Annotated in this window: 55 protein-coding genes and 1 pseudogene (1 of these 56 only partly in view); 21 read left to right on the top strand and 35 right to left on the bottom strand. The window is 70.9% G+C overall.

All coding sequences use genetic code 11. From position 1 onward, the window contains the following. A protein-coding gene (locus tag AB0C26_RS30530) for a GntR family transcriptional regulator (protein ID WP_360254497.1) crosses the window boundary here: on the top strand, positions 1-269 show its 3' end. Its footprint begins 523 nt before the window's first position; 269 of the gene's 792 nt are visible here — the last part of the coding sequence; the start codon falls outside the window, past its left edge; its stop codon occupies positions 267-269. Here AB0C26_RS30530 and AB0C26_RS30525 read toward each other — a convergent pair. The 11 genes and pseudogenes from AB0C26_RS30525 to AB0C26_RS30475 form a co-directional block, all read right to left on the bottom strand. Then, entirely contained in the window at positions 266-499 is a 234-nt protein-coding gene (locus AB0C26_RS30525; protein ID WP_360254495.1) for a helix-turn-helix transcriptional regulator, read from the bottom strand. The two genes, AB0C26_RS30530 and AB0C26_RS30525, sit on opposite strands and share 4 nt — an antisense overlap. Beyond that, positions 499-900, bottom strand: coding sequence for a hypothetical protein (locus AB0C26_RS30520; RefSeq protein ID WP_360254493.1), 402 nt, complete (start codon positions 898-900; stop codon positions 499-501). Before AB0C26_RS30520 ends, AB0C26_RS30525 begins: the two co-directional genes overlap by 1 nt. Continuing rightward, a complete protein-coding gene (locus AB0C26_RS30515; protein ID WP_360254491.1) occupies positions 876-1,097 on the bottom strand; it encodes a hypothetical protein in 222 nt (73 codons plus the stop codon). Before AB0C26_RS30515 ends, AB0C26_RS30520 begins: the two co-directional genes overlap by 25 nt. Continuing rightward, positions 1,074-1,157, bottom strand: a pseudogene (locus tag AB0C26_RS30510) (transposase); the annotation flags it as partial. The gene AB0C26_RS30515 and the pseudogene AB0C26_RS30510, both read right to left, overlap by 24 nt. A 566-nt stretch (positions 1,158-1,723) precedes the next feature. Continuing rightward, positions 1,724-2,041, bottom strand: a complete 318-nt coding sequence (locus AB0C26_RS30505; RefSeq protein WP_360254489.1) for a hypothetical protein — start codon at positions 2,039-2,041, stop codon at positions 1,724-1,726. Positions 2,042-2,281: 240 nt separating this feature from the next. Further along, entirely contained in the window at positions 2,282-2,641 is a 360-nt protein-coding gene (locus AB0C26_RS30500; RefSeq protein ID WP_360254487.1) for a VOC family protein, read from the bottom strand. Positions 2,642-2,699: 58 nt separating this feature from the next. Continuing rightward, a complete protein-coding gene (gene mshC, locus AB0C26_RS30495) occupies positions 2,700-3,941 on the bottom strand; it encodes a cysteine--1-D-myo-inosityl 2-amino-2-deoxy-alpha-D-glucopyranoside ligase (protein WP_360254485.1) in 1,242 nt (413 codons plus the stop codon). 51 nt (positions 3,942-3,992) lie between these two features. Then, positions 3,993-4,808: an SCO1664 family protein gene (locus tag AB0C26_RS30490; protein ID WP_360254483.1), complete on the bottom strand. Its 816-nt coding sequence runs from the start codon at positions 4,806-4,808 to the stop codon at positions 3,993-3,995. Continuing rightward, positions 4,805-5,416 carry a DUF3090 domain-containing protein gene (locus AB0C26_RS30485; protein ID WP_360254481.1) on the bottom strand — a complete coding sequence of 204 codons (612 nt, stop codon included), beginning with the start codon at positions 5,414-5,416 and terminating at the stop codon, positions 4,805-4,807. The genes AB0C26_RS30490 and AB0C26_RS30485 overlap by 4 nt, the downstream gene beginning before the upstream one ends. Before the next feature lie 112 nt (positions 5,417-5,528). Next, positions 5,529-6,203 carry a histidine phosphatase family protein gene (locus tag AB0C26_RS30480; protein WP_360254479.1) on the bottom strand — a complete coding sequence of 225 codons (675 nt, stop codon included), beginning with the start codon at positions 6,201-6,203 and terminating at the stop codon, positions 5,529-5,531. Further along, positions 6,203-7,255 carry an LLM class F420-dependent oxidoreductase gene (locus AB0C26_RS30475; RefSeq protein ID WP_360254477.1) on the bottom strand — a complete coding sequence of 351 codons (1,053 nt, stop codon included), beginning with the start codon at positions 7,253-7,255 and terminating at the stop codon, positions 6,203-6,205. Before AB0C26_RS30475 ends, AB0C26_RS30480 begins: the two co-directional genes overlap by 1 nt. 129 nt (positions 7,256-7,384) lie before the next feature. Here AB0C26_RS30475 and AB0C26_RS30470 point away from each other — a divergent pair, with 129 nt between their 5' ends. Continuing rightward, positions 7,385-8,362: an aldo/keto reductase gene (locus AB0C26_RS30470; RefSeq protein WP_360254475.1), complete on the top strand. Its 978-nt coding sequence runs from the start codon at positions 7,385-7,387 to the stop codon at positions 8,360-8,362. 150 nt (positions 8,363-8,512) lie between these two features. Beyond that, on the top strand, positions 8,513-8,704 hold the full coding sequence (locus AB0C26_RS30465) for a DUF5703 family protein (RefSeq protein ID WP_360254473.1): 192 nt from the start codon (positions 8,513-8,515) through the stop codon (positions 8,702-8,704). Positions 8,705-8,756: 52 nt separating this feature from the next. On the opposite strand, the gene AB0C26_RS30460 is transcribed toward AB0C26_RS30465, so the two are convergent. Next, complete coding sequence (locus AB0C26_RS30460) at positions 8,757-9,428, bottom strand: hypothetical protein (protein ID WP_360254471.1); 672 nt, start codon at positions 9,426-9,428, stop codon at positions 8,757-8,759. 24 nt (positions 9,429-9,452) lie between these two features. Next, positions 9,453-10,760: a M20/M25/M40 family metallo-hydrolase gene (locus AB0C26_RS30455; protein WP_360254469.1), complete on the bottom strand. Its 1,308-nt coding sequence runs from the start codon at positions 10,758-10,760 to the stop codon at positions 9,453-9,455. 112 nt (positions 10,761-10,872) lie between these two features. Here AB0C26_RS30455 and AB0C26_RS30450 point away from each other — a divergent pair, with 112 nt between their 5' ends. Together AB0C26_RS30450 and AB0C26_RS30445 are read left to right on the top strand one after the other, a co-directional pair. After that, complete coding sequence (locus tag AB0C26_RS30450; protein WP_360254467.1) at positions 10,873-11,454, top strand: hemerythrin domain-containing protein; 582 nt, start codon at positions 10,873-10,875, stop codon at positions 11,452-11,454. A 100-nt stretch (positions 11,455-11,554) separates the two neighbouring features. After that, positions 11,555-12,550 (top strand): LysR family transcriptional regulator, encoded by a 996-nt coding sequence (locus tag AB0C26_RS30445; RefSeq protein WP_360254465.1) that lies wholly within the window; start codon positions 11,555-11,557, stop codon positions 12,548-12,550. Positions 12,551-12,579: 29 nt separating this feature from the next. Here AB0C26_RS30445 and AB0C26_RS30440 read toward each other — a convergent pair whose 3' ends face one another. Then, positions 12,580-15,102, bottom strand: a complete 2,523-nt coding sequence (locus AB0C26_RS30440; RefSeq protein WP_360254463.1) for an ATP-dependent Clp protease ATP-binding subunit — start codon at positions 15,100-15,102, stop codon at positions 12,580-12,582. Between the two features lie 130 nt (positions 15,103-15,232). On the opposite strand from AB0C26_RS30440, the gene AB0C26_RS30435 reads away from it, so the two are divergent. The 7 genes from AB0C26_RS30435 (at position 15,233) to AB0C26_RS30405 (ending at position 22,718) form a co-directional block, all read left to right on the top strand. Next, complete coding sequence (locus tag AB0C26_RS30435) at positions 15,233-15,613, top strand: hypothetical protein (protein ID WP_360254461.1); 381 nt, start codon at positions 15,233-15,235, stop codon at positions 15,611-15,613. Between the two features lie 57 nt (positions 15,614-15,670). Beyond that, positions 15,671-16,900 (top strand): class I SAM-dependent methyltransferase, encoded by a 1,230-nt coding sequence (locus tag AB0C26_RS30430; protein ID WP_360254459.1) that lies wholly within the window; start codon positions 15,671-15,673, stop codon positions 16,898-16,900. Next, positions 16,897-17,991 (top strand): glutamate--cysteine ligase, encoded by a 1,095-nt coding sequence (locus AB0C26_RS30425; RefSeq protein WP_360254457.1) that lies wholly within the window; start codon positions 16,897-16,899, stop codon positions 17,989-17,991. Before AB0C26_RS30430 ends, AB0C26_RS30425 begins: the two co-directional genes overlap by 4 nt. A gap of 226 nt (positions 17,992-18,217) precedes the next feature. Further along, positions 18,218-18,478, top strand: coding sequence for a hypothetical protein (locus AB0C26_RS30420; RefSeq protein ID WP_097321034.1), 261 nt, complete (start codon positions 18,218-18,220; stop codon positions 18,476-18,478). A 4-nt stretch (positions 18,479-18,482) separates the two neighbouring features. Beyond that, complete coding sequence (locus AB0C26_RS30415; RefSeq protein WP_360254454.1) at positions 18,483-19,385, top strand: hypothetical protein; 903 nt, start codon at positions 18,483-18,485, stop codon at positions 19,383-19,385. Beyond that, positions 19,378-22,011 carry an FtsK/SpoIIIE domain-containing protein gene (locus tag AB0C26_RS30410; RefSeq protein ID WP_360254452.1) on the top strand — a complete coding sequence of 878 codons (2,634 nt, stop codon included), beginning with the start codon at positions 19,378-19,380 and terminating at the stop codon, positions 22,009-22,011. The genes AB0C26_RS30415 and AB0C26_RS30410 overlap by 8 nt, the downstream gene beginning before the upstream one ends. Beyond that, the gene (locus AB0C26_RS30405; RefSeq protein WP_360254450.1) at positions 22,008-22,718 is read left to right on the top strand and encodes a hypothetical protein; all 711 of its coding nucleotides are present in this window, start codon (positions 22,008-22,010) and stop codon (positions 22,716-22,718) included. The genes AB0C26_RS30410 and AB0C26_RS30405 overlap by 4 nt, the downstream gene beginning before the upstream one ends. Before the next feature lie 156 nt (positions 22,719-22,874). Here the strand turns inward: AB0C26_RS30405 and AB0C26_RS30400 are convergent, their stop codons facing one another. Further along, positions 22,875-24,494: an ATP-binding protein gene (locus tag AB0C26_RS30400; protein WP_360254448.1), complete on the bottom strand. Its 1,620-nt coding sequence runs from the start codon at positions 24,492-24,494 to the stop codon at positions 22,875-22,877. A 79-nt stretch (positions 24,495-24,573) separates the two neighbouring features. Here AB0C26_RS30400 and AB0C26_RS30395 point away from each other — a divergent pair, with 79 nt between their 5' ends. Beyond that, positions 24,574-27,711: an NACHT domain-containing protein gene (locus AB0C26_RS30395; protein ID WP_360254446.1), complete on the top strand. Its 3,138-nt coding sequence runs from the start codon at positions 24,574-24,576 to the stop codon at positions 27,709-27,711. A 2-nt stretch (positions 27,712-27,713) separates the two neighbouring features. Here AB0C26_RS30395 and AB0C26_RS30390 read toward each other — a convergent pair whose 3' ends face one another. The 11 genes from AB0C26_RS30390 to AB0C26_RS30340 all read right to left on the bottom strand — a co-directional run bounded on the left by AB0C26_RS30390 (position 27,714) and on the right by AB0C26_RS30340 (position 36,863). Continuing rightward, positions 27,714-28,631, bottom strand: a complete 918-nt coding sequence (locus AB0C26_RS30390) for a type II secretion system F family protein (protein ID WP_360254444.1) — start codon at positions 28,629-28,631, stop codon at positions 27,714-27,716. Positions 28,632-28,634: 3 nt separating this feature from the next. Further along, positions 28,635-29,600 (bottom strand): type II secretion system F family protein, encoded by a 966-nt coding sequence (locus AB0C26_RS30385; protein WP_360254442.1) that lies wholly within the window; start codon positions 29,598-29,600, stop codon positions 28,635-28,637. Next, entirely contained in the window at positions 29,597-30,967 is a 1,371-nt protein-coding gene (locus AB0C26_RS30380; protein WP_360254440.1) for a CpaF family protein, read from the bottom strand. Before AB0C26_RS30380 ends, AB0C26_RS30385 begins: the two co-directional genes overlap by 4 nt. Then, positions 30,964-32,136, bottom strand: a complete 1,173-nt coding sequence (locus tag AB0C26_RS30375) for a P-loop NTPase (protein ID WP_360254438.1) — start codon at positions 32,134-32,136, stop codon at positions 30,964-30,966. The genes AB0C26_RS30380 and AB0C26_RS30375 overlap by 4 nt, the downstream gene beginning before the upstream one ends. Continuing rightward, positions 32,133-32,912: an RcpC/CpaB family pilus assembly protein gene (locus tag AB0C26_RS30370; RefSeq protein ID WP_360254436.1), complete on the bottom strand. Its 780-nt coding sequence runs from the start codon at positions 32,910-32,912 to the stop codon at positions 32,133-32,135. Before AB0C26_RS30370 ends, AB0C26_RS30375 begins: the two co-directional genes overlap by 4 nt. 23 nt (positions 32,913-32,935) lie before the next feature. Next, on the bottom strand, positions 32,936-34,156 hold the full coding sequence (locus AB0C26_RS30365; RefSeq protein ID WP_360254434.1) for a pilus assembly protein TadG-related protein: 1,221 nt from the start codon (positions 34,154-34,156) through the stop codon (positions 32,936-32,938). Then, positions 34,144-34,515 (bottom strand): TadE/TadG family type IV pilus assembly protein, encoded by a 372-nt coding sequence (locus AB0C26_RS30360; protein WP_360254786.1) that lies wholly within the window; start codon positions 34,513-34,515, stop codon positions 34,144-34,146. The genes AB0C26_RS30365 and AB0C26_RS30360 overlap by 13 nt, the downstream gene beginning before the upstream one ends. Positions 34,516-34,583: 68 nt before the next feature. Further along, entirely contained in the window at positions 34,584-34,763 is a 180-nt protein-coding gene (locus tag AB0C26_RS30355) for a Flp family type IVb pilin (protein ID WP_360254432.1), read from the bottom strand. A gap of 123 nt (positions 34,764-34,886) precedes the next feature. Then, positions 34,887-35,297: a response regulator gene (locus AB0C26_RS30350; RefSeq protein ID WP_360254430.1), complete on the bottom strand. Its 411-nt coding sequence runs from the start codon at positions 35,295-35,297 to the stop codon at positions 34,887-34,889. Between the two features lie 70 nt (positions 35,298-35,367). Then, entirely contained in the window at positions 35,368-36,603 is a 1,236-nt protein-coding gene (locus tag AB0C26_RS30345) for a JmjC domain-containing protein (protein WP_360254428.1), read from the bottom strand. Positions 36,604-36,617: 14 nt separating this feature from the next. After that, on the bottom strand, positions 36,618-36,863 hold the full coding sequence (locus AB0C26_RS30340; protein ID WP_360254426.1) for a hypothetical protein: 246 nt from the start codon (positions 36,861-36,863) through the stop codon (positions 36,618-36,620). 96 nt (positions 36,864-36,959) lie between these two features. On the opposite strand from AB0C26_RS30340, the gene AB0C26_RS30335 reads away from it, so the two are divergent. Further along, positions 36,960-37,712: a DUF72 domain-containing protein gene (locus AB0C26_RS30335; protein ID WP_360254784.1), complete on the top strand. Its 753-nt coding sequence runs from the start codon at positions 36,960-36,962 to the stop codon at positions 37,710-37,712. 10 nt (positions 37,713-37,722) lie between these two features. Further along, the gene (locus AB0C26_RS30330; RefSeq protein WP_360254424.1) at positions 37,723-38,511 is read left to right on the top strand and encodes an aminotransferase class IV; all 789 of its coding nucleotides are present in this window, start codon (positions 37,723-37,725) and stop codon (positions 38,509-38,511) included. On the opposite strand, the gene AB0C26_RS30325 is transcribed toward AB0C26_RS30330, so the two are convergent. The 6 genes from AB0C26_RS30325 to secA2 form a co-directional block, all read right to left on the bottom strand. After that, positions 38,508-39,098, bottom strand: coding sequence for a sugar O-acetyltransferase (locus AB0C26_RS30325; protein ID WP_360254422.1), 591 nt, complete (start codon positions 39,096-39,098; stop codon positions 38,508-38,510). The two genes, AB0C26_RS30330 and AB0C26_RS30325, sit on opposite strands and share 4 nt — an antisense overlap. Next, positions 39,088-39,960 carry a DUF72 domain-containing protein gene (locus AB0C26_RS30320; protein ID WP_360254420.1) on the bottom strand — a complete coding sequence of 291 codons (873 nt, stop codon included), beginning with the start codon at positions 39,958-39,960 and terminating at the stop codon, positions 39,088-39,090. Before AB0C26_RS30320 ends, AB0C26_RS30325 begins: the two co-directional genes overlap by 11 nt. Positions 39,961-40,031: 71 nt before the next feature. Then, positions 40,032-40,451 carry a TraR/DksA C4-type zinc finger protein gene (locus AB0C26_RS30315; RefSeq protein ID WP_360254418.1) on the bottom strand — a complete coding sequence of 140 codons (420 nt, stop codon included), beginning with the start codon at positions 40,449-40,451 and terminating at the stop codon, positions 40,032-40,034. A gap of 166 nt (positions 40,452-40,617) precedes the next feature. After that, positions 40,618-41,250 (bottom strand): uridine kinase, encoded by a 633-nt coding sequence (locus AB0C26_RS30310; RefSeq protein ID WP_360254416.1) that lies wholly within the window; start codon positions 41,248-41,250, stop codon positions 40,618-40,620. Positions 41,251-41,261: 11 nt separating this feature from the next. Continuing rightward, positions 41,262-41,897, bottom strand: coding sequence for a winged helix-turn-helix domain-containing protein (locus AB0C26_RS30305; protein ID WP_360254414.1), 636 nt, complete (start codon positions 41,895-41,897; stop codon positions 41,262-41,264). Positions 41,898-42,011: 114 nt separating this feature from the next. Next, positions 42,012-44,306, bottom strand: a complete 2,295-nt coding sequence (gene secA2, locus AB0C26_RS30300; protein WP_360254412.1) for an accessory Sec system translocase SecA2 — start codon at positions 44,304-44,306, stop codon at positions 42,012-42,014. 125 nt (positions 44,307-44,431) lie between these two features. On the opposite strand from secA2, the gene AB0C26_RS30295 reads away from it, so the two are divergent. From AB0C26_RS30295 to AB0C26_RS30280, 4 genes are read left to right on the top strand one after another with little or no spacing between them, the layout of a single operon-like run. Beyond that, positions 44,432-45,166, top strand: coding sequence for an ATP-binding protein (locus AB0C26_RS30295; protein ID WP_360254410.1), 735 nt, complete (start codon positions 44,432-44,434; stop codon positions 45,164-45,166). Continuing rightward, entirely contained in the window at positions 45,163-46,155 is a 993-nt protein-coding gene (locus AB0C26_RS30290; RefSeq protein ID WP_360254408.1) for a chemotaxis protein CheB, read from the top strand. The genes AB0C26_RS30295 and AB0C26_RS30290 overlap by 4 nt, the downstream gene beginning before the upstream one ends. Before the next feature lie 20 nt (positions 46,156-46,175). After that, positions 46,176-48,029 (top strand): CheR family methyltransferase, encoded by a 1,854-nt coding sequence (locus tag AB0C26_RS30285; protein WP_360254406.1) that lies wholly within the window; start codon positions 46,176-46,178, stop codon positions 48,027-48,029. Between the two features lie 58 nt (positions 48,030-48,087). After that, the gene (locus AB0C26_RS30280) at positions 48,088-48,813 is read left to right on the top strand and encodes an ATPase (RefSeq protein ID WP_360254404.1); all 726 of its coding nucleotides are present in this window, start codon (positions 48,088-48,090) and stop codon (positions 48,811-48,813) included. Positions 48,814-48,828: 15 nt separating this feature from the next. Here the strand turns inward: AB0C26_RS30280 and AB0C26_RS30275 are convergent, their stop codons facing one another. Next, positions 48,829-49,968: a SigB/SigF/SigG family RNA polymerase sigma factor gene (locus AB0C26_RS30275; RefSeq protein ID WP_360254402.1), complete on the bottom strand. Its 1,140-nt coding sequence runs from the start codon at positions 49,966-49,968 to the stop codon at positions 48,829-48,831. A gap of 177 nt (positions 49,969-50,145) precedes the next feature. Next, positions 50,146-50,505 (bottom strand): hypothetical protein, encoded by a 360-nt coding sequence (locus AB0C26_RS30270; RefSeq protein ID WP_360254400.1) that lies wholly within the window; start codon positions 50,503-50,505, stop codon positions 50,146-50,148. A gap of 2,507 nt (positions 50,506-53,012) precedes the next feature. Here AB0C26_RS30270 and AB0C26_RS30265 point away from each other — a divergent pair. Further along, on the top strand, positions 53,013-53,534 hold the full coding sequence (locus AB0C26_RS30265; RefSeq protein WP_360254398.1) for a hypothetical protein: 522 nt from the start codon (positions 53,013-53,015) through the stop codon (positions 53,532-53,534). Between the two features lie 7 nt (positions 53,535-53,541). Here the strand turns inward: AB0C26_RS30265 and AB0C26_RS30260 are convergent, their stop codons facing one another. Beyond that, positions 53,542-54,843 carry a GDSL-type esterase/lipase family protein gene (locus AB0C26_RS30260; protein ID WP_360254782.1) on the bottom strand — a complete coding sequence of 434 codons (1,302 nt, stop codon included), beginning with the start codon at positions 54,841-54,843 and terminating at the stop codon, positions 53,542-53,544. A 206-nt stretch (positions 54,844-55,049) separates the two neighbouring features. Between AB0C26_RS30260 and AB0C26_RS30255 the strand changes: the two genes are divergently transcribed. After that, positions 55,050-56,528: a glutamate--cysteine ligase gene (locus AB0C26_RS30255; RefSeq protein WP_360254396.1), complete on the top strand. Its 1,479-nt coding sequence runs from the start codon at positions 55,050-55,052 to the stop codon at positions 56,526-56,528. Positions 56,529-56,675 lie beyond the last annotated feature (147 nt).

The raw sequence follows: 56,675 nt of genomic DNA, 5'->3' as shown, positions 1-56,675 counted from the left end.
AGGCCGAGGACGTTCTGAGCAAGCGGTACGCCTCGGCGACCGACACGATCAGCGCCCGCCAGCCGAGCCGCGACGAGGCCGAGATCCTGCAGATCCGCCCCGACACGCCAGTGCTGCACCTGCTGCATGTCGCCTTCGACGAATCGCGCAAGCCGATCGAGGTGGCGCAGGCGACATGGCCGGGCCCGATGACCACGCTCACCGAGGAGTACAAGATTCCCGCCCCGATGCCGGAGCCGGAGCCCGGGCCGGGCCTGGCCCTGACTTAGGCGTCGCCGCCACCGTGGCCGGGGGTCAGGACTTCGGACGGCGCCGGGGTGAAGATGTCCTCGATGCGGCAGCCGAAGACCTGGGCCAGTCCGAAGGCGACGGACAGGCTCGGATCGTACTTGCCGGTCTCGATCGAGTTGACAGTTTGGCGGGACACGCCAAGCTTCTCGGCCAGGGCTTCCTGCGTCCACCGCCGCTCGGCCCGCAGCACCCGAAGGCGGTTGCGCATCAGCGGTACCGCTCCTGGCGGGTAGCCTGCGCCACGGTCCAGGCGAGCAGCCCGAAGAGCAGCACCCAGGGACCTTTGAGCGCGGGCACGTCGGCGAACGAGTCCACAATGCTGTAGGTCAGAGCCGCGCCCACGGTAGCCCAGAAGGCCAGAGCGGACGATTCAACAGCGACGGTACGCTCGACGCCCTCCCGCCGCAGAGCCGCCCGCCCCACGACAAGCGCAACCACCAAAAGCCCAACGGCCGCCACCCCGGCGACAGCCGCCGCAACCCAGCCCTCGGCTTCCTCGGCGATCAGCGTGCGCGCTACAGCGCCGGCGATGCCGGCCACCCAGGTGGCGCTGCCCGCCCAGACGGCGACGGCTTCTGTCCGCGTCAGTTCCGACCTTCGATCAGCCATGCCTCCGACTGTCGCGCTTCCTTGTCATGATGTCGAGCGTCCTTGTCTTTTCGTCGGGCGTTCTTGACATCGCCACAGGCGCGGTCGATGTGGAGGCGAGCGTCCCGGTCCGCGCCGGTGCAGGGGCTGGCCGGGATCAGGTCGAGGCCTATGTAGCGGCATACTTCGACCCCTTCGTCGGCCTGTTCGGCGAGCACGGCGCCGACGATGCGGATGATCGCGGTCCGGTTCGGGAAGATGCCGATGACGTCGGCGCGGGCGGCGGAACTCTGTGTGCAGGCGTTCCTGTCGGTCGTTCGACCAGATTCGGACGGCAGAGTTCACGCGGGAAGGCGGTAAAGGCGAGCGGGCCGGCGCGGGCGTCGTCGAGGGGTTCGACGGCGTCGCTGAACACCTCGCCGATCATCTCGGGGACCCGGGCGTATCGGGCTTCGACCGCTTCGGTGCCGGGTTGGTCGAAGACCGTGCGGACCGGGTTGGACCCATGGCTGCGCGGACGTGGGAACTTGACCCCGACCGCGACCAGGCCAGGAATGTTGGTTCGCAGACGAACACATAGGGCCCGGTGTCGAGGGACCGGTTGCGGAACGCTTCGGCCTGGGCGTCCAAACGCGGGGCCGGCGCGCGCCCTGAAAGCGGAGGGCGGCTGGGGCCGAAAGCTGGAGCACCACGCGGCAACGCGGGAGGCGGCGGAGTCCACATAGTTCGGCAGCTGGGCGACGCCGCCGGAAGAGGCGGGTGGGAAACGAGAAACCCGAGGTGTCCGGTGTGGACACCTCGGGTTCTAGTCAGCGGCGGCTGGCGCCGGTGAGGTTGTGGCTGGTCAGCCGAAGATGCCGCCGTTGCCGAGGACGCCGAGGCCCAGGCCCTGGTTCTTCTCGCCGTTCGGGCTGAGCAGGTTCACGAGGCTGACCTGGGTGTACTCGTCGTTGTCCTCGTTGTTCAGGCGGTAGTCGAGGTCGTAGTTCAGCGAACGGTAGTCGTAGTCGAAGTCGACGTCGTTGTCGTCGCCGTACGGGTTGTGGGCGACAACGGCAGCGTGGCTGTCGTGGGAGGCAGCGGCGGAGGCGGGACCCGCGAAGGCGAGGCTCGCACCGGCGGCCAGCAGAAGACCACCAACGTACATGACCGGACGACGCATGGTATTTCCTTTCGGACGATTGTTTGACCACCGAAATTCTGGCCCTTTTGTGACCAAAATGTGGCTGATTTCGGATAGGTCCGACCGACCGCGTACAAAATCGCTGAACCGCCCAGTAACCCAAGATCACGGTCTAAGGTCCTCGCGGGGGCGCTCCACATTCGAGCGCGGGCGAACGGTGTGCTGAGCGCTCCCCGTGGTACGGGCCGGGCCGGAGACCGCGACACGCCGAGAAAAATCTCAGAGCCGCTTGGTCAGGTTGAGCATGTTGCCGTCGGGGTCGAGGACGTGGGCCACCCGCTGACCCCACGGCATGTCGTTGGCATCGGACGGAGCGGAGCCGCCGGCCAGCTCGACCGCCGGGAGCAGCGCGTCGACGTCGGCCACCTCGGCGCTCAGGATGATCCGCACCGGCGCCCCGGTTTCGGTGCTGTCGCGTTGGGCGAGGCCGAGTGTGGTCTCGCCGATCCGCAACTCGACGTAGAACTCGGGGCCCTCGTCGGGGAAGCGAAGGGTCTCCGTCGCGCCGAGCACCTTCTCGTAGAAGGCGCGCAGCCGGGGCAGATCGGGCGTGCTGGCGATGGGCTGGATCGAGGTCATGCCCGGTAGACCGCCCGGCCCGCCGAAACTCATCGGAGGGCCGGGGCCGGGAACCGCCTCAGAGTTTGACGCCGAGCAGAGCGTCGACGGTGCGGGACATCAGGGCGGGCGCCTGCTCGTCGTCACCGGCCGAGGACAGGGCGGCCTCGGCCCACGCGTCGACCAGCGCCAGCGCGGCCGGGGCGTCCAAGTCGTTGGACAGGCTCTCGCGGACGGCCGCCAGCAGGCCCTCCCCCGACGGGCCGGACGGCGCGGCCGCCGCCGCGCGCCAGCGGGCCAGGCGTTCCTCGGCGGTCTTCAGCACCTCGTCGGTCCACTCGCGGTCGGTGCGGTAATGACCCGAGAGCAGGCCCAGGCGTACGGCCATCGGGTCGACGCCGTCGCCGCGCAGGCGGGAGACGAAGACCAGGTTGCCCTTGGACTTCGACATCTTCTCGCCCGCGAGGCCGATCATGCCGGCGTGCACGTAGTGGGCGGCGAACGGCTCGGCGCCGGTCAGGGTCTCGGCGTGGGCGGCCGAGCACTCGTGGTGGGGGTAGATCAGGTCGTTGCCGCCGCCCTGCACGTCGATGGTGTCGCCGAGCAGGTTGAGGGCGATGGTGGCGCACTCGATGTGCCAGCCGGGGCGGCCGGGGCCGAGGTCGCCGCCGTCCCAGGCGGGCTCGCCGTCGCGGGCGCCGCGCCACAGCAGCGGGTCGAGCGGGTCGCGCTTGCCGGCCCGGTCGGGGTCGCCGCCGCGCTCGGCCGACAGCACGGTCATCTCGTCGCGGCTCAGCGACGACTCGTAGCCGAAACGCGGGGCCGCGGCCACCGAGAAGTAGACGTCGCCGGTGCCGTCGTCGAGCGTGTAGGCCGCGCCCGCGGTGATCAGCGAGTTGACGTGCTCGACGATCGACGGGATGGACTCGACGGCGCCCACGTAGTGCGCCGGCGGGATGATCCGCAGCGCCTCCATGTCCTCGCGGAACAGGGCCGTCTCGCGCATGCCGAGGACGACCCAGTCCTCGCCGTCACGCGCGGCCCGCTCGAGCAGCGGGTCGTCGATGTCAGTCACGTTCTGCACGTACGTCACGTCGTGGCCGTTGTCGCGCCACAGGCGGTTGACCAGGTCGAACGTGATCATCGTGGCGGCGTGGCCCAGGTGGGTGGCGTCGTACGGGGTGATGCCGCAGACGTACATCGTCGCCGCGTCGCCGGTGGGCAGCGACGGCTCCACCGAGCGGCGGGCCGAGTCGTACAGGCGAGGCGGCTGCCCCGATCCGGGCAGGGTCGGCACATCGTGCCCGGTCCAAGCGTCCATGGTTCTGAAGCCTATCCAGCTGGTAGGAACAAAGGCGGCGACCGTGACTTACTACACGGGCGGCCAGGGGATCGCCGGCCAGTCCTGCGGCGGCTGCGGGAACCGGCCGGCGCGCAGCAGGCGCTTGGCGCGCAGGCGTACGTGCTGCACCTCGGAGATCGTGAGGTGTTCCTCCAGGCTCGCGCCCAGTTCGCCGTCGAGCTTGGCGATCAGCTCGGGCAACACCGTGGCGGCCTCGTCGATCAGCGGCTTGCCGGTCCAGCCCCACAGGACCGTCCGCAGCTTGTTCTCCACGTGGAACGAGACGCCGTGGTCGACGCCGTGCACCGAGCCGGTGGCCGGGTAGAGCACGTGGCCGCCCTTGCGGTCGGCGTTGTTGATCACCGCGTCGAACACGGCCAGCCGGGCCAGCCGCGGGTCGTCGGCGTGGGCCAGCGCGTACGCGTCGCCGTCCTCGTCGCGGGCGTTGGCCACCGCCAGCCAGCCCTCGGGAACGTCGTACGCCGGCACGAAGCCGATCAGCGATTCCGCCGTCTCGGGCTCGTCGATCCACAGCTGGAGGGCGCCCGGCCCGAGCGGGCCGTCACGCAGGATCGTCGGCGGCACCACGTCCCAGCCGGTGGCCTGGGACACCAGGTACGCCGACACCTCGCGCCCGGCCAGCGTGCCGTCCGGGAAGTCCCACAGCGGTTTCTCGCCGCGCACCGGCTTGTACACACAGCGGCGGGTCAGCCCGGACAGCGTGATCTCGGCCCGCAGCGTCGTGTTCGACGCGTCGACGAGCCGTCCCTCGATCTCCATCTCGCCGCGGGCGAGCAGTTCGAGGGCGTCACTCTCGGCAAGCGCCGCCGCGGGCTCAGCCGTCACCGGTGGTAGCCGTTGTGCCGGGGGCAGAGGTGGCCGGCCGGGTCGAGCGGCTGGCCGCAGAGCGGGCACGGCGGGCGGCCGGCGTTCACCACGCGGCGGGCCCGGTCGATGAACGCGCGGGTCGCCTCGGGGGTCAGCCGGACCCGGAGCCGGTCGAGGTCGTCGTCGGGCTCGTCGTCCTCGTCGTCCTCGACATCGGCGTCGTCCTCGTCGGGGTCGTCGTCGTCGGGGTCGCCGCCGAGCTCGATCTCGACCTCGGACTCACCCGCCTCGATGGCCTCGATCACCACAGTGCTCGTGTCGACGTCGAAGGCGAGCCCGAGCGTGCCGACGCGGAACTCCTCGTCGACCGGGGTGTCGAGGGGTTCGTTGTCGTGCCCGGCCAGCATGGCCGTCTCGGGCAGCGAGACACCGAAGCGTTTGTTCGCCTCGACGAGCAGTTCCTCGAGCTTCTCGGCGAGCAACGACACCTGGACCTTCTCCAGCGCAACGCTGATCACCCGGCCGCCACCGCGGGCCTGGAGGAAGAACGTCCGGTCACCCGGCTCGCCCACCGTCCCGGCCACGAACCGCTCCGGCGGCTCGAAGGAGTGCACCTGGTGGGTCATGACGACAACCCTATCCACCGTCGGCGGCCCTCGCGCATCCCCACGGGGCCGGGTTCGCCCACGGCGCAACGCACACCAGCCAGCGGTAACCCGCCGGTCACACTGTGCTCTCCTAGACCCCTGCTCCGGCCCCGCCGCCGACGGCGGCGTCCGAGGCGACAGCCGCTTGCGGCACGAGCGACGACAGATCCGACGTGTCGTTGACGCGCACGACGAAGGGCCGTGTCGGGGTGTACCTGATCACGCTCACCGAGGCCGGGTCGGCCACGATGCGCTGGAACTGGTCGAGGTGCAGGCCGAGCGCGTCCGCCACGATGGCCTTGATCACATCACCGTGACTGCACACCACCCACAGCGCCTCGGGCCCGTGCTCGGCCGTCACCCGGGCGTCCCACTTGCGGACGCCCGCGACCGCGCGCGCCGACATGGCGGCCATCGCCTCCCCGTTCGGGAAGACCGCGGCGCTGGGATGCTGCTGCACCACCGGCCACAGCTCCTGTTTGGCCAGCTCCTTCAGCGGCCGCCCCTCCCAGTCGCCGTAGCCGCACTCGGTGAAGGCCTCGTCCACCACCGGCGTGGCCCCGGGCAGGGCCAGCTCGACGGTGGTCCGGCAGCGGATGAGCGGGCTGGTGACCACCGCCGCGAGCGGCAGCGCCCGCAGCCGCTCACCGGCCCGCTCGGCCTGGCGGCGGCCGGTGTCGTCGAGCTCCACCGGCAGCCGCCCGGCCAGTTCACCGGTGGCGTTGGCGGTCGTACGCCCGTGCCGGAGCAGCAGAACGGTGGCCACTACTCGGCCACGCCGGACTCTTCGTACGCCTCGGCGACGATCCGGAGGGTGTCGATGCCGCTCTTGAGGTCGCCCACGTACGGGCTGATCGAGAGCGTGCCCACGCCGGCCGCGGCGTACTGCCGGATCCGCTCCTTGACCTGGATCTTGTTGCCCAGGATCGAGGTGCGCTCGATGAACTCCTGCGGGACGGCCTCGGCCGCCTCGGCCTTCTTGCCGCTGAGGTACAGATCTTGCACCTTGGCCGCCTCGTCGGCGTACCCCATGCGTACGGCAAGCTGGTTGTAGAAGTTCTGCTCCCGGCTGCCCATGCCGCCCACGTAGAGCGAGGCGTAGGGCCGCACGACGTCGGCACACCAGGCCACGTTGTCGCCGAGCACCACCGGCACCGTCGGCGCCACGTCGAAACCGGTCAGGCCCAGGCCCTTCTTGGCCCGGCCCCGCTCGATGTGCTGCAGGTACTCCCCCGCCGCGTCCGGCGCGAAGAAGATGGCCAGCCAGCCGTCGGCGATCTCGCCGGCCAGCTCCAGGTTCTTCGGCCCGACGGCGGCCAGGTAGATCGGGATCGCCTCGCGCGGCGGGTGGAAGCCCAGCCGCAGCGCCTTGCCCGGCCCGTCCGGCAACGGCAGCGTGTAGTGCTCGCCCTGATACGACACCGGCTGCCGGGCGATCGCCATTTTCACGATCTCGACATATTCCCGGGTACGGGCGAGGGGCTTGCCGAAACGCACGCCGTGCCACCCCTCGGACACCTGCGGGCCCGAGACGCCCAGGCCGAGCCGGAACCGGCCGCCGGAGAGCGTGTCGATGGTCGCGGCCGTCATCGCGGTCATGGCCGGGGTGCGGGCCGGGATCTGCATGACGGCCGCGCCGAGGTCGATCTGCTGGGTCTGCCCGGCGATCCAGGAGAGCATGCTGACCGTGTCCGAGCCGTACGCCTCGGCCGACCAGGCGACGGCGTAGCCCAGCCGGTCCGCCTCCTGCGCCATCGCCAGATGGTCCTGCGGTGTGCTCCACGCCGATTGATAGCCGAGGCTCAGTCCCAGACGCACGTGCGCTCCCCTTCGTTTCAGCTGATCGCAGCCTAATGGCCCACCCTGAGTGATCTCGGTCAGGTAACCGACCGGTTCTAGCAGGGCGTCAGCATTTCCCTAAGGAGACTGTCTGAATAAGGTTCACTCATGCAACAGCGACCGCTCGGCCGAAGCGGGCTGGCGGTCTCGCGGCTCGCTCTCGGCACCATGACCTGGGGCCGGGACACCGACCCGGACGACGCGGCCGCGCAACTGAAACTCTTCCTCGAGGCCGGCGGCACCCTGCTCGACACGGCCGACGTCTACGGCGACGGCGACGCCGAGGCCGTGATCGGCTCCCTGCTCGACCACCTGGTCCCCCGCGACGAGGTGGTCATCGCCACCAAGGCCGGCCTCACCCCGCACGGCTTCCGCACCCGCGACGGCTCCCGCGGCAACCTGCTGCGCTCGCTCGACGCCTCGCTGCGCCGGCTCGGCACCGACTACGTCGACCTCTGGCAGGTGCACGGGTACGACCCGATGACGCCCCTGGAGGAGACGCTGGGCGCCCTGGACCACGCGGTCAACAGCGGCCGCGTCCGCTACGTGGGCGTCTCCAACTTCGCGGCCTGGCAGACCACCCGGGCGGCGACGTGGCAGGCGGCCTACCCGGGCCGGGCGCCGATCGTGGCCTCCCAGATGGAGTACTCGCTGCTGGAACGCGGCATCGAACGCGAACTCCTGCCGGCGGCGGCCGCGCTCGGTTTCGGCGTGCTGGCCTGGTCGCCGCTGGGCCGGGGCGTGCTCACCGGCAAATACCGCAACGGCCGCCCGCTCGACTCCCGGGCCGCCACCGAACACCTGGCCGCGTTCGTGCAGACGTACCTGGAACCCCGCAGTTCGAGCATCGTCCAGGCGGTCGTCACGGCGGCCGCCGGCCTGGGCGTCTCCCCCGTCGAGGTCGCCCTCGCCTGGCTGCGCGACCGCCCCGGCGTGGCCGCCCCGATCCTGGGCGCCCGCACGGCCGCCCAGCTCCAGGGCGCCCTGCTCAGCGAGGACCTGACCCTGCCGGCCGAGATCGCCAACGCCCTCGACGACGTCTCCGCCATCGACGTCGGCTACCCCGAACGCGACGGCGAGCCCTGACCCCTCACGGACGGCGAAGATCGCCGATTGTGACCACCGCCGCAGCGTCCGGGCGGGCACCGGCGTTGACCAGCGTAGATCTGACGCCGGGGTGGATAACCGCTGGTCAGTGCTTGTCGGAGCCCCGTGAGCGGGTGCACTCTAGGTGCCATGGACTACGAATACGCGCCGCTGAGGTTGCCCTCGAATGTCGATCGGTTGACCGCGGCGGCGCAGCTCGCCATTCAGGCGGAGTTCTCGGGATGGGAGCTGGCCCGGGTGCAGCTCTACCGGGACGGCACCCGCAAGGTGATGCTCCGCCGTCGTGTGCAGCCCACCCCGCAACCGGGGTTGAGCTACTGAGAAAGGCCCGTCCGAACGCGGACGGGCCTTTCTCGTCGACAACCGAAGAGCCTCAGTGGTGGTGACCGGCGTGGTCCTCTTCCTCGTCGGGCAGGTACGGGTGCTCGTCGAGGCGCCCGACCAGCAGGTCGCCCTGCTTCGGGGCGAACGGGCCGTCGCCGTCGGAGTCCTCGAAGGCCTCCAGGTCGAGCGGCTCGGAGATCTCGCTGACCGTGAGCAACCCGTCGAGCGGCTCCAGCTCGGGCACGTCCAGGGAGCTCAGCGAGCCGTCGCCGGCCTGCAGCAGCTCGAGCACGGCCTCGCCGACCGTCTCGACCGGACCCGGGTCCTCGTCCTCGGGGACGGCGCCGCGCCGGGCCGTCTCGGCCCGCCGCAGCAGCGCCGAGATGCTGGGCACGCGGTAGTCGCGGCGCTGGCGCACCGAGAGCACCTGCGGGTACGGGTCCGTCGACTCGGCCGGGTCGAAGCCGTCGACGCCGAGGCCGAAGCGCTGGTCGGCCTCGTCGGGGTCGATCGACTCGACGTCCCAGGGCGTCACCTCGCCGTACGCGTCGAGCATCTTCTCGTCGTACGCGAAAGAGGCGTTGTTGAGGTTGACGTACGCCTGCCAGACATCGTCGTCATCCATGCGGCCCTCGGCGGCCTTGACGGCGGTCAGATGCGCCCGGGCGGCCTCAACGACCCGCTCGAGGGCGGCGTCGAGCTCCGCGTTCTGGTCGGTCATCGAAGTGGGTCCTTCCACACAAAATCAGCTGTTTCGGAGCAGACGGTCGAGCACACGCACGCCGAACTCTAGTCCCTCGACCGGAACGCGCTCGTCAATGCCGTGGAACAACGAGGAGAACGCCAGGTCGGCCGGGAGTTTCAGCGGGGCGAACCCGAAGCACCGGATGCCGAGGGTGGCGAAGGCCTTGGCGTCGGTGCCGCCGGACATCATGTACGGGATGGTGCGCGCGGCCGGGTCCTCGGCCCGCAGGGCGTCGGCCATGGCCTCGACCAGCGCGCCGTCGAAGCCGGTCTCGACGGCGGTCTGCTGGGAGACGTGCTCGATGTCGATGCCGGGGCCGATCAGCTCGCGCAGTTCGGCCAGGAAGGTGTCGGCGTGCCCGGGCAGGGTGCGGCAGTCGATGGTGGCGCTGGCCCGGCCGGGGATCACGTTGTCCTTGTATCCGGCCTCGAGCCGGGTCGGGTTGGCCGTGTTGCGGACGGTGGCGCCGATCAGGTTGGCGATCGGGCCGAGCCTGGCGATGACCTCTTCCGGCTTCTCCGGGTCGAGCTCGACCTGCAGCGCCTCGCTGATCTGCTCGAGGAACGTGCGCACGGTCGGGGTGAGCACGGTCGGGAAGCGGTGCCGGCCGACCCGGGACACCGCCTCGGCCAGGGTGGTGATCGCGTTGTCGTCGTGCACGAACGAGCCGTGCCCGGGGCGGCCGGTGGCGTGCAGGCGCAGCCAGTCGAGGCCCTTCTCGGCGGTCTGCACCAGGTAGAGGCGCAGGTCGTCGTTGACGGTGAAGGAGTAGCCGCCGACCTCGCCGATCGCCTCGGTGACGCCGTCGAACGCGTCGCGGTGGTTGCGCACGAGCCACTGCGAGCCGTACTCCATGCCGGCTTCCTCGTCGGCCGTGTAGGCCAGCACGATGTCGCGGGGCGGCACGTAGCCGGTGCGCTTCCACTCGCGGACCACCGCGAGGATCATCGCGTCGAAGTCCTTCATGTCGATGGCGCCGCGGCCCCAGAGGTAGCCGTCCTTCTCCTCGCCGGAGAACGGGTCGACCGACCACTCGCTGGCGTCGGCCGGGACCACGTCGAGGTGCCCGTGCAGGAGCAGGGCGCCACGGCTGCGGTCGGCGCCGGGAATGCGCGCGAGCAGGTTGGCCCTCGTCGGCGCCGACTCGTGGATCTCGGACTCGATGCCCACCTCGCCGAGCTTCTCGGCGACGTACTCGGCGGCGACGCGCTCGCCGACCGTGGTGCGCGGGTCGCCGGTGTTCGTGGTGTCGATGCGCAGCAGGTCGCGGCAGAGGCCGGTGACCTCCTCGACGGCGGTGGTCTTCATCGCCTATTCCTACCAGCAGATGATTACGGGCCTTCAGTCAGATCAAGGGCGGCGGTGGGGTGGTTGGACTGGGAGGTTTGTGGCGGCCACCACTGCGGGAAACGTGACGGCCGTGACTTCGCTGAATCTTCCCCCGCTTCCGCCGCTGGGTGGCGAGACCACCGGGCGCAATGTCGTCGACGTCATCACCCAGCAACACCGCGACCTGCTCAAGCTGTGCGACCGCATGCTCGCCGACCCGGACGACAAGCGGGTCACCGACGTCGTGATCGCCACGCTGTCGCGGCATCTGAGCTGCGAGGAGCAGTATCTCTACCCGGCGATCCGCAAGGCCGTGCCCGGTGGCGAGGAGCTGACCGACCGGGAACTGGCCGAGGACCAGGCGCTGCTGGTCACCCTGCAACGGCTGCAACGGGACCCCGCGGCCCGGGACGACGTGGCCGCGGCCGTGCGCCGGCACGTCGACGCGGACGCCGAGGAGCTTCTGCCGGTTCTCGTGCAGATGGTGCCGATCGAGGATCTGATCCGGGTCGGTAACCGGTTCGAGACGGCCGAGGAGGCGGCGCCGACCCGTCCGCACCCGGCGACGCCGTCGGTTCCCCCGTGGAACAAGGTCGTCGATCCGGCCGTGGCCGTGGTGGACAAATTGCGCGATGCCGTCACCCGTCGTACGACGTACGCCAAGGATTTGTAGGGAAAACACCGGATTCGTTAACCCATTTGTCACAAGTGGGGGATGTTTCGAAGGCGCGTAGGGCTAGCCATCTATGTATATGTGGTCCTAACGTCACGCTATGAACCTGGAGCTGCGGCACCTCAAGGTGGTCTGCGCCATCGCGGAGACCGGCAGTGTCACCAAGGCGGCATCGCAGCTGGGGCTCGCACAGCCGGCGCTGACCGCGCAGCTGCAGCGCATCGAGCGCACCCTCGGCGGCCCGTTGTTCGAGCGGGACCGCCGGGGCGCGCGGCCGACCGCGCTCGGCGAGCTCGTCCTGGCCCGGGCCCGGGTGCTCCTGCCGGCCATGAAGGGCCTGCAGGACGAGGCGGCCCGGCTGGCCGGCGCGACCGGCGAGGGCCGGATGAGCCGCTATCGGTTCGGGGCGATCGGCGGTCCCATCCTCGGCGGCATGGTCCACCGGCTGTCCATGGCCGAGCCGGAGGCCCAGATCACCACGTACGCCTCGTACTACGTCGACGAGCTGGCCAACATGGTGATCGCCGGCAAGCTCGACTACTGCCAGGTCGGTGTCTGCGGCGACGCGATCCCGTCGGCCGACTACGGCCTGGTGTGGCAGACGGTCGCGGTGGACGCGGTGTGCGTGCTGATGCCCGAGGACCACCCGAACGCCAAGGGCACCGACGTCGACCTGGCCGAGCTGGCCAACGAGCAGTGGGTGGCCGGCACCGGCGACGGCTGCTTCGGCGACTGCTTCGCGGCGGCCTGCGCGCGGGCCGGCTTCACCCCGCGGCGGGTGCTCGAGAGCGACATCCGCGGCTGCGTCGACATGGTCGAGGCCGGGTCGGCGCTGGGGTTGTGCCAGCCCACGTTCCGGGCTCCGGCCGGTCTGGCCCACCGCCCGCTGCGCGGGGCGCCCCTGCGCTGGCGGTACGTGATCGGGTGGCATCCCGACTCGCCGGCCGCGCTCAGCGCGCACAAGCTGATCGAGATGGCCCAGGACGCGTACGTCGAAGTGGCCGCGCGCAATCCCGCGTACCTCGATTGGCGCGTCGACTATCCCCACCTGGGCGTCTACGACGGCCTGATACACAGCGGAAGGGGCCCGGCGTAAGCCGAGCCCCTTCGTCGCTAACTGGTACCTCAGGAGGCGTCGAAGGTCAGCTTGCCGTCGGCCGCGCCGACCTTTACCTTCTGCCCCTGCGCCAGGTCGGCGCCGAGCAGCATCTTCGACAGCCGGTTGTCCAGCTCCCGCTGGATGACCCGGCGCAGCGGGCGGGCGCCGAACTCGGGCTGGAAGCCCTTCTCGGCCAGCCAGTCGATCGCCTCGGTGGTGATCTCCAGGGTGATGTCCTGCGCGTGCAGGCGCCGCCGCGTCTCGTCGAGCATGAGCTCGGTGATCTGCCGGACCTGCTCCTGCTCGAGCTGCCGGAAGACGATGATCTCGTCGATCCGGTTGATGAACTCGGGCCGCAGCTGCTCCTTGAGGCGGCGGTCGAGCCGGTCGCGCAGCTCCTCCTCGGCCGCGCCGTCGGCGCCCGTGCCGAAGCCGACGCTGCGCCGGGTGCCGCTGATGATGTCCGAGCCGAGGTTGCTCGTCATGATCAGCACGGTGTTCTTGAAGCTCACCGTGCGGCCCTGGCTGTCGGTCAGCCGGCCGTCGTCGAGCACCTGGAGCAGGATGTTGAAGACGTCCGGGTGGGCCTTCTCGATCTCGTCCAGCAGCACGACGCTGTACGGGCGGCGGCGCACCGCCTCGGTCAGCTGGCCGGCCTCGTCGTAGCCGACGTAGCCGGGAGGGGCACCGACCAGACGCGACACGGTGTGCCGCTCCTGGAACTCGCTCATGTCGAGCCGGATCATCCGGTCCGAGTCGCCGAACAGCGCCTCGGCCAGCGAACGGGCCAGCTCGGTCTTGCCGACACCGGTCGGCCCGAGGAACAGGAAGCTGCCCACCGGCCGGTCCGGGTCGCCGAGCCCCGCCCGCGAGCGGCGGACCGCCTCCGCGACCGCCTCGACCGCGTTGTCCTGTCCGACGACCCGCTCGTGCAGGTAGCCCTCGAGGCGCAGCAGGCGCTCCTTCTCCTCCTCGGTGAGCTGGGCGACCGGGATGCCGGTGGCCCGCGACACGACGTCGGCGATGTCGGCGTCGGTCACCTGGGGCACGCCGTCGGCGGAGACGCCGGCCGACGCGATCTGCTCCTTCAGGGAGTTGATCTCGTCGCGGAGGGCCACCGCCTTCTCGTAGTTCTCGGCCGCCACGGCCTGGTCACGGTCGCGGGAGAGCTGCTCGAGGCGGCGCTCCTTCTCCCGGACGTCGGCGTCGGGGGTCTTGACCCTCAGCCGCACCCGGGCGCCGGCCTGGTCGATCAGGTCGATCGCCTTGTCCGGCAGGAACCGGTCGGTGATGTAGCGGTCGGACAGCTCCGCCGCGGCCTGCAGGGCCTCGTCGGTGATCCGCACCTGGTGGTGCGCTTCGTAGTTGTCGCGCAGGCCGCGCAGGATCGCGACGGTGTCCTCGACGCTGGGCTCGCCGACCAGCACGGGCTGGAAGCGACGGGCCAGGGCCGCGTCCTTCTCGATGTGCTTGCGGTACTCGTCGAGCGTGGTCGCGCCGACGACGCGCAGCTTGCCGCGGGCCAGGGCCGGCTTGAGCATGTTGGAGGCGTCCATGCCGCCGCCCTCGCCGCCGCCACCGGCGCCGACCAGCGTGTGGATCTCGTCCAGGAAGACGATCATGCTGTCGCCCGAGTCCTGGATCTCGTCGATGACCTTGCGCAGGCGCTCCTCGAAGTCGCCGCGGTAGCGGGTGCCCGCGACCAGGCCGGCCAGGTCGAGCTGGATGACCCGCTTGTTCTCCAGGGTCAGCGGCACGTCGCCGTCCACGATGCGCTGGGCCAGGCCCTCCACGATCGCGGTCTTGCCGACGCCGGCCTCACCGATGAGGACGGGGTTGTTCTTGGTACGCCGGGACAGGATCTCCACGGCCTGCTCGATCTCGCCGGCGCGCCCGATGACCGGGTCGATCTCGCCGCGGCGGGCGAGCTCGGTCAGGTCGACGCCGAACTGCTCGAGGGTGGGGGTGTTGGCGTTGCCGCCGCCACCGCCGCGCTGCGCCGCGGCGCGCGGGGCGCCCGGCTGCGGCTCGGCGGACTGCTGGAGCGCCTGCGGGTCGAGCTTGCCGCCCAGCAGCCGGCCGGCCGCCGAGTCGGGGTTGAGGCCCAGGGCCATCAGGATGTGCTCGGGACCGACGTAGGACGCGCCGACCGCGCGCGAGATCTGGAGGCTGTCGAGCAGCGCCCGCTTCGCGGCGGGGGTGAGCTGGACCTGCGTGGGCAGTTCCTCGCTGACGCCCGCCGGGCGGCCGAGAGCGGACAGCAGCTGCTCGGGGTCGGCCCCGGCGCGGCGCACGGTCTGCTTCATCGGCTCGAGCTGCAGGGTCGCCCAGAGCAGGTGGTCGGTGTCCAGGTCGGCGATGGTGCGGTCGGGGTCGGCCAGCTCGGCTGCCCGGCGCGCCGCCGCGGAAAGAACCTCACGGGCGTCGCCGCTCATGTACTTGGTGATGTCGATGCGCTGCGAACGGCGCGGGTCCGCCGCGCCGAAGAAGCGCGCGAAGAAGTCGTCCCACTGGCCGGGCCCACCCGGTCCGATCGGTCCGATGCTCATACGTCTTCTCTCTTCTCCGTAGCCGTTGTGCCGGGGGCCTTTACCCACCTTGCACGACCCCTATCAGCGCCGCGCGGGATCGATTGATTCCCCATCCGCCACAAAAGTTGACTCAGGTACGCTCAACTTCATGACCGTACCTCTCGTGATCGTCGACGGGGCGAACGTCGTCGGTTCTGTACCTGATGGGTGGTGGCGTGACCGGGCCGCCGCGGCCCTGCGGCTGCGCGACGCATTGACTCCGATCATGGAAACCGGCCTGCCCGATCTGGCCGGCCCGGTCGAGGTCGCGCTGGTCGTGGAGGGTAAGGCCGGCCAGACACCGCAAGCCGAGGGCGGCGTCCGCGTGGAACGCGCCGACGGCTCGGGCGATGACAAGATCGTCGACGTGGTACGGGCGGAGGCGCCGGCCAGACGCGTCGTGGTTGTGACAGCAGATCGCGGATTGCGCGATCGCGTGACACAACTGGGCGCCGAGGTGAGGGGGCCGTCGAGCGTACCGAGGCGCTGAATTGTGACCACTCTCCCACAGCCCGTAACCCCGGTCACTCGCCAGCGCCGCCGGTGAATGATTTGCCCCGTTCTGTTCGGCCCGGCCCGGCAGCCCTACCTCGGTGACGGCCCGGACGAGTTGCCGACCGCGATCCTGGACCAGGCCGCCGCCCACCTGGCCCCGCACGGCTCGCTCGTGCTGTTCAGCGGCGCTGGCGTGGTCGGCGGCCGTGACGAGTTCCAGCAGGCCGCGGCCGATCGCACTGGTCATGCTCGTCGCCACGCGGGGACCGAGACAGGCCGGGAGCCGGCAGGAATGGGCGGGACGATCGTGGGCATGCGGCACGCCATGACGATCACCGCCATGACCGCCGCGCCGACCGACGCGATCGACGCTGCCCTGATCGACCTGGGCCGGGCTCTGCGTGAGACCGGTTACGAGTTCACGACCGTCACACCGGCCACGCACGAGAGGGTCAACCGGCGGCCGCAGAACCAGCGGGCGTGCGGCCCGCGGGACGTGTTCGGGTGGAGCCGGCCGTTCGGGCCGGGCGTGCTCCCCGAGCGCATCGTCGAGCTGATGGACGCGGCCGGGGTGCTACGGCGCGACGGCGACGAGTGGCGCAGCACGGTGCGGTTCTCCTCGTACGACGGAGAGCTCTTCGTCCATTCGGCCTTTCCGACCGACGCCGAGGACTCGGTCTTCTTCGGGCCGGACACCTACCGGATGGCCGACGCCGTGGCCGCGCACGTCGAGAGCCGCGCGCACCCGATCCGGCGGGCGGTCGACATCGGCTGCGGCACCGGGGCCGGCGCGATCACGGTGGCCAAGCGGGCGCCGGAGGCCGGTGTTCTCGCGGTCGACATCAACCCGGCGGCGCTGCGGCTGGCCCGCATCAACGCGGAGCTGGCCGGCACGCCCGGTGTACTGCCGTGCCGCAGCGACCTGCTCGACGACGTGGACGGGGAGTTCGACCTGATCTTCTCCAACCCGCCCTTCATGATCGACCCGGCCGGCCGGGCGTACCGGCACGGCGGGGCGCACGGGCACGAGCTGTCCATGGCGATCATCGACGCGGCCGCGGAGCGCCTGGCCCCGGACGGCTGTCTGGTCCTGTTCGCCGGGACCGGGATCGTCGGCGGGACCGATCCGTTCCGCCAGGCCGCGGCCGAGCGGCTGGCGGGCACCGGCCTGCGGTGGGACTACCGGGAGTGGGACCCGGACGTGTACGACGAGGAGCTCGACGGGCCGGCCTACGCCCACGCCGAGCGGATCGCCCTCGTGCTGCTGACCGCGACCCGATGAACGGACCGACGATCGGGGTCGAGGAGGAGTACCTGCTGCTCGACCCGCGCACCGGCGAGAACGTGCCGGTCGCGCCGGCGGTGGCCGGGAAGTTGCCGGAGCCGCTGCGGGAACAGAGCCGGCGCGAGTTCCGGCACAGCATGATCGAGATGGTGACGCCGGTCTGCTCGAGCCTCGACGAGGTGGCGGACAGCCTCCGCACCATGCGGCAGGCCGCCGGGGAGGCCGCCGCGGCCGCCGGGGCGAACCTGGTCGCGCTCGGCGCCACGCCGGTCGGCGAGCCCGATCTGACGGTCACCGACGATCCCCGGTACCGGGCCATCGCCGGGCACTACGGGCCGATCGTGGGCGACCCGGCGGTCTGCGGGTGTCACGTGCACGTCGGCGTGCCCGACGTGGAGACGGCCGTCCAGGTCGGCAACCATCTACGGCCGTGGCTGCCGGTCCTGCAGGCGATGTTCGTGAACTCGCCGTTCGCCGCGGGCGCGGACACCGGGCACGCGAGCTGGCGGGCCATGCAGCTCGACCGGTGGCCGAGCCTGGGGCCGACGCCGTACTTCGAATCGCCCGCCGATCTGAAGCGCATGGTCCGGTTGCTGGTCGGCGCCGGCGTGATGATGGACGAGAGCCTGCTGCTGTGGCACGCCCGGCCGTCGGCGCGCTATCCGACCGTCGAGGTGCGCGTCGCCGACGTGTGCCCGTCGGTGGCGGACGGGGTGCTGCTCACGGCCCTGGTCCGGGCGCTGGTCGGGACGGCCCTGGACGACATCGCGGCCGGCCGGCGGGCCCTGCCCGTCCCCGACTGGGTGCTGAAGGCGGCGCACTGGAACGCGGCGCACAGCGGGCTGGGCGGCACGCTGCTGGATCCGTCGCGGGAGAGCACCCGGCCGGCGTGGGAGCTGGTCGACGAGCTCGTCGAGACGGTGACGCCGGCCCTGGACCGGCACGGCGACCTCGGCACGGCGTACGAGCTGTTGGCGCCGCTGCGTACCGTGGGCACCGGCACGGACCGGCTGCGCCGCGAGCACGAGCGCACCGGCGACCTGCCGCGGACCCTGGCCGACGCGGCGCGCCGCACGCGGGCCGGGTGAAAGATCACCCCGCGGGTTCAATCCTGTTCACTCAAGAGCGACTGCCGCCGTACGCCAAATCGCCCGAAGTGGACTGTCCGGCCGCGTACCGGAAGAGTCTTTTCGCAGGTCGTGCCACACGTCGACTGGGGGCGTGGCAAAAGGGGCGTGCGGGGATACCCGGACAGGAAGGGGGCAGTACGCTTGCGACAGTAGTCCGGTTTCCGCACAGCAGGAGGCTGCACGGGTGGCCAGTGTCGCCGAGGTCAAAGCGGCCGTCGATGCCGCACTTCAGCAAGTGACCGAAGGGCAGGCGGCGATACAGGCGGCCCGGGAGAAGATCGGCGAGGCCCAGCAGAGCCTGGCCGCCGCGCTCGACGGCAGCGGCAACGACGCGGTCGGCGCGGCCCACGCGTCTCTGTCGCAGGCCGACCAGTCGCTCGAGGAGTGCCTGGGCGCCACGCTGCTCGCGGTGGAGCAGGCGCAGACCTACACGGCGATGCTCTGACGCGATGTCGCTGATCCAGGAACTCGGCGCCCGGCTCCGCGCGACCTCGGACGAGCTGCCCACGGGGCAGGTGACCGTGGCGATGGAGAAACTGCGCAGCGCCACCGAGATCCTCATGTGGGTGCGGGAGCAGTCGGTCGACCCGATCGGCGTGCCGCAGCTGTCGAACGCCACCGAGGCGGCCGAGCGGGCCGCCGCCGCGCTGCGCCTCGCCCAGGACGCCATCGCGCAGTACCTCGCCTCGGTGGGTCTCAGCGGCGACGCGAGCGCGCCGCCCGACCGGGACTGGAAGGCCGGCCTCGAACAGCGCGACGAGAGCGCCCCACCGCCCGCGGCCCCCGACCAGGCGGAGCAGTTGGGGCCGTGGTGGCAGGAGCGGGTCACCCAGTTGACCGGCGAGCCGGCTCCCGCGTCGTCTGACAAGTCCGACAAGCCGGACACGGCCGAGCTTCTTCGGCGGGTGGCCAGCGGCGTACGGGCCGGGGACCGCGCCCGGCTCGGGCGCGAGCTGCACGGAGTGAACGCCTCGACCGGGCTCGCGCTGTCCGCCGTCACGCCGCCCGTGCTGCACCGCCTCGCCGGCGACCTGCTCGGCCACGAACCCCGCCCCGAGGACGTGCCGCGGCTGCGCTCGGCCGCCGAGGGCCGCGTCAAATCGCTGCTGCCGGGCACCTCACCGGCCGTGCTCGAGACCCTCATCGCGCGCATCTGCCGGGTACCGGCCGAGGGCGGCCGGCGGCCACCCGGCCACCCGGCCGACAACGCGGTGACCGCCAGCGTGCTGACCGGCGTCCTGCTGGCCCGGCTGGGCCGGGACGCGGGAACGCTCGACCCGTCGGCGCCGGACCCGCTGCGCCGCCCCGCCGAATCCTCCGACTCCTCCGGGAGCCCCACCCGACATGGCTGAGTCGACCGCACAGCAGGTGATGGAGATCCGGGCCGGGCTGTCGCACGCGCTCGGCGCGGCCGCGATCGCCCTCGACCGGGCCCGGGGCGCGCACGCCGCCGCCGTCGAGCGCCGCCGCAAGATCGAGTCGGCGGCCGAGGCGCGCCTGCGCAAGATCGGGGACGCGCGCGACGCCCGGATGGCCGAGATCGACGACCAGCACCGGGCCGACCTCGCGGCGTACGCCGAGGCGGCCGCGGCCGCCGCCGACCGGGCCGCGCCCGGCGCCGCGGGCGACCCGTGGGACGACTGGCAGGCGACCCCGCTCGACCGGGCCGCCGAGCTGCGGGTGGGCCGCCTGCTGCTGCCGCATCCGGAGAAGGTGCCGGCGCTGGTGCCGCTGCTCGACCGCGGTCACGTGGTGGTCCGCGGCGACCGCACCCTCGGCGACGAGGTGGTGGCCGGCCTGCTGCTGCGGGCGCTCGGCACCGCGGCGCCCGGCCAGGTCAAGCTCATCGGCTACGACCCGGAACACCTGGGCGGCGGCCTGGCCCGGTTCGCGCCGCTCGCCCCGGCCGGCGTGCTCACCTTCGTCGGGCCCGGCGGCCTGCCGGCGCTGCTCGACGACCTGACCGCCCACGTCCGCCGGATCAACGAGACCGTGCTGGCCGGCGAATACACGTCGCTGCGCGAACTCAACGCGGCCACCCACCGGCGGCCGGAGCCGTGGCGGGTCGCCGTGCTGCTCGGCGCGGGCGAACTGAGCCGGGCCGAACAGGCGCAGTTGCAGCGGCTGCTGCGCACCGGCGCCGCCTGCGGCGTCCACCTGGTCATTCAGGGCCTGCCGGTGCCGGCCGGCGACGGGATCGAGTTCATCACCGCCGCGAGCGACGATCACGCGCGGATCAGCGGTGCGGGTGCTCTTCCCGTACGGCTGGACGGTGGTCCCCCGCAAGCGGTCGTGGCCGCGACCTGTCGCCGGATCGCCGAGGCCGTCGAGGCCGGGCCGGCCCCCGTGGCGCTGGACAGCCTGCTACCGCGGGAGGAATGGAACCAGAGCGCGGCGACCGGGCTGAGCGCGCCTCTGGGCGACAGCCCGCAGGGTGTGCCGGTGCAGGTGACGCTGGCCGACTACCCGCCGCACGCGCTGATCGCGGGCCCGTCGGGCACCGGCAAGACCAACCTGATCTACGCCTGGATGGGCGCCCTGGCCGCCCGCTACTCCCCCGCCGAGCTCGCCTTCTACCTGCTCGACTTCAAGGAGGGCGTGTCGTTCGCCCGGTTCGCGCCCGGCCGGCGCGACCCGAGCTGGCTGCCGCACGTCCGGCTGGTCGGCGTCAACGTCAACACCGACCGCGAGTTCGGGCTCGCCCTGCTGCGTTTCCTCGGCGAGGAGCTGCGGCGCCGGGCCGACGCGGCCAAACGGTACGAGGTGACCAACCTGGCCGAACTGCGCACCGAGGACCCCGAGGGCAGCTGGCCGCGCATCGTGGCCGTGGTCGACGAGTTCCAGGTGCTGCTCTCCGGGCGCGACGCGGTCGCCGCCGAAGCGGTCGACCTGCTGGAGGACCTGGCCCGGCGCGGGCGCTCCCAGGGCATCCACCTGATCCTGGCCTCGCAGGACGTCAGCGGCATCGAGGCGCTGTGGGGACGGCCGGCCCTGGTCGCCCAGTTCTCGCTGCGCATCGCGCTGCCCCGGGCCCGGCGGATCCTGGCCGAGACGAACACGGCGGCCGAGTCCCTGCCGCGCTACCACGCGGTGGTGAACGCCGACTCGGGCGCGACCGAGGCCAACAAGGTCGTCCGGGTGCCGGCGGCCGGCGACCGTGAACGCTGGAACGCGCTGCAACACCGGCTGTGGCGCCGGCGCCCGCCCGAGCTGGGCCCGCCCCGGCTCTTCGACGGCGACGTGGTGCCACGGCTCGCCGACAGCCCCGACTTCCGCCGGCTCACCCCGGCCGAGTCGGTGGCGGCGCCCATGGTGCTCCTCGGCGAGACCATCGACGTGGCCGCCCGCTCGGCCCGCACCGTGCTGCGCCGCGCCCCCGGCCGCAACCTGGCCGTGCTGGGCACCCGCATGGACGAGGCGTGCGCGGTCCTGGCCACGGCCGGCATGTCGCTGGCGGCCCAGTTCCCGCCCGACGGCGCCCGATTCTCGATCCTCTGCCTCGACCCGGACGCGCGGGCGGCCGCGGCGGCCCTCTGCAACGACCTGCCCGACTGCGGCTGGTACGAGGCCGACAACGCCGACTGGCTGCTGGAGGACGCGGCGAGCGAGGCGTCGGCGTCGTGGCCGGCCGACCGGCCGCACTTCCTGGTCATCTACGCGGCCGACGCGCTGCCGGGCGGCAAGGAGGCGGCCGAGCAGCTGCGCACGATCCTGCGCCAGGGTCCGGAACGCCGCCTGCACGTGCTCGGCTGGTGGCGGGGGGCGGCCCTGCTGCGCGACGCGCTGGGCGGGCAGGCGTCACGCACCGACCCGATCGGCGCGTGGGTGGCCCTGGACGTGCACGGCAGCGAACTCGCCCCGTTCTACCCCGGGGCGGGCGCGCCGGCCTGGTACCCGCGCCCGTGGCGGGCCCTGCACTTCGACCGCTCGGTGCACCGTGGCGCCGAGGTGATCATCCCCTATGGAGCCGGCTCATGACCCAGGGCGGCGGCCTGCAGCCGGCCGACTTCGCGACAGCCGACTACCGCAGCGTCCTGCGCCGGCTGACCACCCTCGACGACGAGGCGGCGACCATGCGCGCCGAGGCGGCCCACTGGCACGACGAACGGGTGGCCGCGGCCGAGGAGGCGATCCACGCGGCCGACGAGGCGGTGCTCGCGGCGTCGCAGGAGGTGGCCCGGGCCCAGCGAGCCCTCGAGGAGGCGGACGCCCGGGCGGCGGGCCTGTGGTCGGAGTACGTCCACAAGGTGGGCCCGGTGGCCGAACGCTACGGCCGCACGGTCCCGACGGCGGCGATCCCGCGCCAGCGCTCCGACCGCGACGCGGACGACTACTTCGACGAGGTGGCCACGAAGGTCAAGTACACGGCCCCGGCCCGCCCGATCACCGGGGGCGTGAAGCTGCTGTTCGGCGTCTTCGGCTTCCTGGGCGGCGTCGTCGGCGTGATCCTGCACCAGGCGCTGCGCGAGAACGGCGGCTCGGCCACCGGCACGTGGAAGGACGCCCTCCCGGTGGTGGCCCTCCTGGTCCTGCTGGCCTGCCCGGTGCTCGCGGTGGTCGCCGCCAAGCGCGTGGCCGACCGCCGAGGCGTAGGCCTCGACACTTCCACGGTCGTCACAGTCCTGATCACCGGCCTGGTGACCGCCGGCATCCTCCTGACCGCCGTCCGAGCGGCCGCGACCTAACCGCTGAACCGCCGCAGCCCCACAAAACCGGCAAGATCTTCGGCGATCCAGCACCGTCAGGCGGCCTTCGACCTGCGCTTCAAGAAGTCCTCGATCTTGGCAGAGCGCACGAAGCCCTCGGGTGGCGCGCCTCCTGGCTCTTGCTCCACGCCTATGTCAGCGGGCCAAGTGGAGGTGCAGGACGGTGCCGCCGCCGGGGGCCTCGTCGATGGTCATGTGGCCGCCGTGGCGTTCGACGATGCGGCGGCAGGTGGACAGGCCTATGCCGTGTCCCTGGCGGGAGGTGGGGTCCACCTGGGCGAACATGTCGAAGACGCGGGCGCGCTGGTCGGATGGGATGCCCTGGCCGTTGTCGGTCACCGTGATGTCCCAGCCGGACGAGGAGGGCGTGCCGGCCACCGACACCCGTGGGGAACGGTCGGGGTGGCGGTACTTGATGGCGTTGTCGATCAGGTTCTGCAGGAGCTGGCGGAGCAGTGTCGGGTCGCCGGTGACCGTGGGCAGCGGGTCCTGGGCGGTCACCGTGGCGCCGCTGGTCTCGATCAGGGTGCGCAGGTCGGTCGTCACGTGGGTCAGCACGTCCGTCAGGTCGACCGGCTCGGCCGTGCTCGGGGCGTGGCCCGCCCGGGCGTACGAAAGCAAGGCCTGAACCAGCTGTTGCATGCGGTCCGTCGCGGCGACCGCGCCGGACATCCACTTCCGCGCCCGGTCGTCCATCACATCGCCGTACGTCTCGAACAGCATCTCCAGGTAGCCCCGGGCGCCGGCCAGGGGACGCACGAGGTCGTGGCTGACCGCGGCCGCGAAACCCTCCAGCTCGTCGTTCGAACGCCGCAGCTCGATGACCAGGTCCTCGATCTGGCGCAGGTTCGCGCGTTCGCGGGTGACGTCGGTCAGGGCGACGACCGCGCCGATCCGCTCGCCGCTGTCGGCGATCATGCTGCGGGCGCTGGCCGTCAACGTCAGGAGAGCATTATCGGCCGTACGCAGGACGAGCTCCTCGTCGTCGACCCTGACATCCTCGCGCAGGGCTCGGAACAGGGGCGCGTTCTCCTGGGGCAACTCGGTCACGCCGTCCGGTTCGAGCAGGTTGATGCGGCCGGCGATCTCGGTCAGGTCGCCGGCGCCGCTCAGGGCGCCACCCCACCGCCGTACGGCCCGGTTGAGAATCGTCAGTTGCCCCTGTTCGTCGGCGGCGGCGATGCCGATGTCCACGGTGTCGACCAGGGTCTCGACGAATTTGCGGCTCCGTTCGGCGTTCACCGCCATCTCCGCCGCGAGACGGCCCTGCCGACGGCGTTCGAAGAGCCCGACCAGCACACCGGCCAGGTCGGTGAGCCGTTCGATCTGACCGGGCGTGAGGTGTCTGACCACGTCGTCGAAGACGCAGAGCGTGCCCAGGGGGTAGCCGCTCGGGGCGATCAGCGGGGCCGAGGCGTAGAAGCGGACGTTCGCCATCCGGCCGTCGACCCACGGGTTGCCGGCGTACAGCGGGTGCTCGCGGGCGTCCGGAACGTACACGAACCGGCCCGTGCGCAGCTGAATGTCGCACATCGAGTCGGAGCGCGCCGAGTCGCCGCCCTCGAAGCCGACGGTGGTGAGCTGACACTGCCGGTTCTCGTCGATCAGGTTGAGAGTCGCGGTCGGCACCTCGGCCACCATCGCGGCGACCCGGACGACGGCTGACAGCTCGTCGTCGGCCGGCGCGTCGAGCAGGCGGTACTCGTGCAGCGCCGCCAGCCGGCGCCGCTCCCTCTCCGATCCGAGGTCGGACATCATCTTCTCCGATCGGCATCCGAGCCGGTTCGCTTAGCAACTCTTGAGAGCGAACAGCACAGCCGGGCAGGATACGGACATGCCGGCACTGGAAGCTGCGACGTACGTTCTGGGCACCGCCATCGCCAAGACCGCGTGCGGGCTCTGGGCCGGCGAGAACAAACTGGTCAACGAGATCGGCAACAGCGCCGTGGACCGGGTCGCGGCCGTCCTGACCGGCGGACGGCAGCAGCGGCAGTTCGCCCGGCTCTGGGAGGAGGCGGCCGAGGCGGTCTCCGATCGCCTGGAAACCTGGATCACGACCGAGTTCCGGGCCGTCGAGCCGCACGAACGGGAGGCCGCGGTCCTGGCCGTTCAGGCGACGTTCGAGCAGGCGGCGCTGACGGAGGCAGACCTGTTCAAGAGCGACCTCGACGCCGGATACCTCGGCCGGTACCTGCGGTCACAGTCGCCCCTGGAGAGGGCCGGGCTCTCCGAGGACGGAACCCGGTTGTACGACCTGCTGCTGCGCGAGTCGGCCGCGTACACCATCGAAATAGCCCGGACCCTGCCGACGGCCAGCGTGAACGCGCTCACCGAGCTCCTGGCCCGCAACCGCCAGATCATCACCGACCTGGAGACGGTGCTCGACCGCCTGCCCCGCCTGCGGATCGGCGCCGACTTCGAACGCGACTACCGTCAGCTGGTCGCCAACCTGCTGGACCGGATCGAGCTGTTCGGCGCCACGGTCTCCGATTCGAGCCGGGCCTACCCGCTGTCGGTGGCCTACCTGAGCTTGCGCGCGAGCCAGGCCACCGGAAGCGACCGCCTGGCGAGCGTGGAGGAGCTGGTCGGCGCCAACGACCGCATCTTCATCAGGGGCCAGGCCGGCCTGGGAAAGACGACGCTGCTGCAGTGGATCGCCGTCAACAGCGCCCGCCGTACCTTCCCGGACCACCTGAACAGCTGGAACACGACAATCCCGTTCTTCGTCCCGCTGCGGCGCTTCGCGACCACCGAGCTTCCCGCACCCGGCGACTTCGTCAACGAGGTGGGCCGCCACATCGCCGACGAGATGCCGCCCGGCTGGGTCCAGGAGCAGTTGCGCTCGGGCCGCGGCGTCGTCCTGGTGGACGGCATCGACGAGCTGCCGGACGACCGCCGGCCCCAGGCACGCCGGTGGATCTCGGAACTGATCGCCGCCTTCCCGCGGGCGAGATACGTGGTCACTTCCCGGCCCGGAGCGGTGCCCGCGGAATGGCTCGGCGGCGACGATTTCCGGGTCGTCGAGTTGGCGCCCATGGACCGCCAGTCCGTCACTGTGTTCGTGGAGCGGTGGCACATGGCGATGCTCGAACAAGCCCGCACGCACGGGCAGCGGGAATCGATCGCCGACTACCAGCGGCGGCTTCTCCAAGCGATCGACCGCAACCGGCATCTGCGGCAGATCGTCGCCTACCCGCTGTTGTGCGCGTTGACGTGCGCGCTGCACAAGGACCGCCACGGCCAGCTGCCGAGCAGCCGGATGGAACTGTACGAGGTGGCCCTGCACATGCTCCTCGAACGCCGCGACGAGGAGCGGGAGATCAAGGCGGTGAACACCCTCGGCCGTACGCAGAAGATGCTGCTCCTTCAAGATCTCGCCTACTGGCTGATGCGCAACGGACAGTCGGACGCGGCCAAGGCGGAGGCGCTGGAGCGGATAGCGGTCAAGCTCGGACGCATGCCGCGGGTAGCTCTCGACGAGAACGAGACCTACCGGGTCCTGTTGGAGAGAAGCGGCCTGATCCGCGAGCCGACCCATGACCGGATGGACTTCATTCACCGGACTTTCCAGGAATACCTCGCTGCCAAGGAGGCCGTGGAGGAGGGCGACCTGGGACTGCTTGTCCTGCACGCCGATCAAGATCAGTGGCACGAGACGATCGTCATGGCCGCTGGGCACACCAAGGCGCGGGGCAGCAGAACCCTTATCGAAGGCCTGCTCGGTAAAGCTGCCGAGTCGGCCGACACCAACAGCCGCACCATCATGCGACTTCTTGCCCTCGCCTGCCTGGAGACGTCAGCCGAGTGCCCCGAACCCACGCAAGCGGCGGTTCTGGAGCTGACCAGAAAACTTCTGCCGCCCGAGAACTCGGTCTACGCCGACATGCTGGCCCGGGCCGGCTCGTTGTCGCTCGATCTACTGATGAATTCCAGCCCGCAGACCGAGGAGGAAATATCGCTGACGATCCGGGCCATCGGCAAGATCGGTGACCCGGCGGCTATCGGATTCCTGGCGCAGTACTCGGGAAGCACATCGCAGCTGGTGCGCAATGCCCTCGTCGAGGCGTGGGTGTTCTTCGAACCGGAGGTTTACGCGATTCGGGTGCTCGGCGACGTCTCGTTCGGCACATCGGAAAAGGTGAACATCACGGATCAAAAATTGCTGCAATTCCTGCCTTTGGTCAAGAATGCCCGCTCGATCAGAGTGCATGAAACAACCGACTCGCAACCTGTCGATCTTTCCTTCGCGCGCCGGAATCCGGAAATCAGAGAGATTCAGGTTGAGTCCTGCTATGACCTCTCACCCCTGACGAACAGCAATCTTCACGCGCTGTCGATATGGCATCAAGGCGACCTCGAACTGGACCTTCAGCCGCTGGCGACGGTATCGAACCTCACCTCCCTGCTGCTGGAGGGCAACAACCTGCGGAACATAGAGGCACTCCGGGGACTTCACCATCTTCATTTCATCGGCGGCTCGGCGGCACTGCTCGCCAAGGCCGCGCAGATGCCATCTCTGCGCACGATAACCCGGATCATGGTCTCGAAAATCACCCACCGAGACTCCATCAAGTTCCTCGAAGAATGGTCGGATTCGGCTATCAGCGTCATGCTCAGTGGCGAGTGCCCGACCGACCTCACGCCACTGACCGCATTGACGCGCCTTTCCAAATTCATTCTTCATAGCCGAACCATGGTCGACCCCACCCCGATCGGCCGGCTCAACGCACTCAACGAATTCCAAATAATGGGCGATCCGCAGACCATCAACGCGGTACTTCCGCATGTGGTGGGCCATGAGTTCCTTAACACGATTCGTATTTTGTCGTATGATGAGGGCACTATTGATATGTCCCTTCTGGCCGGGACGAAGGCATCGACGATCACGCTGAATCTCGGCGGCCGGATCGATCTCGAGGGCGCCGACAAGGTTCCCGGGTTGTTGGTCGTAGGCGGTCGCCGCCAGCCATGAAGTCATCCGAAGGCTTTGGAGAGAGTGATGACGGCTGGGCCGACGACGACGATGAAGATGGCGGGGAACATGCAGAACATGACGGGGAACAGGAGCTTCACCGGGACCTTCTGGGCCATCTCCTCGGCGCGCTGGCGGCGGCGCATGCGCTGATCCGCCGCGTGTTCGCGGAGGATGCCGGCTACCGAGATGCCTAGTTCGCCGGCCTGGATCAAGGCGGTCATCAAGCGCTTGAGGTCTCGGACCGTGGTTCGGGAGGCCAGGGAGCGCAAGGCCTCCGTTCTCGCGACGCCCAGGCGCATCTCCTGCAGGACGCGGTTCAGCTCGTCGGACATCGGGCCCTTCGTCGCGCCGGCCACCTGGTCCATCGCCGAGTCCAGGCCCAGGCCGGCCTCGACGCCGATGACCATCGCGTCCATCACGTCCGGCAGGGAGTAGAGGATCTTCTCCTGGCGTTTGACGCCGGCGTTGTAGACCAGCAGTTGCGGCATCAGGAAACCCGCTACCAGGCCGGCCGGGATGCCGAGCAGCACCGCGTCGGTGTCCTTGGTCCAGCCGTACGCGAAGAAGGCGCCCACACCCGCGCCGACCACCGCGCCGAACGGGCGGGCCCGCATCACCCTCGCCAAGGGCCAGGCCGGCGGGTTTCCCGCGTAGTCGAGCAGGCGGCTCAGCCGGTCGCGGCCGGCGGCCGGGGTGAGTAGTTCCGCCACCCGGTCCAGGCCCGCGATGACCAGGGAACGCAGGCGCCGCTGGACGGCGCTGCCGGTGTCCCGGCGCATCTCCGGGCCGGTGCCGAAGGCCGCCAGCGCCCGAAGGATCCGTTCGAAGCGGGGTGGCGGCAGCAGGACCGCCACCGCGGCCAGCACGAACGCGAGCACGACGCCCGCCACAGCCGCGCCCAGCACGATGTTGGCCACGGCTTACGCCTTCACCTGGACCACGATGCGCAGCCAGATCGCGCCGATCGTCAGCGCGACCACGCCGACGGCCAGCATCGCCCAGCCGAGCGGCTCGGTGAACAGGGGCTCCAGGTAGGCCGGGTTGGTCAGGTAGAGGATCAGGCCGGTGGCGATCGGCATGGCCGTCAGCACGTAGGCCGACATGCGGCCCTCGCCGGACAGGGCCCGTACGTGCCGGCGCAGGTAGGAACGTTCGCGCATGGTGTCGGCGGTGGTCTGCATGACGTCGACCAGGCTGCCGCCGACCTCCCGTTGCAGGCGCAACGCCATGACCAGCCACAGCATCTCGTCGCTGCGGGTGCGTTCGCCGATGCGTTCCAGGGCGTCCTCGAAGCTGCCGCTGATCCGGGTCTCGGACAGGGCGCGGCGCAACTCGGCCGCCACCGGGCCCTCGTCGTCGCGGACCGCCGCCTCGACCGACTGATGCATGGTGAAACCCGAGCGCAGCGAGCTGATCATCAGTTGCAGGGCGCCGGGCAGTTCGTCGGCGAACGCCTGCTCGCGGCGCCGGATCCTCGTGCGGAGCAGCATGTTCGTGCCGAAGAATCCGATCAGCAGGCCGAGCGGCAGGGCCGCGGAGAAGGGCAGGATCAGCTTCAGCAGTACGACGGTGGCCAGGCAGGCGTACAGGCGGACGGCCAGCCATTCGGTGGGGCGCGTCGTCGCGCCGAGCCGGTCGAGCAGGGGGGCGCTGCGTTCGGCCAGGTCGCTGAGCAGTTCGGACCGGTCCACCTTCCGGCCGGAGGCGTGCACCAACCGCCGCCACCACACCTCTTTCTCCACCTCGCGCCGCACGGTGAAGTGCTGCAGGGAGGCGAGGCGGCGCTGGATGGGGGTCCGGCCGAAGGTCGCGGCCAGCACGGCGTACGCCAGCAGGAAGGTGGCCGCCGAGGCGGCGCCCACCGCGATGACGAAGGCCGGGATCACCGCGGGCGGCCCGAGAACATGGCCGGGGGCAGCGTCACCCCGTACCGGGAGATCACCTCGGCGAACTGAGGGCGGATGCCGGTCGAGCGGAGCCCGCCGGCGGCGCCCGGTGTGTCGGCGCCGGCCGTGGGGTCGTACAGGAAGAGGTCCTGAAGGGTGATGACCTCGGACTCCATGCCGACCACCTCGGTGATGTGGCTGATCTTGCGGGTGCCGTCCTTGAAGCGGCCGACCTGCAGGATCAGGTCGACGGCGGAGACGATCTGGTCGCGGATGGCCCGGCTGGGCAGGTCGAGGCCGGCCATCAGCACCATCGTCTCGAGCCGGGACAGGGCGTCGCGCGGGGTGTTGGCGTGCAGCGTGGTCAGGGAGCCGTCGTGGCCGGTGTTCATCGCCTGGAGCATGTCGAGGGCGGCGGCGTCGCGGACCTCGCCGACGACGATCCGGTCGGGGCGCATCCGCAGCGCGTTGCGGACCAGGTCGCGGGTGGTGACCACGCCCCGGCCCTCGGAATTGGGCGGGCGGGTCTCGAGGCGTACCACGTGTTCCTGGTCGAGCTGCAGCTCGGCGGCGTCCTCGATGGTCACCACCCGCTCGTCGGCCGGGATGAACCCGGACAGGATGTTGAGGATGGTCGTCTTGCCGGAGCCGGTGCCGCCGCTGACCAGGATGTTGCGGCGGCCGCGGACGCAGACGTCGAGGAATTCGGCGGCGGGCCGGGTCAGGGTGCCGTACGACAGCAGGTCGCCCACGGTCAGCGGAACCGCCGAGAACTTCCGGATGGTCAGCGAGGAGCCGTCGATGGCGATCGGCGGGACGATCGCGTTGACCCGGCTGCCGTCGGGCAGGCGGGCGTCGACCATGGGGCTCGCCTCGTCGACCCGGCGGCCGACCCGCGAGCAGATCCGGTCGATGACGCGGCGCAGGTGGGCCTCGTCGTCGAACTCGGCGCCGACCCGTTCGATGCGGCCGAAACGCTCCACGTAGACCGACTGGGGGCCGTTCACCATCACCTCGGTGATCGACTGGTCGCGCAGCAACGACTCGATCGGCCCGTGACCCAGCACCTCGTCGACGACCTCGTTGACGATCCGCGCCCGGTCGGCACCGGACAGCGGGGTCTCCTCGCGGGCCAGCAGGTCGTTGAGCGCCTCGCGGACCCGGCCGTCAAGCTCCTCGGTACTGTCGCCCCGGCCGGCCGCGTACAGCGACGGGCCCAGCTCGTCGGCGAGTTTGCGCTGGATGCGCTGCCGTACTTCGTACACCTGGTCGTTGACCGGGCGGCCCGGGCGGTGCCGTTCCTCGGCGGCCGGGGTGGGTGACTTGTCGGCCGGCGTGTTGCCGCCGATGCGGGACGACAGGCTCATGCCCGGCCCCGGCGGGACAGGAACCGGCGGCGGCGCACGGGGGCGGCCTCGACCCCGGCGCAACGGTCGGCCAGGGAGCGGATCGCGCGGCTCACCGGATGCATCGGGTCGGTCTGGCACAGCGGCTCGCCCGCGTTCACCGAGACGGTCACGTCACGGCTCGACGGCACCTGCACGGTGAACGGCATGCCGACCGCCAGCTCGACCTCGGCCGGGCTCAGGCCGACCTGGGTGTTGGCCCGGTTGAAGACCAGAAGCCGCTTGTCCTGGGCGTAGTCCAGCAGATCGAACATCTCGACGGTGAGCCGTACCGATTTCAGGGTGGGCAGGTCGGGCGTCACGATCGGCACGTACCAGTCGGTCATGTCGAGCGCGGCCAGCACCTGGTCGGTGACCACGGCCGGGGTGTCGACCACGATGAAGTCGTAGACGGGCCGGGCCGCGTCCAGCATCTCGACGACGAACTCGCGGCTCACCTTCTCCCCCTCGGCCGGGCTGGGCGGGGCGAGCAGGGTGTCCAGGCCGGGCCGGTACGGTGTGACGATCGAGCGCAGGCCCGGCTCGTCGAGCCGGCCCGCCATGGTCACCCCGCCGGCTATGTTCCGCTCCGGCGACAGCTTCAGCATGATGGCGATGTCGCCGAACTGCAGGTCGAGGTCGATCAGCAGGACCCGGCGGCCGCCGCCGGCCAGGGCCACGGCCAGGTTGGTGGCCAGCATGCTGCGCCCATTTCCGCCCTTGCCGGAGAAGAGCGTGACGACCCGGGCGTACGGGGCCACGTCGGCCGACGTGCGCAGCGTGGTGCTCAGCGCCTTCGACAGGTCGATCGACCGGATCGTGGCGTCGCGCAGTCCCTGCTCGTCGTCCTCGGCCACGATCTCGCGCACGCCGGACTGGAGGCACCGCAGCACCACGCCCGGCTCCACCACCTTGCGGATCAGCACGACGCCGATGAGCGGGCGCTGGAGCCGCTGGTAGGCGGCGACCATCAGCGACTCCTCGAGCTCGACGGTGGCGCCCAGGATGATCAGGATGGTCTCGGGGTAGCGCCGCAGGTGCGCCTCGAGCTCGTCCATGCCGTCGAGCATGGTGCAGCCGACCTCGCGGAAGGCCGGTCCGATCTGCGAGCGCCGCGCGTCGTCGGGTTCGACGTAGACGTAGAGGCTCACGGGAACAACCCGGAGATGTCGACGCCGGGGCCGGGCACGGCGGTCGCCTCCGGTCCCAGCATGGCCAGGTAGAGCAGGCCGGTACGGGCGGCGTGCACCAGCCGCTGGGCGTCCGGCGAGTCGACGGCCAGCGTGACCACGTACCGCACGTAGCTGGACGGGGTGGTACCGGAGGTGGTCGCCGAGGCGGAGGGCGACGGCGTCGGCTTGGGGGTGACGTCGGGGGCCTGGGCCTCACCGATCGAGATGACCACGGCCCGCGGCAGCAGCAGCCGGGTGGTCTGCTCCTCGGCGTTCTGGGCGGTGGCCGGGAAGGTGCCGTAGACGGCGACCCGGTCCCCCGCGACCAGGTTGCCGGCGACCTGGGTGGGCACGCTGAGCTGAACGGTGACCGCGAGCATGCCCGTGGGCACCGCGAAGCCCCGGCTGGGCGCGGAGGCGGAGGGGCCGGCCGCCTGGAAGAGCGGGCGCATCAGCAGCTGCATGCGTTCGGCGGTGGCCGACAGGGTCAGCCGGTCGAGGTCGCTGGTCCAGCTGGTCAGGGTCCCCTCGGGCACGGTCCGCGCGGGCATCAGGACCCGCTCGGCCAGGCCCTTGGCGCGGATGTCGGCTCCCCTGGTCCCGGCCGGGATGCGCTGCTTGGCCACCAGCACCCACACCCCCTTCACGCCGTTGAGCGCCCGGCGGTCGGCGGAGTGGGCGTAGGCCAGGACCGCCACCCCACTGATACCGGCCAGCAGCAGCGCCGCGAGCAGGATCAGGACACGCCGTCGCATGTCCTAACGATCTCAGGTAAAGGTCAGCCCGTACGGCCAATCACCTGGACTCCATAGTCCGGTGAGGTGCCGAAGCTGGTCGGAATGCTCTGCGTGATCACTGACTTGGTGAAGTAGCCGTAGATGCACAGCGAGGTGCCGCAGATCAGCGACTCCAGCGAGTTCAGTCCGGTGTCGACGAGCGACGACAGGGTGCCGGCCAGGCCGCCGATCAGGCCCTTGAACCCGGTGATCACGAACGGCGCGAAGCCGACGATGTGGAAGGCGGCCGGCAGCAGGTTGAGGGCGCCGATCATCCGGTCGAAGATCGGCACGAGGACGGCCTGGCCGCTCTGCACGAGAGTCTTCATCGTGGTGGTGCACTTGGTCGCGCCGGCCAGGTCGAGCAGCCCGGTGTACATCCACAGGTCGGTCGCCGCGCTGGGGGCGATGGTGGTGCGGCAGTTCGCGTCGGCCGACGGCGTCAGCCAGGCGTAGCCGCTCGGGTTGCCGGCCAGCGTGTCGGCCAGGGTGTTCTTGCAGACCGACAGGATGCCGTTGTTGATCGGGACCGCGTTGTTGCGCGGCGCCTCCAGGCCCAGCAGCGGGAACAGCCCGGTCCCGCCGAGCAGCGGGTCGAGGACCGGCAGCTGGAAGAACTTCGCGCCGTTCTGGGTGATCCGTTCCCAGTCGCATTTGGAGATGGTCAGCGCCAGCACGTTCGCCGAGGCGGGCACGCCCCAGGCCACCCGGGCGCAGGCGCCCACCTTCTTACCGGTGTAGGAGCCGCCCACCAGCGTCTGCGCGAGCCGGGGCGGCACCAGCGTGGAGCTGTTCGGGTTGCGGGTCGAGGTTCGCACCTCCACCTGGTGGTGGACCCCCGTCGTGACCGGCTGCGGGCGGCAGGTCGTGGTGGTGTTCCAGGTGGCCGGGCAGTTGGTGTTGTCGAGGCAGATCTGCGCGTCCGCGTACCCGTCCTTGGCGTTCTTGACGGCGTACGCCCCGGCGTTGACGGTCTGCGCCGTGACCGTGCAGTCGTCCTTCTTCAGCACGCAGGCCTGCGCGACCTTCCACGAGGCGGCGTCGGCGCCGCTCTGCAACTGCTCGCGCTCGGCGTAGAGCAGGCCGATGTCGATGACGATCGCGCCCATGCCCAGCAGGATGCCCATGCTGAGGAACAGGGCCACGACGACCGCGATGGCGCCCTGGTCGCCGGGCTCGCCGTCGCGCGAGGCGCGCGGGATGAGCGAGGTCAGCCCATGCACGACATGACCCCGATAGCCTTGATGACCGGGGTGCCCGGGTTCTGGCTCGCGCCGCCGAACATCACCATCAGCTTGAACAGCGGGGTGACCGGGGCGAAGGTCCGCTGCACGGTGACCGACGAGTCGACGGTGCCGGTGCCGCAGACGGCCGGGCCGGTGGGATAGGTCAGCGCGACGCCGGCGCCCACGATGCCCTGCACCTTGGCCTTGACCTCGGTGACCGAGCCGTTGAGCGCCCCCAGCCGGGCGCCCTCGCGAGCGGCCTCGGTGAGCTGGATGTACTGCTGGAGGTAGCGCCCCATGTCGATGATCCCGAACAGGATCAGCAGGAGCAGCGGCAGGACGATCGCGAACTCGATCGCCGCGACACCGCGATCGCCGCGGGCGGGCCCCCGGCCCGGCCCGCGGCGGAAGCTTCCGCGAGCGGTCAGATGGCGTTCATCAGGGTCTTGAACAGCGCGATGATGTCGTCGCGGAGCAGGCCCAGGGTCGCGACGAGACCACCGGCGATCAGGGCGGCCAGGATCGAGTACTCGACGGCGGTCGCGCCCTCCTCCGACTGGTGCGCGGCCCGGACGTACCCGATCAGCATCTTGAAGAATTCCACAGGTTCCCCCCGAGGTCAGCGGCAGCCGGTTCCGGCGGCCAGATGCCATACACATCGGGCGGGCAAAGGTCTGCTTGAGATCGCTCATGGGTGCGGGGCGGTGGCCGTCGGTTGCGGTCCGGATCAGCGTGACGACGGCGTCGAGCCCTGCGCCAGGACCGCGCGCAGCGTGCCGGCCAGCAGGTCCGCCGAGAACGGTTTGGCCAGGAAGGGCGACCCCGCGCGGATCATGCCCTTCTTGACGGCGATGTCCTCCGGGATGCCGGAGATGTAGACGATCTTCATCTCGGGCCGGACGGCCGAGGCGGACCGGGACAGCTCCCCGCCCGAGACGCCCGGCAGGCCCAGGTCGGTCAGCAGCACGTCGATCTTGCCGCTGTGCACGCGGCAGGTCATCATCGCGCTCACCGGGTCCTTGGCGGAGAGCACGTCGAACCCGCGCATCTCGAGCATCTGCACGGTCATCTCACGCAGATCCTCGTCGTCCTCGACCAGCAGGACGACGGGGCCGGCACGTTCCGTACGGTTCCACATCGAGATCCACGCTAGCGAGGACCACCGGGGTCCCGGGCCGGGTTCGGCGAAGAACCCGGCCGTCGATCACTCAGACGTTCGGTACGGCCAGCGCCTCGTTGAGCAGGCGCCGGGCCAGCACGAGCCGATCCGCCTCCTCCTCCAACGGCAGGTCACGTACCCGGACGGGCTCTCCCGCCAGCGCCATGCGCAGCGCCGGCGCGCAGTAGGCGGGGAACCGCATCGTGCGCCCCACCAGCCGCAGCACCACGTGGTCGGCGTCGTCGGCCAGCCGCCACCGCAGGCCCTCGCGGGCGCGGATCTCGTCGTCCGGTCCGAGACCGGCCGCGAAGTCGAGCTGGGCCAGCGGGCTGACCGGCTCGGGGCGGGCCGACGGCCAGTCCCGCGCGCGCAGGCGCTCGGCCACCTCGGCCGGCTCGACGGTGCTCAGCCAGTCACGCAGGGCCTCGACCGTCTCGGTGAGCTCGGGCTCGATCGCCTCGGGATCGGAGACGTCCAGGCCGTACGGCAGGGTGGCTCGCAGGCGGGCGTCGTCCAGGGCGAGACCGAGCAGTTCCTCGACCATGGCGTAGCGGGTCATCGCCCGGACGCCGATGGTCAGGTGCAGCGAGCGGGCCCCCTGCGCCTCGGCCGAGTGCAGCCAGCCGCGGGGCAGGTAGAGCGCGTCGCCCGGCTCGAGCAGGATGTCGAAGGCGGGCTCGCCCTCGGCGGTGGCGCCGACCTCGTCGGCCCGGCCGCCCCAGGCCTGCTTCTCCAGCGGGTCGGCCAGCACCGGCTCGTGCAGCCGCCAGCGCTTGGTGCCGTCGACCTGCAGGACGAACACGTCGTGGGTGTCGTAGTGGGTGCTGAAGCCCTGGCTCTGCGGCGGGGTCAGGTAGGCGTTGACCTGCAGTGGGCGCCGCAGTTCGGCGCCGAGCCGGCGGCTGTACTCGATCAGCGGCGGCCAGAGCCGGTGCAGGCCCTGCAGGACCAGGGTGGCGCCCTCGGCGTACAACCGCATGACCTGGTCGTCGATGACCTGGTCACCGATCTCGGCTCCGGCGCCGCCCCCGCCGGTGAACCGGCCGGCCGGCAGCACGGTGCCGCGCTGGGCGACCCGCAGGAAGGGGGTCCGCAGCCCGCGGCGCGAGAGCAGCTCGTCGACCGCGGCCGGGGAGAGCAGGTCGGCGAAGCCGTCCGGGCCGGCCAGTTCGGCGGCCCGGGAGAGCAGTGGGGCGCGGCCCCAGTAGGCGGCGGCGAACTTGCCCGGTTCCACCGCCACGGCGCGGGAGAGCGCCGGGCTTTCGCCCGGCGCGTCGATCGTCATCCCGTGGTGCCCGATCAGGCGGCGGAGCCGTCGGCGCCACCGTCGTGGCCGTCCGGGTTGGCGCCGCCGTCGGCCGGGCCCTCGGCCGAGCCGTCCGCGCCGCCGTCGTGGCCGCCCGGGTTGGCGCCGCCGTCCGCGGGGCCCTCGGCCGAGCCGTCCGCGCCGCCGTCGTGGCCGCCCGGGTTGGCGCCGCCGTCGGCCGGGCCCTCGCCGGCGTTCGAGCCCGTGGTGGTGGTGATGTCGTCGTCGCTGAGAGACATGAGAGCTCCTTGGTGGTCCGTGGTGCGTGGGACCCCGCCATACCCCGTGATCATCCCGTCTAACCCGGCTGAGATCGGGGTATCGCAGGTCACGTGATGCACATCGGGACGTCGGGGTGGCAGTACAAGGACTGGCGGGGCGGTCTCTACCCCACTGGGCTGCCGCAGCGGCTCTGGCTGGAGCACTACGCGGCCCGGTTCCAGACCGTGGAAGTCAACAACGCCTTCTACCGCCTGCCCGAGCGGGAGACCTTCGAGCAGTGGCGGACGCGGACACCTGACGACTTCTGTGTCGCGGTGAAGATGAGCCGCTATCTCACCCACATCAAGCGGCTCAAGGAGCCGGCCGAGCCCGTTGCCCGCTTTTTGTCCAGGGCGGAAGGGCTGGGCGGCAAACTCGGGCCGGTGCTGATCCAGCTGCCGCCGACCCTCAAGGCGGACTTGCCGTCTTTGGACGCGACGTTGCGGCTGTTCCCGGATGATGTCCGAGTTGTCGTCGAGCCTCGGCACGACACCTGGTTCACGCCAGATCTGTGTGGTCTGTTGCGGCAAAGGCGGGCCGCGCTGTGCTGGGCCGATCGGGGCAGCCGGCCCATCACTCCCCTGTGGATCACCACCGACTTCGTGTACCTGCGGCTGCACGAGGGGCGGGCCAAGCCGTGGCCCCGATACGGCAAGGGAGCCCTGCGGGCGTGGGTGGAGCGGCTCACGGACGTACCGGAAAGCTATGTCTTCTTCAACAACGATCCCGGCGGAGCGGCGGTGATCGACGCCGCCGCGCTGGCCGCCGAGGCCGGCCGGCGTGGCCTTCACCGCACCCGCACCCCCGAGATCAAGCCCCGCCCGTAGGCTTGTCGAGGTGCGCAATCTCGAGCTGAACGGCCACGTCCCCGACCTCGGCGAGATCCATCGACTGGCCACCGTCAACTACGGCCACTTCACGTCGATGCAGGTCCGGTCGCTCGGGGTGAAGGGCCTGGCGCTGCACATGGCCCGTCTGGCCGACGGCAGCGAGGAGTTCTTCGGCTGGAAGATGGGCGTCGAGGACGAGGCCCGCGTGATCGCGCTCATCCGGCACGCCCTCGGCGATCAGCGCGACGCCTCGGTCCGGGTCTCCTTCATCCCCGGCCCCGAGGCGGACAGCCCGCCCGACGTCGTGGTGGCGGTCGGCGATCCACGGTCGTCGGATCCGGTCAAACCGTTGCGGGTACGCACCGACAGCCACCGCCGCGACTGGCCCGAGCAGAAGCACTCGGCCACCATGGGCCTGTTCGTCGCGCGCCGGCAGGCGGTCCAGGACGGATACGACGACGCCCTGTTCGTCGGCGACACCGGCCTGGTCAGCGAGGGCACGACCTGGAACGTCGCCTTCCACGACGGCCGGGAGGTGATCTGGCCGCAGGCGCCGATGCTGCGCGGCACGACCATGGTCCTGCTGCAGATCGCGATGACCATGAACGGCGTCCCGTGGTCGCTGCGCCCGGTCCCCCAGGCCGACCTGCCCGGCTTCACCGGCGCCGTCGCCGTCAACGCGACCTGCCCGGCCCAGCCGATCGCCTGGATCGACAACCAGGCCTACCCGGCCGGCGACCACCTCACGACGCTGCTGACCGACACCTGGAAGTCGGTCCCGTACGACGAGCTCTAGGGCACGAAGCCGGTCTTGTCGGCCTCGGTGATCTCGCGCAGCACGCGGGCCGGCACGCCGACCGCGATCACGCCGGCCGGTACCGAGTGGGTGACCACGCTGCCCGAGCCCACGATGGCGTCGTCGCCGATGGTCACGCCCTGGTTGATGGTGACGCCACCGCCGACCCAGACCCGGTTCCCGATGGTGACCGGTTTGGCGTAGCAGCCGCCGGCCACCCGCTCCCCCGCGTCGATGGCGTGGTTGGAGGTGTAGATGCCGACCCGCGGGCCGAAGAGCACGTGATCGCCGATGGTGATGCCGCCACCGTCGAGCATCACGCAGTCGAAGTTGGCGTAGAAGTGGTCGCCGACGCTGATGTTGAACCCGAACTCGCACCGGAACGCCGGCTCGAAGTGAGCGTCGCGCCCCACCTTCGCCAGCAGCCGCCGCAGGATCGCCTCACGCTCCTGCTGCGGCCGCCCGAAGCTCGCGTTGTACTCGTCGGTCAGCAGCACGGTCCGCTGCCGAGCCTCGACGAGCTCCACGGTCAGGTCGTTGTACATCAGCCCGGAGAGCATCCGCTCCCGCTGCGCCTCAAGCGTCACCGAGTAGTTCTATCAAAGTCGTCGCGTTGCGCTGCGCGTAGTCCGAGTAGCAGTTGTTCATGAAGACCTGGGTCCGGTCGGCGTCGGCGGCCAGTTCCCGGAGGCGGGGCGCCCAGGACTCGAGTTCCTTCTCCGAGTAGTTGTAGCCGAACTTCTCGTGGATGTCTTTGCTGGTCCACTTGTCGCTGTGGCCGTGGAAGCGGACCACCGCCAGGTCGGCCGTGGCGGCCATGATCGCAGGGATCGAGGACTTGTGGCCCTGTGGCATGTCGACGCCGACGAACGGCAGCTTGTGGGCGCGCAGGAAGTCCAGGGTCTCGTTCTGGTTACCGCCCTCGAACCACGACGCGTTGCGGAACTCGAAGACCGGGCGCAGCGGCTTGCAGCGCGACGCCACCTCGAGCAGGTATTCCTTGTTGGACTTGCGGATACCGAACCACGGCGGGAACTGGAAGAGCACCGCGCCGAGCTTGCCCGCCTCGACCAGCGGGTCCAGAGCCGAGAGGAACCGGGTCCAGATCTCCTCGTACGCCTGCGCGGGAAGGTCACCGGGGTAGACGTTCTTCTTGTCCGTCTCCGGCCGCAGATCCTTGTAGATCGCCGACACTTTCGTCGGGTGGCCGGTCAGCATGCTGAACGCCTTGATGTTGAACGTGAAGCCGTCCGGTGTGCGCTCGGCCCACAGCCGGGTCGTCTGCTCGGCCGGCGGCCCGTAGTAGGTCGAGTCGACCTCGACCACCGCGAACTGCTTCGCGTAGTACGCCAGCCGTTTCTCGGGCGTGTCCGCCGAGGCGGGATACCAGCCCGAGGCGAGCAGTGTCTTGTCCGTCCAGGACGCCGTACCGACCTCGATCGTGCCCATGGGTCTTCAAACTAGTCCGGATGGGCCGGGTCCGCCGCTCGACGAGCGGCGGACCCGGGACGCTGGTGTGCTCAGCCCGCGCGGCGCTCGCGGTTCTGCTTGCAGTGCACGCACGTGGTGGCCGACGGGAAGACCTCGAGCCGCTCCCAGGGGATCGGGTTCGAGCAGCCTTCGCAGTTGCCGTACGTGCCGTCGTCCAGGCGCGCCATGGCGTGCTCGGCCTGGGTCCGCCGGTCCAGAAGGGTCCGCAGCAGGGACGTGGCAGCGTCGCGCTCGGCCGTCTTGGACCCGCTGTCGGCCTGGTCGTCGCCGGCGGCGTCGCCGATCTCGACCAGGCGCAGCTTCTGGTTCTCGGCCACCGCTTCCTCGTACTCGGCGTTGATGTCGTCGAACCGGCCGCGCAGGATGGCCCGGATCTGTTCGATCTCCTCCGGCGTACGCCCCACCTTGGCGGCACCCTTACCCGTGATAACCGCTCCATTGACGAGCATGCGCTCCCCCTGCCCTTCTCTGCCCCTACCGGTGGGTTCCCCCGGGGACGACCCCATCGCACCGTGGTGCCGCCTGATACCCACCGCCGAAGATCCCAAACGGGGCCTCCGCTGAAAAAGTAACCGGAGCATAACTGTCAGTGGTCGGTCGCGCTACAGACTCGCTTCACCAACGTTCTTCGACGAGCGCCGGACGGCGCAGATCGTCCACCCGGACGACGACGTCGGCGAAGGAGGCGGGCGCGACCTCCTCGGCGTACCGGCGGAAGGCCGGCACCGTCCAGCGTTCCGCTTCGGGCGTACGCCGCAGCAACGCACCCTCGGACATCTCCAGGTGCACCGTCACGTCGAAGGCCAGGCCCCCGCCGAGCAGCAACGGGCCGCTGACCAGCACAACCGTGGTGTTCTCGAGCGAGACGTACGGGGACCGGGCCGCCCGGTCGGTCGACGCGTTCCACAGTTTGGTCACCACCCGGCCCGAGCCGCCGGGCCCCGTGGGGTCGAGGACTTCGCGGGCGAGCCCGGCCTCGTCGAACCAGCCGGCGTAGAAAGTGTCCGGATTGTCTCGTCCGAACTCCAGCCGCACCGAGGCCGGCCGGAGGAAGTCCGACGTGTCGATCCTCACCACCGGACGGCCCCGCTCCCGAAGCGGATCCACCAGGGAATCCGCGAGTTTTCCGGGGTCGGCCGCGGCCGGGCCGTCGACCGCAACCCGGAGGTAACTGTCGGGTTCCCGACTCATCAGGAAATCGGCCAATTCATTCACGAGGTTGCCGGTCGAGACGGGTCGCACACGCACGCCGGGAAAGACTACCCGTGGGGCTGGACGATCACCCGCGCGTCGTCGGCGAGCCGGTAGCCCACCCCGTACACCGTGGTGATGACCGGAACCGAACCGCCCAGCTTGAGTCGCAGCCGGCGCACGTGGACGTCGACCGTGCGCTCGCCGGTGTGGTCGTAGCCCCAGACGCCGGACAGCAGCTGGCCGCGGGTGAAGACGCGGCGTGGCCGCTCGGCCAGAAAGAGCAGGAGATCGAACTCGAGCCGGGTCAGCGGAAGCATCTCGCCGTCGAGCATCACCTGACGGCTGCCGGTCAGCAGGCGAATCTCGGGTCCGGCTCCCGCCTGGTCCGCCGCCAGCGGCGTTTCGACCGCGATGGTGCCCTGATTGTCCTGGACCAGCTCGCGCACGGCCTCGATCAATCGGCGGGCCTGCGGGCTGAGCGTGTCGCCGGTGAGCGGGATCGCCAAGGTCAGCGTGAGCGCGGGCGGTCTTTCGATCGCATTGACCGGCATTTCTGTTTCAGCCCCCTGGAAAAGCGAATACGACTGATCACACTCCGTAAACCGCGAACGATATTTCCGGTTTCGCAGGCGCTGGGTCAACCCGGCAACCACAGTGTGGGAAATCCGTTCCAGAACCAGCTTGCCGGACCGGAAATGCATTTTCCGAACGGATTCTGTCGACCTGATTAAGGGTCGCCGAACAGGCGTTTTTGAGACTTCGGCCACAAAAAAGCGCCGGGCTGGTTCGCCCGGCGCTTTCCTGAGGAACGTTGTTCAGTCGCCGCTCGAAATGAGCCGGCGGCCCACCGCCGCGATGAGCCGGTCGAGCTCGGAGCCGAACGGGTTGTCGTGCACCAGATAGGTCCACGTCGCGCTCGGCCGCACGATCTTGGCGCGGTCGGGCTCCCAGCCGTCGCTGAGGTCGGTCTCCTCGAACGTCTCGATGGTGCGCTTCTCGACGTCGAGCAGCAGCGTCTGGAACGCCGGCACGGCGGACCGGTGGAACTCGTCGAGCGGGTCCAGCTTGCCCAGCGCCCGCAGGTGCACACCCTCGCGCACCTCGGACAGGTAGGCCAGGTGGTCGACCCAGAGCCGGTCGAGCTGGAAGAGCGCGATGGCCCGGGCCGCCTCGGAGAGCACGTCCTCGTCGGTCTCCTTGGCCTTCTCGGGCGAGCGCTCGAGCAGCATGATCGCCGCCACCTCGGAGGTGAGCAGCCGCTCGCGGCGCTCGGCCAGGGCCACCCGCTGCTGCTCGATCACCACGCTGTAGCGCCAGGTGTTGCGATGGATCTCGTGGTTGACGCCCTCGGCCACCCGCTGGGCGTGCTCGACCGCGTAGTTGACCTGGTCGTCGTGCACGACGCCGTCCATGTCCATCCGCGGCGAGGCGGGCAGGATGTCGCCCGCGTGCCGGGTGATCAGCTCGTCCTCGAGGCTGACGAAGAAGACCGAGCCACCCGGGTCGCCCTGCCGGCCGGCGCGGCCGCGCAGCTGGTCGTCGACGCGGCGGCTGTCGTGCCGGCCGGCGCCGATCACGTAGAGGCCACCGAGCTCGACCACCCGGTCGCGGTCGGCCTCGTCGCTGCCGCCGAGCCGGATGTCGACACCACGGCCGGCCATCTGGGTCGAGACGGTGACCGCGCCCAGCGCGCCCGCCTCGGCGATGATGGCCGCCTCCTCGGCGTCGTTCTTGGCGTTGAGCACGGTGCTCGGCACGCCGGCCGCGGCCAGCTGCTTGGCCAGCAGCTCGGACGCCTTGACGTCGAGCGTGCCGACCAGCACCGGGCGGCCCTTCTCGTGCGCGATCTTGATTTCCTCGACCAGCGCCTCGTCGCGGGTGTCGTGCGCCGAGTAGATGCGGTCGGGCTCGTCCTCGCGGATGTTCTCGGTGTTCGGCGGGATGACCGCGACCTCGAGTTTGAAGTACTCGCGCAGCTGCTCGCCGACGTGCACGGCGGTCGCGGTCATGCCGCAGACCGTCTTGTAGAGGGCGATGTAGGCCTGCACGGTGATCGTGTCGAGCACCTCGCCCTCGGCGGTCTCGCTCAGGCCCTCCTTGGCCTCGACGGCCGCCTGGAGGCCGTCGGGCCAGCGCCGGCGCTGGGCGACCCGGCCGCGCATCTCGTCGATCAGCTCGACCGAGCCGTTGCGCACGATGTAGTCGACGTCGCGGCGCAGCAGGGTCTCGGCGTGCAGCGCGACGTTCACCGCCGACAGCTGCAGGACCTGGTCGTCGGCGTACAGGTCGATGCCGCCGAGCTTCTCCTCGATCTTCTTGAGGCCGGCCTCGGTGAAGGCCACGCTGCGGCCGTCCTCGGCCACCTCGTAGTCCTTGCCGTTGACCAGGTCACGGACCAGGTCGGCCGCCTCGTGCACCGGGTCGCTCTCGGACGACAGGCTGCCGGCCAGCACCATCGGCACGCGGGCCTCGTCGATCAGGATCGAGTCGGCCTCGTCGACGATCGCGGTGGCCAGCTCGCGCTGCACCCGGTCGGCCACGTCGGTGACCAGCTGGTCGCGCAGGTAGTCGAAGCCGGCCTCGCTGACCGACACGTACGTGACGTCGGCCTGGTACGCCTCGACGCGCTCGTCGTGGGTCGAGGTCTCGGTGACCCAGCCGACGGTCAGGCCGAGCAGCTTGTAGACCGGCGCCATCCACTCCGCGTCGCGGCGGGCCAGATAGTCGTTGACGGTGAGGACGTGCACCGGGCCACGGCCCAGCCGTACGTGACCGAAGGCGGCGATGACGGCGGTCAGCGTCTTGCCCTCACCGGTGGCCATCTCGGCGACCCGGCCGTCGAGCAGCGCCATCGCGCCCAGCAGCTGCACGTCGTACGGCCTCTGCTCGAGAGCACGCCAGGCGGCCTCGCGGCCGACCGAGCAGATCTCGGCGTAGTCGCTCGCCTCGTTGGCGGCGGCGGTCAGCGCCTCGTCGTCCAGCTCGCTGAGGGCCTCCGCGTGAGCTTCGATCGCCGGCAACCTCTTGCGGAGCGGCCCGAGGTCGACCGTGGTGCCCGGACGCTGCAGAAACTTGCGGAAACGGCCCTTCAGCCGCTGAGACACACCCATGGCGCGCAACGGTACTCGATTTACCTGAGCGCTAGGTCACGACACTGCCGCCTTCGCCGACGTTTGCCCCACCCGCCGGCCGGGCACCATCGTCCGACGGACCACAGCCCGAGGGGGAACGCACCTTGCCGAATCAGCTGGTGTGCCGGCCCGAACAGGCGGGCCCGGTCGCCGTGCTGCGGATCAACGGGACGCTCGACCAGCTCACCGGCGACGCCCTGCAGCAGGCGATCCGCCTGCGCCTGGCCACCGGGCCGAGCCGGTTGCTCCTCGACGTGACCGAGATGCGCGTGGGCGATCCGCTCGGGCTGACCGCGCTCAGCGCCGCGGTCTGCGAGACGGCGGAATGGCCGAACGTGCCCATCGTGGTGTGCGGCGCCGACCCCCGTACCCGGCAGACCGTCGTCGAGGCCCCCGACTGCGAGGACCTGGAGTTCGCCGACGACTGCGACGAGGCGATCGCCGAGGGCGCCGCCGAGCCCGAGCCGCCGAGCATCCACGTCCGGCTCCGGCCCGTGCCCGACGCCTGCCGCCAGGTGCGGACCCTGGTCACCCAGGCCTGCGCGAAGTGGCAGCGCGGCGAGCTGGCCGCGGTCGCCGCGCTGATCGCCACCGAGCTGGTGGCCAACGTCGTCCGGCACGCGCACACCACCATGGAGTTCACCGTGACCGCGCTGCGCGACGGGCGGTTGTGCATGAGCGTGCGCGACCACAGCCGCCGCATGCCGAAGCCGGCCGAGGCCGCGGTGACCGACGCCGGCGGGCGCGGGCTGCGCCTGGTCCGAGATCTGACCGAGGCGTGGGGTGTGCTGCCGGTGAACGACGGTAAGGTGGTCTGGACTCAGCTCAACGCCGGATGACTGTGAACCTGCATCGCGATGTGGTCGCCGTGGGCGCCTCCGCCGGAGGCGTGGAAGCTTTGCGCTCTCTGGTCGCCGGTCTTCCCCCGGGTTACCCGGGCGTCCTGCTGATCGTTCTGCACGTCGCGCGATCCGCGCCCAGCGCCCTGCCGGCGATCCTCGACCGCAGCGGCCCGCTGCCGGCCGGCGCCGCGGCCGACGGCGAGGCCCTGCGGCCCGGTCACATCTACGTCGCGTCCAGCGACCATCACCTGCTGCTGCTGGACGGCCGGCTGCGGCTCACCCGTGGCCCGGCCGAGAACGGTCACCGGCCCGCCATCGATCCGCTGTTCCGTTCGGTGGCCCGGGCCGCCGGGCCGCGCGCGGCCGGTGTGGTGCTCTCCGGCTGGCGGGACGACGGCGCCTCCGGGCTGGCGACGATCGCCGCCCAGGGCGGCGCGACGATCGTCCAGGACCCGGAGGACGCCCTCTGCCCCTGGATGCCCCGCGCCGCGTTGACCCGGGTGACTCCCGACCACGTCCTTCCCGCCGCCAAGATGGGGGCGCTGCTTTCCGGGATGGCCGACATGGACCTTCCACAGTCACACCCGCCCAACGACCGCATGCTCGAGTTCGAGGTCGCCATCACCGACCCCAGGAGCACGCTGACCACTGACACGATCGCCGAGCCGGCCGGATACGGATGTCCGTCCTGCGGCGGCAGCCTCTTTCAGGTCGAGTCGGACCCGATGCCCCGCTTCCGCTGCCGGATCGGGCACGCCTGGTCACCGGAGAGCCTGCTCGACGAGCAGGCGCTCGCCCTCGAGAGCGCCCTGTGGATCGCGCTGCGCGCGCTCGAGGAGAAGTCCGCCCTGAGCCGGCGGATGGCCGGCGGCCGGCATTCGGGCACCGGCGTCCGCCTGGAGAGCCTGGCCGACGACGCCGAAGCCGCGGCCGCCACCATCCGTAAGCTGATCGACCGGCTCGGCGAACACCAGGCTCCGGCGTGACATCCGGTAGCGTCTCTGCCGTGCAGCCGGCCGATCCCCACTTCGAGGCGCTTCTGGTCTACCTGAAAGAGTCGCGCGGTTTCGACTTCACCGGGTACAAGAGGTCGAGCCTCATGCGGCGGGTCAACCGCCGGATGAGCCAGGTGAACGTCGGCGACTACCTGGAATACCTCGACTTCCTTCAGGTGCACCCGGAAGAGTTCACCGCGCTCTTCAACACGGTCCTGATCAACGTCACCGCCTTCTTCCGCGACGGCGACGCCTGGGACTTCCTGAGCAAAGAGGTGCTCACCCCGATCATCGAGGCCAAGGCCGACAACGCGCCGATCCGGGTGTGGTGCGCCGGCTGCGCCTCCGGCGAGGAGGCGTACACCCTGGCCATCGTCCTGGCCGAGGTGCTCGGCGTCGACGGGTTCAAGGACCGGGTCAAGATCTACGCCACCGACGTCGACGAGGAGCAGCTCAACGAGGCCCGTCAGGCCACCTACGGCGAACGCCAGATGCAGGGCGTGCCGCCGGAGTTGATCGAACGCTACTTCGAACCGGTGAGCGGTGGCCGCTTCGCGTTCCGCAAGGATCTGCGGCGTTCGGTCATCTTCGGCCGCAACGACCTGGTGCAGGACGCCCCGATCTCCCGGATCGACCTGCTCACCTGCCGTAACACGCTGATGTACTTCAACGCCGAGACCCAGGCCAAGATCCTCGGCCGGTTCCACTTCGCGCTGCGCGACGCCGGCGTGCTCTTCCTCGGCAAGGCCGAGATGCTGCTCAGCCACACCAGCCTCTTCTCGCCGATCGACCTCAAGCGCCGGGTCTTCCGCCGCGTGCCCCGGCTCTACGCGACCCCCGGCGTGGCGTTCTCCGAGCCCGCGCAGGCGAGCGGCCTGCCCGTGACCGGCCTCGACGAGCTGCGCAACGAGGTCTTCGCGGCCAGCCCGCTGGCCCAGCTCTCGCTCACCTCCGACGGCATGATCGCGCTCTCCAACCGTCAACTCGAGACGATCTTCGGGGTCTCCTCCCGCGACATCGGCCGGCCGTTCCGTGACCTCGAGCTCTCCTACCGCCCGGTCGAGCTGCGCCGCTTCATCGAGCAGGCCCAGCTCGAGCGCCGCACGCTGCGCATCCCGGACGTCGAGTTTCAGCGCGGCTCCGAGCAGCTCAACCTCGAGGTCCAGGTCAGCCCGCTGGCCGGCGCCGACGGCAGCCTGCTCGGCGTCAACATCATCTTCCACGACGTCACCGCCTCCCGGCGCCTCAAGGACGAGCTCGAACACGCCAACCAGCAGCTCGAGGCGGCGTACGAGGAGCTTCAGTCGACCAACGAGGAGCTGGAGACCACCAACGAAGAGCTCCAGTCCACGGTCGAGGAGCTGGAGACCACCAACGAAGAGCTCCAGTCCACCAACGAGGAACTGGAGACGATGAACGAGGAGCTGCAGTCCACCAACGACGAGCTGCAGAGCATCAACGACCAGCTGCGGATCAGCAGCACCCAGCTCGACGAGGCCAACGACTTCCTCGAGACGGTGCTGACCAGCATGCAGGCGGGCGTCGCGGTGGTCGACCCCGACCTGCGGATCCGCATGTGGAACAGCCGGGCCGAGGACCTGTGGGGTCTGCGCTCCAGCGAGGTGATCGGCCAGCACTTCCTCAACCTCGACATCGGCCTGCCGATCGACCAGCTCCGCCCGCTGCTGCGCGGTGCTCTCGGCGCCGACGGGGAGAACGCCGAGATGCAGGTCGCCGCGGTCAACCGGAGGGGCAAGGCGATTTCCGTACGGGTGGCCTGCACGCCCCTGCGGCGCCGGGAGGGTGGCGCCCGTCCCGAGGGTGCGATCATTGTCATGGAGACAGCGGCCACCGAGTCTTCATGAACCGTTTGGCCTCCAGCCCCCGGGGTATCCGGCGGTCGGTCGGAGTGGAGGTGGGGACATGGCCATCGAGTACGAGGTCACGGGCACCACGTCCGAGCTGACCGTCCGGTTGAGCGGCGCGCTAGGCCTGACCGACGTGGCGGACGTGCACATTCATCTGCTCAAAGCGCTGGCCGAGCAGCCCGAGGCGGTGCTGGTGGACGTCTCGGCGCTCACCGTCGACCAGCCGCTGGCGCTCGCCGTCTTCACCGCCGCCAGCCGCCAGGCCGCCCGCTGGCCCGGCATCCCGGTGCTGGTCTACGGCGCCCAGCCGCCGGTCCACGCCCTTCTGACCGGTCCCGCCTATCACCGGCTGCCCGTCTTCGCCGGTGTGGAAGCCGCCCGGGCCGCGGTCGGTGCCACGCTCCCGGCGCTCTCCGAGGAGCTGCTGCCGGTGACCGGGGCGCCCCGGCACGCCCGCGACGTCGCCACCGAGGCCTGCCTGCGCTGGGACCTGCCCGGCCTGGTCGCACCGGCCAGCCTGATCGCGAACGAGCTGGTCAGCAACGTGGTCGACCACGCGCACACGATGATGACGCTGCGCGTGTCGCTGCGGCCGCGCTACCTCAACATCGCCGTACGGGACGGTTCGCCGGCCGAACCCCTGCGGCCCGGCCCGGCCGTCGCCGGCCTCAACCGCGGGCGCGGCCTGCTGCTGGTCGACGCGTCGGCCCACGCCTGGGGCTGGATGCCGTCGGCCGACGGCAAGGTGGTCTGGGCCTCCTTGGCCCGCCCCCGCGACTGACCGGCGGGACTGGCCTCAGGTGAGCAGACCGGCCAGGCCGGTCACGGCCAGGATTCCCGAGACGTACGGCTGGGCGGCGCTCAGCCGCAACTCGACCTCGGCCACGGACGCGGCCGACGCGGCGTCCACCAGCACGGCGATGCCGGCCGCGTCGAGCAGCGGCACCCCCGACAGGTCGATCACGACGGGCTCGTCACCGGCCATGCCGATCGCATGCCGCAGACTGAGGCGCAGCCGCTCGGCGGTGTCCCGGTCGACTTCGCCCCGGACCCGGGCCAGCACCACGCCGCCCTCGCGGGTGGTCAGAACCTCCATGGGGCTGCGCTCAGGCCGCGACTCGGCACCCTCCCACCGCGGCGGGACGTCACTCAGCATCGCCTCACGCAGCCAGGTCAGCGCCCGGGTGAGCAGCCGCGACACGTGCATCTGAGAGATGCCCAGCTCGGCCGCGATCTCGGCCTGGGTCCGGTTGCCGTAGAACCGCAGCGCCAGCATCCGCCGCTCCCGCGCGGGCAGCCGCAACAGCAGGTCGGCCACTGTCACCTTGTCGTCGACCAGTTCCAGGTCGCTGTCGACGCCACCGATCAGGTCGCCGAACTCGGCCGCCCCCTCACCACCCATGGGCGCGTTGAGCGACGAGGGCGCGTACCCGGCCGACGACTCCATCGCCTCCAGGACGGCGCCGACCTCGACATGAAGCCGCTCGGCGATCTCGACGGCCGTCGGCGTCCGCGACAGCATGCTGGTCAGCACCATCGTCGCGTGCCCGACCTCGAGACTGAGATCCTGAAGCCGCCGCGGAACGTGCACGCCCCAGGTCTTGTCCCGGAAGTGCCGCTTGATCTCCCCCGAGATGGTGATGACGGCGTACGCGGTGAACGACCCCCGCTCGGGGTCGTACCGGTCGACGGCCTTCACCAGTCCCAGCCGGGCCACCTGCTCGATGTCCTCGAAGGTCTCGCCGCGCCCCCGGTAGCGCCGGGCCATCCGCCCGGCGAAGGGCAGACAGAGCCGGGTGAGCTGCTCGCGCAGCGCGGCCCGCTCACTTTCCGGCGAGTCCTGCGCTCTTTCGGCGTACGCCAGGGCGGCGGCGTCCAGGTCGTCGAGCCCGTCGCCCACCTTGTGCCCCGGTAGGTCCTGCTGTCGAGCCTTCACGTCGCGGCTCTCCCCTCGACGACCGAGCCGCCCGGCCCGGCCACGCCGGGACACGACCCCCCGGCCGCACGTCTGTCGGGCAGCCGAGGTCATCGACCCGACCGCCCTCTCGGCGACGTTACTGCCCGATGTGCCGAGACCACAAACACTTGTAGAAGTGCAATAAATTTTCCCCCGTCAGGCGGACGGCCCGTCCGCCCCGTCAGGCTGCCCATCGTCACCACCGAGCGGCCGGTTGACCTGCCCCATGTTCGGCGCCTCGAGCCGCGGCCGGTTAGGACGCCCCGCACCCCCAGCGGGCACGTGCCCCGCCTCGGGCGCCCGGTTGAGCAGCCCGGATCCTTCGCCCGGCGCCCGGTTCAACTGCCCGGCGTTTTCCGCCCGGTTCAGCTGCCCCGCGTTTTCCGCCCGGTTGAACTGCCCCGCGTTTTCTGCCCGGCCGAACTGCCCCGCGCCCTCGGACGGTGCCGGGTTCGGGCCGGCGGCGCGGATCCCCAGCCCACTGGGCGCGTCATCGATCCCGCCACCGAATCGCACGGCATTCCCCTCGCCGCCCCCGGCGGGGGCGCTCGGCGCCGGACTCCGGCCGGGAAGGCCACTGGGGGCGCTGTCATTCGTACCCGGAAGAACAAACGGCGCGTCCGCCCCACTTCGGCCGGCTCCCGGCCCGGAGGTACCGGCTCGAGGCAACCCGCTGGGCTCCGCCGCCGGCCCGAATCCGCCCGCAGCGGGCTCTGGCGGGCGCCCCGCTCCAAGCAGCCCGGAAGGGGCCGGCGCTCCCCCCGCCTGCCGCCCGGCCGGCTGGCCGGCCACTCCTTGCTGGCTCGCCACTCCTTGCTGGCCCGCCACTCCTTGCTGGCCCGCCACTCCTTGCTGACCCGACACCGGCGGCGCGAACGGCGCGGGAGCACCAGCCATCCCCTGCGGAACCGGCGCGGCAGACGGTTCGGCGGCCTCCGCCGGAGTGCCGAATCGAACTGGCGCCCCCGACAGCCCGGACGGAACATCAGGAGACCCAAATGGTCCCGGAGCCGCGGGAGCCCCCGCGGCGGCCGAAACACTGGGCTGCCCGAACGCAGCCGATGGGTTGAACGTGGCTGGAGCAGCGCTCGCCTCGAACGGGGCCGGGGCGGCCGACGGGCCAGACGCAGCTGCGGCAGCCGAGGGGTCAGACGTGGCCGGCGCCGAGGACAGACCAGACGCAGCCGGAGGTTCGAACGTGGCCGGAGCAATCGGCGGCTCGAACCCGGCCGGGGCGGCCGTCAGGCCTGACGCGGCCGACGGACCGGACGCGGCCGGAGAAGCCGATGGGTTGAAGGCCGCCGGGGCGGCCGGTGGCTCGAAACGCTGGGCGGACACCGGAGGCTCGAACGGCGGCGGGGTCAGCGGCTGCGGCGGGCGGTCCTCGGCGGACGGAGCCGGCTCCGGCATCGGGCGCGCGGGGGGCGACACCGGCTTGCCGACGGCGGCCGGGTAGCCGTTGCGCGCCGACGGCGTGAAGCGCGGGGCATCCAACGGCCGATTCTGGCGCCAGTCCGGCGGCAGCGAAGGAACCGGCATACCGGGCGGCGTCACCGGAGGAGCCGAACCTACCGGCCCGGCCGGCTGCCGAACGTCTCCCTCGACCGGCGGCTCGTTCGGTTCCGTCGCAGCCACCCGCGGCAGTGACGGGGAGGGCTCGCCCGCCGAAAGCGTGGCCTCGGCCGGCCATGGGTGCTCCAAGCGAATGTCGTCCGCCCGGAGATTCGGCGACTCGGCGACGTGATCGTCGGCCGCCGGTGCCGGAGGAGGCGTTTCGAATGAGAGGGCAACCGTCTTCGATGGTCCGCTCACGAAGCCGGAACCAACCGTAGGATCGGAGCCCGCCGGGCTGTCTTCGGGCGCCCCGCGAAGGCCGCCGCCCCGGTCCTCCCCCCATCGCGGAAGCTCGGCGCTCAGCCCAGGCACCACCGGCTCAGCGGCCGCCGGGGCTTCCCGCCCGAAGCCATCGCGAACCCCCAGACCCGATCCAGGGACTTCCCGAGTCATAGGGCTGGACGCGGAGGCATCCCGAGCGCCGAGGCCCAACCCGGAAACCTCCCGAGCGGCCAGTTCCGGCGCTGAAGCATCCCGAACGCTGAGGCCTGACCCGGAAACCTCTCCGGCGGTAAGGCCGGACGCGGAAGCATCCCCGAGGGCGGGGCCGGAAGCGGAGGGCTCCCATGCCGCGGAAGGAGACGCCGGGGATTCCCAAGGCGCGGGCGCGGTGGGCTCCCAAACAGCCGCGCTCGGTGCTGCGGGAGAGGCCAGGCGGTGGGCGCCTTCGTCGGGCCGGGCACGGTGCGGCGCGCCGAAAGCGGGCGGCTCAAGATCAAAGGGAGGCGGCTCAAGATCGAAGCGAGGCGGCTCAAGATCGAAGGACGGCGGCTCAGAATCGAGGGCGGGCGGCTCGGGATGAACCGCGGCCGGACCGTACAGCTGGGTGTCGTAAGTCGGTGGCTTCGGTGGTGCCGGCGCGTAGTCGCCCGGTGAGGCGTGTGTGGCGTAGTAGGGCGGCGAATACCCGAAGTACGCCGAGGATGCCGGCCCGGCCGGCTCCGGAGATCCCCGTCCCTGCCGGGACGCCGACACCAGGCCCGAGGCCTCGGCCAAGCCGGCCGCCTCCAGGACCTCGGCGGCGGCGCGGCCGGCGGCGCACGGCAACGGTTCGCCGCAGGAGGGGCACGCCGTCTCGCCGCGGGCGCCCGCGTGGGCTTCGAGCATTTCCCGGGCGGTGCGCGCGAGGACGCTGTCCGGGTTCACGAACGCCTTCGTCGGTGCCACTGTTTCCCGCCCCCATCGCGCCTCGGCGAACCTGAGAACAGTTCACCGCCGGAGGAGGGCGATTCGCGCGATTTTCCGTAGATCGGGGACGGGCGGGGCGAACGAGCCGAAATTTCCGGGCGATAGCGCAGGTGGGCGCGATGAGAAGCCCTCAAGATCGATGCGGGGCGAACAAATTCACTCACGGTGTGGATCTAGTTGCGCTCCGTACGATGTGAATACTTCTCAGGAGGTGATCCCCCATGGACGACGTCGAGCTGCACCGCGAGCAGATCCTCCGGCACGTCAGCCCCGTCATCACCGGCCGGTTCGCCGGCTTCCAGGCCTCGTACACCCGGCAGGTCAAGATCGGGCAATCCGCCCTGATGGCGATCTTCGTGGCGGCCGGCATCACCCAGATGATCGGCTCGCTCCTGCGGATGCGCGGTCCCCGGCGCAGCTTCAAGGAGCTCAAGAAGGGTCCCGAGTTCCTGGTCACCCCGGTGCGGATCCGCGACGATCTCGGCCAGACCTACGAGGTCGAGATGCACGGGCAACTGCCCCAGTCGGCGCTGCACCGCGGTGATCTCGTGCAGGCCACCACGGCGCCGCAGAAGGACCACACCCTTCCCGTACGCCTGGTGCGGGTCATCAACCTCACGACGATGCAACCCCTGACGCCGCGCATCCCCACCATGTGGTCGCACCTCGGACCGGCGCTGCTCCTTCAGGCGATCCTCGGCGTCGCCGTGGTCGCCGCCCTGCTGGCCCTGGCTCTGGCCTAGAACCGCCTCAGAGCTTGTCGAGCGGGACCGCGTTGGCCATCGCCTGCATGCCGGCGTCGTTCGGGTGCAGGTGGTCGCCGCCGTCGAAGTCGGCGCGGAGCCGGCGCGGCTCGCCCGGATCGCGTACGGCCCGGTCGAAGTCGGCCATCCCGTCGAAGGCGCCGCCACCGCCGGCCCGGATCCAGTCGTTGACCCGCACGCGCACCCGGTCGAGCGCGGGCGACCAGGCTCGCCAGCCGTGGAACGGCGTCAGCGTGCCGACGACGACCCGCAGGCCGTGGGCGCGGGCGCGGGCCGCCAGGTGGGCCAGGCCGGCCCGGATCCGCGCCGGGTCGCCCTGCCGCGGCTGCTGCATGATGTCGTTGATCCCGAACAGGATGATCACCGCGCGGGCGCCGGACTGCTCGAGGACGTCCCCGGCGAACCGGGACTGACCGGAGCGCCCGGCCCTGGAGGCGATTCTGGTGTACGGATGTCCGGCGTCCAGCAGGAGACGATTGCCGCCGATGCCCACGTTGGCCACGCCGTAGTCCGGCTCGGGGCCGGCCGCCAGGCGGGCGGCGAGCAGGTCGGGCCAGCGGTGGTTGCCGCCCCGGACGGTGGCCGAGCCGTCGGTGATCGAGTCGCCGAACGCCACGACCGTGCCGGCCGCACCGGCCACGTCGACCCCGGCGACATAGAACCAGGCCGTGGTCCGCGCGGTGAACGGCTCGCTCGTGGGGTCGGCCGCGACGTCCATCGCGGCCGGGCTGACGAACGACACCTGCCGGCCGTTGACGTGCCAGGTCGACAGCGGGGGCCGGACCGGCGTCCAGACGGTGACCAGCAGGTCGGTGTCGGCCGGAACGTCGAGCGCGACCGGATCGCTGAGAACATCGGCGCCGGCCGGAACCGAGACCCGTTTGATGCCGTTGAACAGGACGTCGCGCAGCGTGCCGGGCGCGGCGCCGCCGTCGCTCGCGTCGACCGAGCCGTCGCGACGGCCGCCCGCGTGCGCCGAGACGGCGACGGTGACGTGCCCGAGGAGGAGGGGGCCGGCACCGAAGCGGTTGGTGAGCCGGACGCGGACCTTCGGGCCGCCCACCGTCGTGTGCACCACGTTGCGGACGGTGTGGCCGGGCGGTCCATTGCGGAATCCGGACGAGGGCGCGGCGGCCCAGGCCGTGGACCACTCCGGACCCGACAGCACGGCCGCCGTGGCCTGAGGCGCGGGCGGGGCCGCGCGCAGCGGTCCGAGGGCCACATAGGTGACGGTGAGAATCGTGGACAGGACGGAGACCGCCACGACGCCGATGAGCAAGCGCCGCATTCTCACGCTGCAACCCTCCCCAGGGTCTCGTCCGGATGAAAACCGGCACAGCCGGGTACCGCTGGTGTGTCGTTCCCCGGCGTCAACCTTCATCACATCGACGAGGATGGAAGGGACACCCTGTGCGATCTCATGCTTTGGTGTCGTCTGGCGCGACACGCTGAGCGTGTGGGACTTTGAAGCTCGTCGGAGAAAGGTGGTGTGCCATGGGCGAGGAAGTCGAGAAGACCAACTTCACCCGTGAGGACCGCGCCAAGTACAGGCACAAGATCCGACGGAGTCTGGACGTGTTCGCGGCGATGCTGCGCGAGTCGCGTTTCGAGTTCGAGCGGCCGCTCACCGGCATGGAGATCGAGCTCAACCTCATCGACGAGCGGGCCGACCCGGCGATGCGCAACTCCGAGGTGCTCGGCGCCATCGCGGATCCGGACTTCCAGACCGAGCTGGGCCAGTTCAACATCGAGATAAACGTCCCGCCGCGGCGGCTGGCCGGCGACGAGAACGTCGATCTCGAGCGCAGCCTGCGGGCCAGTCTGAACAACGCCGAGACCCACGCCCGCAAGGTCGGCGCGCACACCGTGATGATCGGCATCCTGCCGACGTTGCGGCGCGAGCACATGACGCTGGAGGCGCTGTCGGCCAACCCGCGGTACAAGGTGCTCAACGAGCAGATCTTCGCGGCCCGCGGCGAGGACCTCGACATCCGCATCGACGGCGTCGACCGGCTCGCGGTCACCACCGACACCATCGCGCCCGAGTCGGCCTGCACCAGCACCCAGTTCCACCTGCAGGTGAGCCCGGCGCAGTTCGCCGCGTACTGGAACGCGGCCCAGGTCATCGCCGGCGTGCAGGTCGCCCTGGGCGCCAACGCCCCGCTGCTGTTCGGCCGGGAGCTGTGGCGCGAGACGCGCATCCCGCTGTTCGAGCAGGCCACCGACACCCGGTCCGAGGAGATAAGGGCACAGGGGGTACGCCCGCGGGTGTGGTTCGGCGAGCGATGGATCACCAGCGTGTTCGACCTGTTCGAGGAGAACGTGCGCTACTTCCCGGCCCTGCTGCCGATCTGCGACGAGGCCGACCCGTCCGAGATCCTCGAGCGCGGCGAGATCCCCGAGCTGTCCGAGTTGCGGCTGCACAACGGCACCATCTACCGCTGGAACCGGCCCATCTACGCCGTGGTGAAGGGCCGCCCGCATCTGCGGGTGGAGAACCGGGTGCTTCCGGCCGGCCCCACCGTGGTCGACACGATGGCCAACGCGGCCTTCTATTACGGCCTGATCCGCACCCTGGCCGAGGCCGAGCGCCCACTGTGGACGCAGATGAGCTTCAGCGCGGCCGAGGAGAACTTCCACACCTGCGCCCGGCACGGCATCGACGCCAGCGTGTTCTGGCCCGGCCTCGGCTACATCCAGGTCACCGAACTGGTGCTGCGCCGGCTGCTGCCGATGGCCCATCAGGGCCTCGAGAAGTGGGGCGTCTCGGCCAGCGAGCGCGACCGCCTGCTCGGCATCATCGAGCAGCGCTGCCTGACCCACCGAAACGGGGCCGCGTGGCAGGTGCAGACCCTGCACGCGCTGGAGGCCGACGGCAACGACCGCCAGGAGGCGCTGCACGAGATGCTTCGGCGCTACCTTCCGCTGATGCACGAGAACCTCCCCGTCCACGAGTGGCCCTATCCGTCCTGATTCTCAGCGCCAGAAGTCGGATATGTCTCACGTTCGGCCGACAACCTGACATTTGCTGCACCTTTCGTCGCACCGGCCCCCCCGGCCGGTGCGACGCAGCACACCCCCCGGCAAGCAAAGTAGATCAAACCCGGTGAAAGACACCCC

The organism is Actinoplanes sp. NPDC048796, assembly GCF_040650035.1.
GTDB lineage: Bacteria > Actinomycetota > Actinomycetes > Mycobacteriales > Micromonosporaceae > Actinoplanes.
This window is presented reverse-complemented; position numbering and strand designations above follow the sequence as displayed.

Coding starts and splice junctions, on each gene's coding strand:
- AB0C26_RS30445 (WP_360254465.1), top strand. CDS start 11,555: ATGAACCTGGAGCTGCGGCACCTCAAGGTGGTCTGCGCCATCGCGGAG.
- AB0C26_RS30315 (WP_360254418.1), bottom strand. CDS start 40,451: ATGCTCGTCAATGGAGCGGTTATCACGGGTAAGGGTGCCGCCAAGGTG.
- secA2 (WP_360254412.1), bottom strand. CDS start 44,306: ATGGGTGTGTCTCAGCGGCTGAAGGGCCGTTTCCGCAAGTTTCTGCAG.
- AB0C26_RS30380 (WP_360254440.1), bottom strand. CDS start 30,967: ATGAGCCTGTCGTCCCGCATCGGCGGCAACACGCCGGCCGACAAGTCA.
- AB0C26_RS30500 (WP_360254487.1), bottom strand. CDS start 2,641: ATGACCTCGATCCAGCCCATCGCCAGCACGCCCGATCTGCCCCGGCTG.
- AB0C26_RS30525 (WP_360254495.1), bottom strand. CDS start 499: ATGCGCAACCGCCTTCGGGTGCTGCGGGCCGAGCGGCGGTGGACGCAG.
- AB0C26_RS30455 (WP_360254469.1), bottom strand. CDS start 10,760: ATGAAGACCACCGCCGTCGAGGAGGTCACCGGCCTCTGCCGCGACCTG.
- AB0C26_RS30435 (WP_360254461.1), top strand. CDS start 15,233: ATGACCGTACCTCTCGTGATCGTCGACGGGGCGAACGTCGTCGGTTCT.
- AB0C26_RS30320 (WP_360254420.1), bottom strand. CDS start 39,960: ATGGGCACGATCGAGGTCGGTACGGCGTCCTGGACGGACAAGACACTG.
- AB0C26_RS30410 (WP_360254452.1), top strand. CDS start 19,378: ATGGCTGAGTCGACCGCACAGCAGGTGATGGAGATCCGGGCCGGGCTG.
- AB0C26_RS30465 (WP_360254473.1), top strand. CDS start 8,513: ATGGACTACGAATACGCGCCGCTGAGGTTGCCCTCGAATGTCGATCGG.
- AB0C26_RS30425 (WP_360254457.1), top strand. CDS start 16,897: ATGAACGGACCGACGATCGGGGTCGAGGAGGAGTACCTGCTGCTCGAC.
- AB0C26_RS30280 (WP_360254404.1), top strand. CDS start 48,088: ATGGCCATCGAGTACGAGGTCACGGGCACCACGTCCGAGCTGACCGTC.
- AB0C26_RS30370 (WP_360254436.1), bottom strand. CDS start 32,912: ATGCGACGGCGTGTCCTGATCCTGCTCGCGGCGCTGCTGCTGGCCGGT.
- AB0C26_RS30265 (WP_360254398.1), top strand. CDS start 53,013: ATGGACGACGTCGAGCTGCACCGCGAGCAGATCCTCCGGCACGTCAGC.
- AB0C26_RS30440 (WP_360254463.1), bottom strand. CDS start 15,102: ATGAGCATCGGACCGATCGGACCGGGTGGGCCCGGCCAGTGGGACGAC.
- AB0C26_RS30400 (WP_360254448.1), bottom strand. CDS start 24,494: ATGTCCGACCTCGGATCGGAGAGGGAGCGGCGCCGGCTGGCGGCGCTG.
- mshC (WP_360254485.1), bottom strand. CDS start 3,941: ATGGACGCTTGGACCGGGCACGATGTGCCGACCCTGCCCGGATCGGGG.
- AB0C26_RS30345 (WP_360254428.1), bottom strand. CDS start 36,603: ATGACGATCGACGCGCCGGGCGAAAGCCCGGCGCTCTCCCGCGCCGTG.
- AB0C26_RS30470 (WP_360254475.1), top strand. CDS start 7,385: ATGCAACAGCGACCGCTCGGCCGAAGCGGGCTGGCGGTCTCGCGGCTC.
- AB0C26_RS30305 (WP_360254414.1), bottom strand. CDS start 41,897: ATGCATTTCCGGTCCGGCAAGCTGGTTCTGGAACGGATTTCCCACACT.
- AB0C26_RS30415 (WP_360254454.1), top strand. CDS start 18,483: ATGTCGCTGATCCAGGAACTCGGCGCCCGGCTCCGCGCGACCTCGGAC.
- AB0C26_RS30430 (WP_360254459.1), top strand. CDS start 15,671: ATGATTTGCCCCGTTCTGTTCGGCCCGGCCCGGCAGCCCTACCTCGGT.
- AB0C26_RS30505 (WP_360254489.1), bottom strand. CDS start 2,041: ATGCGTCGTCCGGTCATGTACGTTGGTGGTCTTCTGCTGGCCGCCGGT.
- AB0C26_RS30260 (WP_360254782.1), bottom strand. CDS start 54,843: ATGCGGCGCTTGCTCATCGGCGTCGTGGCGGTCTCCGTCCTGTCCACG.
- AB0C26_RS30255 (WP_360254396.1), top strand. CDS start 55,050: ATGGGCGAGGAAGTCGAGAAGACCAACTTCACCCGTGAGGACCGCGCC.
- AB0C26_RS30485 (WP_360254481.1), bottom strand. CDS start 5,416: ATGACCCACCAGGTGCACTCCTTCGAGCCGCCGGAGCGGTTCGTGGCC.
- AB0C26_RS30290 (WP_360254408.1), top strand. CDS start 45,163: ATGACTGTGAACCTGCATCGCGATGTGGTCGCCGTGGGCGCCTCCGCC.
- AB0C26_RS30520 (WP_360254493.1), bottom strand. CDS start 900: ATGGCTGATCGAAGGTCGGAACTGACGCGGACAGAAGCCGTCGCCGTC.
- AB0C26_RS30350 (WP_360254430.1), bottom strand. CDS start 35,297: ATGTGGAACCGTACGGAACGTGCCGGCCCCGTCGTCCTGCTGGTCGAG.
- AB0C26_RS30395 (WP_360254446.1), top strand. CDS start 24,574: ATGCCGGCACTGGAAGCTGCGACGTACGTTCTGGGCACCGCCATCGCC.
- AB0C26_RS30340 (WP_360254426.1), bottom strand. CDS start 36,863: ATGTCTCTCAGCGACGACGACATCACCACCACCACGGGCTCGAACGCC.
- AB0C26_RS30460 (WP_360254471.1), bottom strand. CDS start 9,428: ATGACCGACCAGAACGCGGAGCTCGACGCCGCCCTCGAGCGGGTCGTT.
- AB0C26_RS30405 (WP_360254450.1), top strand. CDS start 22,008: ATGACCCAGGGCGGCGGCCTGCAGCCGGCCGACTTCGCGACAGCCGAC.
- AB0C26_RS30335 (WP_360254784.1), top strand. CDS start 36,960: ATGCACATCGGGACGTCGGGGTGGCAGTACAAGGACTGGCGGGGCGGT.